Origin of the sequence: Yinghuangia seranimata (genome assembly GCF_029953285.1) — a bacterium.
Taxonomy (GTDB): Bacteria; Actinomycetota; Actinomycetes; order Streptomycetales; family Streptomycetaceae; genus Yinghuangia; species Yinghuangia seranimata.
This window is the reverse complement of the sequence record NZ_JASAOI010000045.1, coordinates 57,672-114,271: the sequence shown is the minus strand read 5'-3', so window position 1 is coordinate 114,271 and position 56,600 is coordinate 57,672. Positions and strand designations below refer to the sequence as shown.

Genomic DNA, 56,600 nt, shown 5'->3' with positions numbered 1-56,600 from the left:
GGTGGCCGCCGCCCCTGGTGGCGGCCGCCGGACGGATCAGAACCGCACGCCCTCCGCGAACGCCGCAGCCACCTTGCGGAGCGCCTCGCCGGACAGCGCGGGATCGGGGCTGTGGTCGCTCCCCGTCTCCGTCGTGACCAGCAGCGCGACGCCGCCTTCGCCCTTGACTGGAACACGCACCACCGCCGCGGCACCGGGACCCGGCGTGAGCGAGACCGCCCCGGGCTCGGCCGTCATCGCTCCGGGCAGGAACGCTTCGAGCTGTGCCGTCGAGATCTCCCCGCCCTTGACGATCAGCGGTGCGAGCATGCTGACCGCGCTCTCGGCCGCCGGGCTGGCCAGCACCGCCACACTGACGTCCGTCGCGTTCGCGCGGTAGCTGCAGGTGATGAGCCAGACCTCCGGCGTGCCGGGTATCGCGGGGCGCGCGGGAGCGCTGCTCGAGGACGGCTGCGCCGGCGTCGCGGGCCGGGCCGGGCCGGCGTCACCCACGGCGGGCGGAGTGCCCGGGCCCACGCGGCCCGTCACCCCGGATGCCCGCAGGGCCTTCACCTCGTCGAACTTGAACGGACAGGGCGCGCCCTCCGCGAGGGACTCCTCGTGGGCGCGCACCTGTTGGACGGAGACGGCCGGGCCGGAGTCGGACGAGTCGGACGAACACCCGGCCGTCGCAAGGACGGTCACCAGCGCGGCCGGCGCGGCGGCGAATCGGGCGAGAGCTGTTCCCCGTGTGCGCATCATGCGGGGAACGTACGCCGCCCGCATCCGCCCCCACGCACCGGGGCACCGCCTCGGGTCCCGCCCGCACGCCCTGAACCGGCACGCGAAACGATCCGTTTCCCCGGTATGACCGAGACGAGGGACGAAGGACGTCAGATCCGCGTCCGCAAGGGCCGGCGCGAACTGGTCGCGGACGACAGCGTCATCGCGGTGGGGGACGAGGTCTTCCGGCTCGACGAGCTGGACCGGGTGTCGTACTGGGCCGCGGCGCGGATCAACCAGGCGACCTACCAGATCGGCCTGGCGAGCGGGGAACGCAAGCAGGTCTTCATGTGGGACGCCTACCGCCGCGGCACGGAGATGGCCGACTCACGCGCCAACTGGCTGCGCCTGGTCGCGCGCCTGGAGGGGACCGCCTGCCCACGCATAGCCGCCGCCGCGCTCCACGAGATCGAGGACGGCGCGACGATCACCTTCGGCAGCACCGCGTCCGAACGCATCGACACCAACAGCGAAGGCCTGCGCTTCCGCCGCTGGCTCGCCAAGCCGATCGACTGGGCGGCCGTCTCCCACGCCGACATGCACGAAGGCCAGGTCCGCGTCTGGCTGACCGGCGCCGCGAAGCCGAAGTACGGCATCGGCACGACCGGCTGGAACGCGGTCGTCCTCCCCAGAGTGATCCGCGCCCTGGCCGCCGGCGAGCCGCCGCGCAGCGGTTGAGCCCGGCCGGAGCCGACTCCGAGTGGGCGACCGGCCGATGTCGCCGACGGAGTGGGCGTCATCTGGACGTGATCACTACGTTATGTGTTCTTGATGCTACTGTCTGTGTGCATCGTGATCGTGTACGTCCGCAGAAAGGCAGTACGCATGAAGCTCTCGCGCGTCTGTGTCCTGGCAGCCGTCAACCTGGTGGCCGCGGTTGCGGCCGCGGTCGGGCCGGCGCCGGTCGCTGTGGCGGCGCAGGCGGAGCCGCAGGCGCGGTCGGAGTGCCGGAACGACGGGACGTCGTTCACGGACAAGCTGATCCCGGGGCACTGCCTGCGCAACGGCGGCTACCGGCTGGAGATGCAGTACGACGGGAACCTCGTCCTGTACTCCGGCGGGCGGGCCTGCTGGTCGAGCGGCACGGACGGGACCGACGGCGTGTACGCCGAGTACTCGGGTGACTGGAAGCTCGACTCGCCGTACATGGCGCTGGAGTCGCCGTTCGGCCAGCTGCGCAAGTACCGCGGCGCGTACACCTATCTGCACAAGAGCGGCGACATCAGCCTCAACGGCAAGGGCGAAGTGTGGATCGCCTACCAGAAGTTCGTGGGGTGCTGAGCATGTCGGCCGACACCGCGGACCGGTCGCTCAGGCGGCGATGCTCGGCGCGAAGGGTGACGGCGTCGCTGTCGCTCGCGTTGATGCTGGCCGTCCCTGCGGCGCCCGAGGCGTTCGCCGCGACGCAGGCGGCTCCGGCCGCGGCCGTCGAACTGCGCGGGCCCTGCGACGCCAACGACAACCTCGGCGAGATCGCGAACAACTTCATCTCGCGGTGCCGCAAGGGGTCCATCCGCTCGGTGTTCCCCGGCCAGCACTACGGCGACACGCTCGGCGAGATCAGGAACTGCGCTGCCGCGAGCTGTAAGACGGCGTGGAAGCTGCTCAACGACAACCGGTTCAAGAAGTAGCCCGGAGGCCTTCCCCATGGCCGTGTACATCGCCGTCGTGCTCACCGAAGCGGTCTCCGAAGCCCCCGGACGGGAGCCGCTGTTCCAGGAGACGTTCGTGCTGCTGGAGGCCGACGACGAGACGCGGGCGTGGGAGAAGGCCGCCGTCCACGGGCGGGGACTCGAGACCTCGTACGCGAACGAGGCGGGGGAGCGGGTGACCTGGCGGCTGGTGCAGGTCGTGGACGTCAACCGGGTGCTCGACGAACGGCTCGGCGACGGATCCGAGCTCTACGCACGGCACTTCACCGACTTCGCCGCCTACCAGGCCTTCGAACCCCTGCTGTGACGGGCTCACCCGCCCGGGCGCAGCGCCGCCCGTACCGCAGCCAAGGCAGGGCTGTGCAGGGCCGATTCGCGAACCGCCGTCAGGATCCGTCGGATCACCGGCGCGCCGTCGATCGGCACCACCGCGACCGCCGGGTCGCGTTCCGGCCGGGCCAGTTCCGGCAGCAGGGTCACGGCCTGCCCGGCGGCCACCAGGAAAAGCAGCGCCAGCGCGTCTGACGTGCGGTGCCGGATGTCCGGCGGGAAGCCGCCCTGGTCACGGCACACCTCGTCGACGAGGCGGCCGTGGCTGGTCTCCGGCGGGCCGGCCGCCCAGACGTCGGCGGCCAGGGCGGTGATCGGCACCGCGGGCCGCGCCGCAGCCGGGTGCGTGCGCGGCAGCACGGCGTGGATGCGGTCGAGCCGGAGCTCCTCCACGTGCAGCCCCGACGTTCGCGGGCGCGGCGCGGTGGTGAACTCGTCGAACACCGCGAGGTCGCAGCCGCGCCGCTCGACCAGGGCGAGCGCCTCGTCCGGCTCGGTCACCCGGGTCTCCACCCGCAGCGCCGGATGCCGTACGGCCAGTTCGGCGAGCGCCGGCGCGACCAGGCTCATCGCGGTCTGGAACGCCGCTATCCGCACCACCCCGGCCACTGCGCCGACCGTCGCCGCGACCTCGGCCTCGGCCTGCTCCATACGCGCCAGCAGCGCGTCGGCGTGGTCGGCCAGCACGAAGCCGGCCGCGGTCAGCCGCAGCCGCCGCCCGTCGCGTTCGAACAGCACGGCACCGGCCTCGCGCTGGAGCTCGGCCAGCTGCTGCGACACGGTCGACGGGCTGTACGCCAGCGCCTCGGCGACGGCCGTCACGGTCCCGCGCACCCGCAGTTCGCTCAGCAGCCGCAAGCGGCGCAGCTCCAGCACTTTCCCTCCACCCGGTCGCCGATCGTTCGAATCCTTCCACGGTCATGCTTCGGAAACTTCCGCTGGTTTCGCATGATCCCCGGCGCGAGCATCGAAGCACACGTTCGCACCCACCGGAGGGACGCCATGGATCCACGAGCCGAGCTGATGGTCCGCTACGCGGGGGAGTTCTGGCCGGAGGTGATCGCGCGCTCGTCGGGCTCGTGGCTGGAGACCACCGAGGGCCGCCGCATCCTCGACTTCACGTCGGGCCAGATCTGCGCCACGATCGGCCACGGCCACCCGCGCATCACCGCCGCCGTCGAGCGCGCGCTGCGCGAGAACGTGCACCTCAACTCCCGCATGCTGGCCCCGCCCGTGCTCGACCTGGCCGAGCGGCTGACCGGCCTGCTGCCCGACCCGCTCGACCGCGTCATGCTCCTGAGCACCGGCGGCGAGGCCAACGAGGCCGCGCTGCGCATGGCGAAGCTGGCGACCGGCGGCTTCGAGGTGCTCGCGCTGACCCGGAGCTGGCACGGCATGACCGGCGGCAGCCAGGCGTCCACCTACTCGGCGGGGCGGCGCGGCCACGGGCCCACGATGCCGGGCGTGTTCGCGCTGCCGGCGCCGTACGCGTACCGCTGCCCGGTGCGGCACTGCACCGACACGTGCGACACCACGTGCCTGGACGTCGGCTTCGACATGTACGACGAGCAGAGCACCGGCGCGCCCGCCGCGGTGATCGCCGAGCCGGTGCTGTCCGCGGGCGGCGTGATCGTCCCGCCGGACGGCTACTTCGCCAAGCTCGCGGGGCTCGCGCACGAGCGCGGCATGATGGTGATCCTCGACGAGGCGCAGACCGGCTTCGGCCGGCTGGGTGCCATGTTCGGCATGGAACTGTTCGGCATCACCCCGGACTTCGTGACGCTGTCCAAGACGCTGGGCGGGGGCCTGCCGATCAGCGCGGTCGTCACGACCGCGGAGCTGGAGCAGACGGCGTACGACCGCGGGCTGCTCTACTACACGTCCCACCAGTCCGACCCGCTGCCCGCCGCTGCGGCACTCGCCGTCCTGGACGTCGTGCAGGAGGAGGACCTGGCCGCCCGGGCCCGCGAGCGCGGGGAGCGGCTCGGCGCGCACCTGCGCGAACTGCAGAACCGCCACGAGGGGGTCGGCGACGTGCGCGGCCTCGGCCTGCTGTGGGGCGTCGAGCTGGTCGAGGACCGCGACACCCGCAAGCCGGCCACGGCGTTCGGCGACGCGGTGACCGGCGCGTGCGAACGGGCCGGGCTCTGCATGAACATCGTGCGCGGCCAGCACGGCGAGATGAGCGCGTGCCTGCGCATCGCGCCGCCGCTGACGGTGACCGAGGACGAGATCGACACGGCGGCCGAGATCCTGGACGGCGCGCTGACGAAGGCGCGGTGACGGGGGAGAGGTGGGCGGGAAGGGAGGGCGGGGCGAATTCCGGTCATTCACCGATGCCCGGCCGGTCACGCTCGGTCAGGTGCGGTCCGGAGGAGTCCCGCCGGCGCGGCCCGATGCCGCGCGGGCGGGTCTGCCGAGGGCGGGCTCAGCGGCCGCCGCGGGCGGTCCTCAGCTCGACGACGTCGGCGGGCGCGACGTGCGGTGCGGGGCCGGCGAAGCGCTCGCCGCCCGGCTCGTCGCGCTGGGCCCGGCCGCCGTACTCCACGCCCCAGCCCGGACCGCCGTACTCGACCCAGCCGCCCCACTCCACGCTGTCGAGGACCATCCCCTGGTCGGACCGCACGAGGTACAGGTCGGCAGCGTGTTGCTCGAACATGGTGGTCCCTTGGCCGGAGTCGGGGCGGCGGACGGCGCCGCACACAGCCCTCCTCAGTCTTCTTCCGCCGCCGCCGCCGATCAACGGCCGATCGCCGCACGGTCGTGTTGCCTCGCAGCACGATCGGGCGCGGCCCGGCGCAGCGGTCCGGTGCAGCAGTCGGGGCGACGATCGCGGGAGGCCGCTGTGGGCGCGCGTCAGCCGCCGCCGAGCGCCGCGCGGGTGGCCGGGCCGTACACGCCCGGAGGGTCGCCCTCGACGCCGTACTCCTGCTGGAGTTCGGTGACCGCGCGGGTGGTGCGGCTGTCGTAGCGGCCGATGTCGTCGACGTACGTCTTGCCGAGCGCGATCAACAGGCGTTGCAGGTCGGTGACTTCGGGTCCGGTCGAGCCGGCCCGCAGCGAGGCGGGCCGGGTCGGGCGTGCGGTGGCGGTCGTCCTGCCCGGCGTCGCGGCGGTTGTGGGCGGCGGGGGAGCGCTGGCAGGGGGAGAAGTCGGCATGGGCGTCGTGCTCGCCGTCGTGGTCGGTGCCGCGGCCGTCCGCGTGTCCGGCGCCGACGGAGCCGGGAGCACGGGAGGCGTCGCGGCCACCGTTATAGGTGTGGACGTCGTCGTCGGCGTGCCTTCCATCCCCATGGGAGCCGGGCGGGTGCCGGAGAGCGGGTGCGCCGTGGCGACAACTGCCCCGAGAAGGAGGGCCGCGCACCAGCGCGCCGTCGGCTGGGTGCGCCGGTGTCGGGCGCGGTTCTCGGACATGGCTTCACGGTGTGCCCGCAACGGCCCTGCCAGACCCAACAATTCGGAATACGCCGAATTCGATCACCGCGGATCGAAGGCGACCGGATCGAATCCCCGGTCCGGGACACGTTTTCGCCCGCGTAACGGAAATCGGCGCGGGTTGCCGACAATTGCGGCCCAGGTCCGCCGGTAAACCGGAACGTCGGACTCCTCATCGTCAACGCGGCGTTACAGACACGTGAATTCGGTGGCGTATGGCTGAAATTGCATGATCCCCCTTAGTGATCCGTGCCCCGATCCCCTGCTACGTTGTGCGCCACGGGAGTTCGCGCGACCGCCTGCGGTGTCTTGGTGACGATCCGTCAGGTTGTTGGCCGGTGCGGATGCGGAACACGCCCTTCCGGGGGATCAGTTGCGCTTGACCAGCGATGTTCGTGCATTCGGGTACGGGGCGAGTAGCCTCCCGGCGTCGAGTTGGCGGACGAGAACGGGGGTTCCTCCAATGGAGGCGTTGCTGCGTGCGGGGTCGCCCGCGTGAAGCTGACACGAACACTCACGCTGATGGTCGGCGTTCCGCTTGTGGTGGCCGTAGGGTTCGCCGGGTTAGCGGTCGAGTCGTCCATAAGCAAGGCGAGTGACGCGGCCGACCTGCGCTCACTCGTCGTCGCGAGCGGCGCGGCCGGGAGGCTCGCGCACGAGCTCCAGGCCGAGCGCACCGCCGCGACGCTGATGCTGCTGCCGGCGTCGAACCAGGACGCCGCCGAGGCGTACCGCCGCCAGGTCGGCACCACCGACGCCGAAGTGGCCCGCTACCGCAGCAGCCGCGCCGACGTCGACGGGGCCCCGGCCGAGGTCACCCAGGCGCTGCGCGCCGTCGACGCGGGCCTCGCCGGCCTCGGTGAACTGCGGTACGGCGTGCAGACGCACCGCACGCCGCTCAGCGCCGCCGGGTTCAGCTACCGCATCCTGGTCGCCGGCCTGATGGACTACCGCTCCGGCGTAGCCCAGTTCGCGGGCGCGCCGGCCGCCAACGCCGAGGACCTGCGCACCGCTTCGGAGCTGTCGCGGGCCGCCGAGTCCGCGAGCCTCCAGGAGGTCGCGGTACTGCGCGCGCTGGGCCCGGGCGGCTTCAACCGCGCCGCCCAGCAGGAGATCTTCGAAGCGCGCGCCGGCTACGGCGAGGGGCTGCGGTCGTTCGCCGGCTCCGCCCGCCCCGAGTGGCAGTCGCTCCTCGAGCACAGCCTCGTCGGCGAGAAGCTGGCACGTGCGCAGAGCCTCGAGGACCTCGTGGCGCGCACGCCCGCAGACTCGTTGCTCGCCCTCGACCCGAACGAGTGGTCAGGCGTCCTGGACGCACGTGTCGCGCGCCTGCGCGGCGTCGAGGCCGAGATCGACCAGACGGTCCTCGACGACGTCACCGACATCCGCGACCACCAGGTGTGGTGGGCGACCGGCGAGATCGCCGCCATCGTGCTCGCGATCGCGGCCGCCGCGACCATCGTCATCCGGCTCGGCCGCAAGATGATCCGCAGGCTGCGGTCGCTGCAGGAGTCCGCGCACGAGGTCGCCTACGAGCGGCTGCCCGCCGCGGTCGAGACGCTGCGCGACCCGGACGTCCTCGGCTCCGCGACGCCCGACGAGTTCGCGTCGCTGGCCGGCGCCGCCGTCAAGGTCGACGGCCGCGACGAGATCGCCGAGGTCGGCGACGCGTTCCGGATCGTCTTCGAGGAGGCGGTCCGACTGGCCGCCAACCTGGCGGGCGAACGCGCCGGAACCAGTGCCATCCTCGTCAACCTGGCCCGCCGCGGCCAGGTGCAGACCAACGACCTGCTGCGCGAACTCGACCGTGCCGAGGAGCGCGAGGCCGACCCCGAGCGCCTCGAACGCCTCTACGCGATCGACCACCACGTCAACCTGATGCGCCGCACGCACGACAACCTGCTCGTGCTCGGCGGCGAGGGCTCCGCGCGCGTCCGGGACGACACGCCGCTGCTCGACGTGGTCCGCGTCGCGGCCCAGCGGATCAAGCACTACACGCGTGTCCACCTGCCCGGCGGCAACATCGGGGTCACCATCGCCGGCCGCGCCACCGACCCGCTCGCCCACCTCCTGGCCGAACTGCTCGACAACGCCACGATGTTCTCGCCGCCCGGCACGCCGGTGTCCGTCGACGTCGGGGTGCAGGGCGACAGGGCGGTCGTGCACATCGCCGACCAGGGCTTCGGGCTGCGCGCCGACCGGCGCGAGGTGCTGAACGCGCGGCTGGCCGGGTCCTCCTCCGTGGACCTGGACTCCGTGCGGCTCATGGGCCTCACTGTCGTCAGCACGCTCGCCGTCCGGCTCGGTGTCGAGGTCAGCCTGGAGAAGGGCGACGAAGGCGGCACCGTGGCCGTCGTCGTCCTCCCCGCCGGGGTCCTCACCAGCGTGCGCCGGGTGGGCCGGCACCGCGCGGCCGCCGCCGACACCACCGTCATCGGCAGCGTCGTGGCCGCGGGCGCCATCACCCGCACCGCCACCCCGCAGCTGGTCAGCGGCACCGCACCGCAGGGCCTGCCCGAGAGCGGTCCGGCCGGGAGCCCGGCCGACCCGCTCGCGCCGGCCGCGGCCGCCTCGAACGGCACCGCACCGCGCGCGCCCCTCGGCACCCCGCTCGGCGGACCGCTCGGCGGTCCGGCGGGCGGCGTCCCGGCCGACGGCGGCCCGTCGCGGCCCGCACGCTCCGGCTGGGTGGCGAGCTCCGCGCCGTCCGGTCCCCTCGCGTCCCCGTCACCCGCCGCCCCGGGATCCGGCGACGACGCGCCCACGCACAGCGGCACTTCCCACGTCCCGCACGACGCCGGCTTCGGACACCCCCAGTCCGCGCCGACGACGTCGGGCCTGCCGCGCCGCGTGCCGCGCGCGCACCTGCAGGAGGCACCCGCCACGGTGCCCGCCCAACAGCAGCGCGTCCCCGCGCGTACGACGGAACGGCCGCGCGACGCGGGCCGGGTCGCCGACGCGATGGCCGCGTTCGCCTCGGGCACCCGGGCCGGCCGAATCCCCGGAGGCGCGGCCGACGCGTCCCCGGGTGCCCCGGACGGACCCTCCTCCGGTGAGCACCGCGCGGTGCTCACCCGTCCCCAGGCAACCGAACTTCGAGGCAGGGAACTGACGTGACGGAGATCAGCGAGAGCGAACTGGGCTGGCTTCTGGTGGACTTCGCGGGCCGCGTCCCCGAGATCGTGCACGCCCTGGCGGTCTCGGCGGACGGCATCACGGTCGCGCACACCGGCGGCGACACGCTTCCCCAGGCGCTCGCCGACCAGCTGGGCGCGGTGGCCTCCGGCCTCTCCGGCCTGCTCGCCGGAGCCGCCAAGGCGATGGACGTCGCCCCGGTCCGCAGCAACCTCACCGAGATGGACGGCGGGTTCCTGTTCTCCATGGCGTACACCTCCGAGGACCCCGCCTCGCTGCTGGTGCTCGCCACCCACGACTGCGACGTGCGGCAGGTGTCGTACGAGATGGCGCAGCTCATCGACAAGGTCGGCCCCGCCCTGACCGCGGTGGCCCGGGCCCGCTTCCGGCTCTCCGCGCAGCCCGCGCCGCAGGGCTGACCGGCGGCCGTACGGGCGCGGCCGGCGACCGCCGGAGCCGCGCCCGGGCCGACGCATGCCACAACGGCCCCGCGGGCCCGCCCACCGGCGGACCCGGGCCCGGCGTGCATGAACGTCACCTCCGCTCAACCCCCCTTCCCCGGCGGGCCTTTGGCCCGGCCACGACCCTGCTGGAGTCGCACGACATGTCTCTGATCAGGCGCACCCGGCGGCGCGCCGCCGCCTCGATAGTGCTCGCCGCCGCCCTCGTCGCCACCGCGGCGTGCTCGAAGGACAGCGGCTCGAACAACGACACCGTCAAGCTCGGCCTGCTGGTGCCGCTGTCCGGCGTGTACAAGTCCATCGGCGAGGACATGAAGCGCGGCTTCGAGCTCTACGTCGAGCAGCACAACAACAAGTTCGGCGGCCACAAGATCGAGGTCGTCGTGGCGGACGAGGGCGAGGCCCCCGGCGTGTCCCTGTCGGCCGCCACCAAGCTGGTCAAGCAGGACAAGGTCGCCGCGGTGGTCGGCGTCTCCAGCGGCGCCGCGGTCGCCGCCATCACGCCGATGCTCGCCGACAACCGGGTGCCGCTCATCGGCTCCGGCGGACGCCCGAACCTGCAGAACATCGACCGGGTGTGGAACACCAGCTGGATGTCCGACGAGACGGGCGCGGCGATCGCCAAGTACGTCAAGGACACCGTGAACGGCCCGGTCGGCATCATCGGCCCGGACTACCAGGGTGGCCAGGACCAGATCCGCGGCTTCACGGACACGTTCGTGAAGGCCGGCGGCCAGGTCGCCAACTCCGGGGGCAAGCCGACCTTCACGCCGTGGCCGGGCACCACGAACTTCCTGCCGTACCTGTCGCAGATCGCGCAGAGCGGCGCCAAGGCCGTCTACACGTTCTACGCGGGCAGCGCGGCGGTCGACTTCGTCAAGCAGTACAAGCAGTCCGACGCCAAGGACATCCCGCTGTACGCCGCGGGCTTCCTGACCGAGGGCGCCACGCTGGCCGCCGAGGGCGACGCCGCGCGCGACATCTACTCGGTGCTCAACTACGCGCCCGGCCTGGACAACCCGGCCAACCGCAACTTCGTCTCGGCGTACAACGCCAAGCACAAGACGCAGCCCAACCTGTACGCGATGTGCTCCTTCGACGCGGGCTCGGTGCTCGACCGGGCGATCACCGCGATCGACGGCAAGGTGACCTCCGAGGCCATCAACAACGCCATCCGTGGCCTCGGCCAGATCGACAGCCCGCGCGGCGCCTGGCAGTTCGGCGCGAACCACAGCCCCGTGCAGAAGTGGTACCTGCGCCAGGTGCGGCCCGACGGCCAGGTGCTGTCGAACGTGGTCGTCCAGGAACTCGCCACCCTCGGCAGCTGAGCGGGCCGGCTGACATGACGCGCCCACGACCGATCACGCGACGACCCGGAAAGGAGCCGCGGTGGACTGGCTAGACGCGCACCTGATCCCCGCGCTCGACGGGGTCGCCTACGGAATGCTGCTCTTCGTCGTCGCCGCGGGGCTCACCCTGGCGTTCGGCTCGGGCGGCGTGCTGAACCTGGCACACGGGACCGTGTACGCCATGGGCGCGTACATCGCGGCGGACATCGGCGACGGCAGCTGGGGCATGCTCGTGCTCGCCCTGGCCGTCGGCGCCGCGGCCGGTGCGACGAGCGGCGGCGTCCTCGCCGTCGCCGTCGCGCCGGTCGCCCGCCGCGGCCATCTCGACCAGGCACTACTCACCTTCGGCATCGCCCTGGTCGGCGGCGACATGCTGGTGTCCTACTTCGGCGCCGACCAGCGGCAGGTCGCGGTGCCCAAGGCGCTGGAGGACTCGGTGACCATCGCCGGGCACCAGTACCCGACCTACCGCCTGGCGTTCATCGGCGTCGCGGCGCTGCTCGCCGGCCTCGGCTACTGGCTGCTGGTGCGGTCGACGGCCGGCGCCGCGGTGCGGGCCACCACCGACGACCCGGAGATGGTCGCGGCGCTGGGGCTCAGCCCGCGCGTCGTGCACACCGCGACGCTGGTCGTCGCGGGCGCGCTCGCGGGCGGCGCGGGGGTGCTCGGCGCGCCGATCATCACCCCGTCGCCGGAGACCGCCGACACGGTCATGCTGTGGTCCCTCATCATCGTGGTGGTCGGCCGCCTCGGCTCGGTGCTGGGCGCGCTCTTCGCGGCGATCGCGGTCGGCGAGGTCCAGACGCTCGGCGTCGTCCTCGCCCCCGACCTCGCGCCGTACCTGCTCTTCGGCGCGATGGGGATCGCGCTCCTGGTCCGCTCGGGTTCCGGGATCCTCCCGGAATTCGCGGCCCGCGCCCGGGTGTTGGCGACCCGGGCCCGGGCCTTGAAGGGAGGCGGCGCGTGAACACGCGACTGTCCGCCGTCATCGCCATGTCGTCCCGCTACGGCACCGTGGCACGCCGGGCCGCCCTCGCGGTGGTCGTGGTGTGGCTGCTCGTGCTGCCGCAGCTGGTCGACACGTACACGCTCGTCCTGGCCACGCAGGCGCTGGTGTTCGGGCTGCTCGCGGTCGGCGTCGGCGTGCTCACGGGGCACGCCGGGCTGGCCACCATGGGCCAGGTGGCGCCGTACGCGGTCGGTGCCTACACCACCGCGTGGCTGACCCGGCACGACATCACCGCGGGGCTCCTGCAACTGCCCGCGGCGGCGCTCGCGGGCGCGCTCTTCGCGGCCGTGACCGGCATCGTCGTGATCCGCGCGCGCGGCGTCGTCGCGCTCATGCTGACCCTCGCGGTCGGCGAGCTGACCGCGACGGCGGCGGTGCAGTGGAAGGAGTTCACGGGGGGCTCGGACGGCGTCAGCACGCCGCCCGCGCGCATCTTCCCCGGCGGCGCCGAACTGTTCGACGACCAGGACATCTACCTGTACGTGCTGGTCGTCGCCCTGGTCGTGGCCGGGATCACCGCGCTCGTCCTGCGCTCGCCCGCCGGGCTGCTGCTCGCCGGCGTCCGCGACAACGAGGACCGCATGCGCGCCGCGGGCCACCCCGTCGACCGCTACCTGCTGCTCACCTACACCGGTGCGGGAGCGATCAGCGGTATCAGTGGAGCACTGCTCATGACCTACGCGCGCTACGTGTCGCCGCAGGACGTCGGGTTCGACATCTCCGCGCTCGCGCTGCTCGCCGTCGTCATCGGCGGAGTCCGTTCCACCGCGGGCGCGTTCGCCGGTGCCGGGCTGATCGTCTTCACCCGCGACAAGCTCGGCAACTGGTGGCCGGGGCACGCCCCGCTGTTCCTCGGCATCCTGTTCCTGATCGCCGTCTACCTGCTGCCGAACGGCGCGGCCGGTGTCGCGCAGCAACTGCGGTCGCTGGCCGACCGGATGGGGCTGCGCGTGCCGGGGCTCGTGCCGCGCACCCCGGCGGCCGCCGGGGCAGGCGACGGCACCGTGCCCGCGTCCGGCGCGCCGGTGCCCGAGGAGGCGGACGCCCGGTGACCGATCTGCTCACCGTCACGGAACTGACGCGCTCGTACGGCTCGTTCGTGGCCCTCGACCGCGCCGACCTGACCGTCGCCGAGGGTGCCCGGCACGCCCTCATCGGCCCCAACGGAGCCGGCAAGACGACCCTGCTCAACCTGATCGCGGGCACCGACCTGGCGACCAGCGGCCGCATCGCCTTCGCCGGACGCGACATCACCTGGCAGCGCCCGCACCGCCGTTCGCGCGGCGGCATCGCCCGGACCTTCCAGCACCCGTCGGTGGTGCCGGTCGCGACCGTGCTCGACAACGTGCTGCTCGGCGCGTGGCACCACCACACCGCCGCACCGTGGCGGCGGGCGGGGCGGCGGCGGATCGCGGACGACTGCCGTGCCATCCTCGAAACGGTCGGGCTGACCGGCCTCGAGCACCGCCAGGCCGGCGAACTGTCGCACGGGCGCAGGCGGATGCTCGACCTCGCGGTCGCCCTGGCGGGTCGGCCGCGCCTGCTCCTGCTCGACGAACCCGCGGCGGGTCTCACCGACGCGGACGTCACGGTGCTGCTGGCCGTCCTGCGCGACCTGTCGGACGACGTGGCGGTGCTGCTGGTCGAGCACAACCTGGACGTCGTCGCCGCGTTCGCCAGGACGGTGACCGTGCTGCACCACGGTCGCCCGCTGGTCACCGGCACCCCGGCCGAGATCCAGGCGGACCCGGCGGTGCGCGAGGCGTACCTCGGACGGCGGAAGGTGGCGGAGACGGCATGACGGACGAGGAACACATGGCCGAGGTCGTGCCGTTGGCCCGGCCCCGGGCCGAACGCGCCGCCGCGGCGGACGGCGGCGCGCCGTCCGCCCCGATGCTCGACATCCGGTCGCTGACCGCCGGGTACGGCGGCGGCGCGGTGCTGCACGGCATCGACCTGACCCTGCCGCGCGGCGGCGTGCTGGCCGTCGTCGGGCCGAACGGCGCGGGCAAGACCACGCTGCTGCACGCGGTCGCCGGGCTGGTCACGCCGTCCGGCGGCAGCATCCGCATCGCCGGCACCGACGTCACCGGCAAGCCGCCGCACATCGTCGCCCGGGTCGGCACCGCGATCGTCCCGCAGGGCCGCCGGGTGTTCGCGAGCCTCACCGTCGAACAGCACCTGCGGCTCGCCGAACGCGCGGGCACCAAGCGCCGCGCGTGGACCCCGGCGGCCCGCGCGGCCGCCCGCGCCCGCGTCGCAGGACCCGTCTGGACGCGCGCCGACGTGGTGCGCCTGCTGCCCAGGCTCGGCGAACGGCACAGCCACCGAGGCGGCGAACTCTCGGGCGGCGAACAGCAGATGCTCGCCCTCGCCCGCGCGCTGCTGCTCAGCCCCGCGCTGCTGCTCCTCGACGAGCCGACCGAGGGGCTGGCCCCCGCCATCGCCCACGAGATCCACGGCTTGCTGCGGACCCTCGCCGCGCAGGGCCTCACGGTGCTCATCGCCACCCCGCAGGCGGCCCTGGTCGACGGCATAGCCGACGACGCCGTCTACCTGACCTCCGGACGCGCCGCCACCGCGACCGGCCCGGGGACCGACGCGGGCTTCGCCTCCGCGCTCACCGGCGCCCGGGACCGCGCAGACCGCCACGCCTGATCCGCTTCACCCAACGGAGGGACACCACCATGTCCAACGCCACCGAGCACGCGTCCGAGTACGCGTTCACCGGCGCGCCGGAGATCGACGCGCAGCTCAAGGTGCTGCAGGGGATGCTCGACCCGATCACCAAGGCGCGCCTGGCGTCGCTCGACGTCAAGCCGGGCGCACGCGCATGGGAGATCGGCGCGGGCGGTGGCTCGATCGCCCGGCACCTCGCCGAACTCGTGGGGCCCGAGGGCTCGGTCGTCGCGACCGACCTGGACACCAGCCGCGTCGACGTGCCGGACGGCGTCGAGGTGCTCGTGCACGACGTGCGCACCGACGAACTGCCGGGCGACGGAAGACTGTTCGACGTCATCCACGCCCGCTACGTCATCATGCACATCGCCGAGCGGCGCGAGATCCTGGCCCGTCTGGCGGGCGCGCTGGCGCCCGGCGGCTGGCTGTTGGTCGAGGACGCGTACTGCCCGGACCCGCTGCGCGTGATGACCGCGCCCGACGACGAAGCGGCCGCGACGTTCAGGCGGTTCAGCGGCGCGATGTTCAACGTCATGCGCGAGGCGGGCTCGGACACCGAATGGGCTTACTCGATTCACCAGGAGATGCGCGCACTCGGTCTGCAGGACGTGCAGACCGTCATCCACACCGACTCCACCACGGGCGGAGCCGGCGGCAGCCTCCTGCACGACATCCACACCCGTCAGCTGCGCGAGCAGTTGAAGGCGCAGGGCCTCACCCAGGACGACCTCGACGCGGTCAGCCGGATCGCGCTCGACCCGGCGTTCTCCGCCATGTGGTACGAAACCGTCTCGACGTTCGGCCGCAAGGCGTAGGCGCAGCACACCCCAATCGATCGGGAGAACCGATGAGCACGTCGCAACACGACCACGGCAGCCGGATGGACCCGCCCCGCGTCCAGGAGGTGGCCGACGGCGCGTACGCGTACATCCAGCCGGACGGCAGCTGGTGGATCAACAACACCGGCTTCCTGGTCGGACCGGAGGGCGTCATCGCGATCGACGCCTGCGCCACCGAGGCGCGGACCCGGACCTTCCAGGACACCATCGCGAAGCAGACCGGCGCCCCGGTGCGCACCCTCATCAACACGCACCACCACGGCGACCACACGTACGGGAACTACCTGTTCGAGTCGGCCACCATCGTGGGGCACGAGAACGCCCGCACCGCGATCCTCAACCTCGGCATCATGGAGGTCGACGCCTACTGGCCGGGCGTGGGCTGGGGCGGCATCCGCCCGGTGCCGCCGTTCCTGACCTTCACCGACGGCATCACCGTGCACTCGGGCGAACTCCGGGCCCAGGTCAAGCACTTCGGCCCGGCGCACACCTCGAACGACTCGGTGGTGTGGCTCGAGGAGCAGGGCGTCCTCTACTCGGGCGACCTGATCTTCAACGGCGGCATGCCGTTCCTCCTGATGGGCTCGCCCGCCGGCTACCTCGACGTGCTGCACCGCATCAAGGAGCTGGGCGCGACCACGATCGTCCCGGGGCACGGCGAGGTGTGCGGCCCCGAGCAGATCGACTTCGCGATCGGGTACGCGGAGTTCCTCCTGGAGACCGCGCGCAAGGGCCTGGAGGCGGGCCTGGACCCGCTCACCGTGGCGCGGGAGACGGACCTGGGCGAGTACGCGGAGCTGTCGGACTCGGAGCGGATCGTCGGCAACCTGCACCGGGCGTACGCCGAGCTCAAGGGCACGGAGCGGGCCGCGCCGATCGACATCTACGCGGCGCTCGACGACATGATCACGTTCAACGGCGGCAAGCCGCTGACCTGCTACGCGTGACGGTGTGCCCGCGGGGCGGCGCACGCCGCCCCACGGGCCCCGCTACCGCGGCACGGGCGTGTTCGCCGCCGCCAGGGCCTCGCCGACGGCGGTGCGCGCGTACAGCACGACCCGCCCGGTGCGGTGCGCGCTCACCAGCCCGGCGGCGCGCAACGCCGTCAGGTGCTGCGAGACCCCGCCCGGCGTCACCCCGACACGGCCGGCGAGCTCGGTCGTGGACGCAGGAGACGCGAGCTCGGTCAGCAACGCCGCACGGGTGCGCCCCAGGACCCCGGCCAGCGCATCCGACAGCACCTCACGCCGCGGCTCCCACAACGTGCCGATGCCGCGCGGCGGATAGCGCAGCGTCGGCTGCCACTCCGCGAAGCCGAGCACACTGAACGTCCGCGGCCAGATGAACGCGGACGGCACCAGCAACAGCCCGCGGCCGTCGAGGCGGCGCGGGCCACTGGTGTACCGGTGCCGGATCCGCAGGGTGCCCGCGTCCCACGTCACCCCGGGGTCGATGTCCTCGAACAGGCGCCGCGCGCCACCCTCGGCCAACATGCGGGCGCGGTACCGGATGTCGTCGTCCACCAGCGCCTGGATGCGGGGCCAGTACGGCGCGAGGGTGAGCTCCCAGTACGCCGCGATGGTCTCCGTAAGGCGTGCCAGGCCGCCCTCGGGGTCTTCGCGCAGGCGCGCCACCGCGGGACGAACGCCAGGCGCCGACGCGCGCAACCGCTCGGGCGGCGTGGCGCGTACCGCCGCGAGCTCCACCTCCAGCGAGGGCTGCGTGGTGGCCGGCGGCGGGACGAGGAAGCTGGGGATCGCGTAGGTCGGCACCTCGACGAGGTCGAACAGCGGTGCGACATCCAGCTTCGCGGCGCGCAGCGAGGCGATCGCCCGCTCCTGCCAACGCCGGTGCAGGCCCTGCGTGTCCGACCCCTTGAGTACGCGCACACTCGTGACCACCTCCCACAGCGGGGACACGGCGAAGCGGATGCGGGCGACGTCCTCCACGGTGAAGGCGACGTCCACGCTGCCGCCGGGCCGTGGCGGTGGAAGCGGGGCAGGCTCTTCGGTCACGGCGCCGCCTTCCAGGACCCGACAGGGACGATTCAGCCCAGGCTAAAACAATGGCCCACCCCGCGCGCCGGGCGGCACCGTACCGGCATGCCAACCAGCACCTCGCCGTGGGGCAGCCACGGCTTCCGGACGCTGTTCACCGCAAGCGCCCTCAGCAACCTGGGCGCGAGCGTCGGATACGTAGCCGTCCCGCTCACCGCCGTCCTCGCCCTCGACGCGGAACCCGGCCAGGTAGGCCTGCTCGCCACGCTGTCCACCGCGGCGTTCCTGCTCATAGGCCTCCCGGCCGGCGCGTGGGTGGACCGCATGCGAGTCCCGCGCGTCCTGGTCGCCGCCGACCTGGCGCGAGCGGCGCTGTTCGGGTCCATCCCGGTCGCGTGGGCCTGCGGGACCCTGACGCTGGGGCAGTTGTACGCCGTGGCCCTACTGGGCGGCGCGGCCACCGTGTTCTTCGACGTGGGCGCGCAGACCCACCTGCCGGCCGTGACCCCGCCCGACGCCCTGGTCCGAGGCAACTCGGCCGTCGTCAGCCTGCAGGCCGTAGGCAACATCGCCGGCCGCGGCGCGGGCGGCGGACTCGTCCAGGTCCTGACCGCCCCGGTCGCGGTACTCGCGGCGGCGGCGCTCTACCTGGCGTCGGCCCTGGGATTGACGGGCCTGGCGAAGGAGAGCACACCAAGAGAGAGCACGCCGAGGAAGAGCGCACCGGGGGCGAACGCACCGGGGGAGAGCGGTGCCGCAGCTGAAGCACCGACCCTCCGCACCCAGATAGCCGAAGGTCTTCGCCACGTCCTCGGCGACCGCGAACTCCGCGCCCTCGCCGTGGCGGCCTCGCTCAACAACCTCGGAGGCAACCTGCTCAACACCCTCCTCCCGGTCCTGTTCACCCGCGAACTCGGCCTGCCCGCCTGGGCCCTCGGCGCCTACCTCGGCCTCGGCGGCCTGGGCGTCCTGATCGGCGCCACACTCGCCCGCCCGATGTCGGCCCGCCTGGGCTACGGCCGCACCCTCGGTCTCACCGGGCTGCTCATGTGCCCGACCGCACTGCTCATCGCGCCGCTCGACCGGGGCTGGTGGCTCCCGGTGGCCTGCGTCGGCTGGCTGCTGTGCACCATCCGGATCGGCATCAGCAACGTCCTCGGCGTGGCGCTGCGCCAGCGCCTCACCCCCGACCCGCTCCTCGGCCGCATGAACGCCACCTTCCGCTTCATGCTCACCGGCGCCCTGGCCGTCGGCGCCGCAGCGGCGGGCCTGCTGGGCCAGTTCGCGGGACTGCACACGGCCCTGTGGCTCGGCGCCGCAATCCTGGCCGTGTCCGCACTCCCGGTCCACCTGTCCCCGGTCCGGCACAGGACGACGCTGCCCGACGTGGACAGCACGCAGGCCGTTGACGGAGCAGTGACGCGAAAGCGCGCTGTGGTGACGCAAGTGTGACGCCGAGACCCCCGAATGAGGGAGTTCTGGTGATTCGCATACGTGACGGCAAAGTGATGGGGGGTCGAGGCCGTGCCCCCGACCGAGTCAGCAGGCGCGGCCCACGCTGGAACCGCAGCCCGGCAGCGCAACAAAACCCCGCAAGAAAACCCGCACCGCACCCACAGGACGACCGCAGCCCGGCGGAGCAAAGCACACAAAGCGCGTCCACACCCCGCGCCCCTCCCGCCAGGTGCGAGGTAGTTAGCGCGGACGGCCCGCGGGTCAAGCCGCAACGGGACAAGGCCCCATGACCAAGCGCTGGCAGGAACGGCTTGACGCGCGGGCCGTCCGCGCGAAAATCCAAAAGCGGGAGGGGCGTCAGGCCACCAAAACGCACCAGGTCAGGAACGGTGCAGGTCAAAGACCCCGCCCCCCAGGCGTCAGGCCACCGAAAGCGAACGCCGCAGAGCAAGGACCGCCCACCGTTCATCTCCCCTAACGACCCCGTCAAACCACGTTCGCCACCCCGTCGCCCACGCCCACTACACACGTGCCATGACCTCTCTGGACCGCAGGAACTTCCTCCGCGCAGGCACCGCCGTAGGCGCCGGAATCGCGCTCACCCCCGTCGTCGGCGCGGCAACCGCCGGCGCCACCGCAGCAGCCACCACCGACCCCACCCCCTCGGCCCCAGGCCTCACCGTGGCCCGTCCGGTGCTGACGCACGGAGTCCAGAGCGGCGACGCCACCGCCGACTCCGCCGTCGTCTGGGGCCGCGCCGACCGTCCGGGCCGCCTCGTCGTGGAGTGCTCCACCCGTCCGGACTTCCACAACGCGCAGGTCGTCCGCGGCCCCCTGGTCACCCCCGAAACCGACCTCACCGGCCGCGTCCGCCTCCGCGGCCTGCAGGCCGGCAAGCGCGTCCACTACCGGGTCCACGTCGAGGGCGACCGCGGAGCGGCCGGCCCGTCGGTCACCGGCTCCCTCGTCACGGCGCCCCACGAACACCAGCGGGCCGACGTGCGGTTCGTCTGGTCGGGCGACATCGCCGGTCAGGGCTGGGGCATCAACCCGGACATCGGCGGCATGACCATCTTCGAGCAGATGCGCCGCCTCAACCCGGACTTCTTCCTCTGCAGCGGCGACACCGTCTACTCCGACGGCCCTCTCGCCCCGTCCGTGACGCTGCCCGACGGCCGCGTGTGGCACAACGTGGTGACGCCGGAGAAGTCCAAGGTCGCCGAGTCCCTCACGGAGTACCGCGGCCAGTTCGCGTACAACCTGCTGGACGCGAACTACCGCGCCCTGATGGCCGAGGTCGCGCAGATCAACCAGTGGGACGACCACGAGGTCCGCAACAACTGGTACCCCGGCCAGATCCTCGACGACGCCCGCTACACCGAGAAGCGCATCGACGTCCTGGCGGCGCGCGCCAAGCAGGCGTTCCGGGAGTGGACGCCGATCGGCGACGACCGGGTGTACCGCAAGCTGTCGTTCGGCCGGCACCTCGACGTGTTCGTCCTCGACATGCGCACCTACAAGGACCCGAACGACACCGACCGCTACACGGACCCCGCGCGGGGCATGCTGGGCGACCGGCAGCGCCGCTGGCTGATCGAGGGCCTGTCGAACAGCCGTGCCACGTGGAAGGTCATCGCGAACGACCTGCCGCTCGGCCTGGTCGTGCCGGACGGCCCGACGAACCTCGAAGGCGTCGCGCAGGGCGACCCGGGTGCGCCGCTGGGCCGCGAGCTCGAGTTCGCCGAGGTGCTGCGTACGGCGCAGCGTCGCGGCGTGAAGGGCATCGTGTTCCTGACCGCCGACGTGCACTACACGGCGGCGCACCACTACGACCCGGCGCGCGCGGCGTTCAAGGACTTCGACCCGTTCTGGGAGTTCGTGTCGGGTCCGCTGAACGCGGGCGCGTTCGGCCCGAACAAGCTGGACGACACGTTCGGCCCCAAGGCGGAGTTCGTGCACGCGCCGCCGCGCGCGAACCTGTCGCCGATGGAGGGCTTCCAGCACTTCGGCGAGGTCGCGGTCGAGGGCCACAGCGGTGAGCTGACGGTCCGGCTGCGGGACGGCGAGTCGAAGGTCCTCTGGACCACCACACTCAAGCCGCAGCGCTGACGAACGAACACCCGATCGGGAGCGCGGCAAGCACCAGTGGGGGAAGCGGGCCGCGCTCCCGGTCCACGAAGTCGGATAACCGGAGGGTTGGACTCGACCCTCCCGGGCATCTGTAGCCCGGTGTCGGGCAGGTGTCGAGGAGGCCGGGTGACGGAGGTAGGGCGGAAAGACGAGGGTCGCCCCAGAGCGGAAACGGACGGCCACAACGGCCACAACGGCCACGAAGCCCACGCAGGGCACGCAGGGCACAAGGGCCATGCGAGCCACGCCGAGGTCTTCCGCCGCCGATTCTGGGCCTGCCTGGTCCTGTCCGTCCCCGTCGTGCTGCTCAGCGACGGTTTCGCGGACCTCTTCGGCTACTCCCCGCCCGACTTCCCGCTGTCCACGTGGGTCCCACCCGTCTTCGGCTCCGCCGTGTTCGCGTACGGCGGCAGCCCCTTCCTCACCGGCGCGCGCACGGAGCTGGCCGCGCGGCGCCCCGGCATGATGACCCTCATCTCGATGGCGATCACCGTCGCCTTCGTCGCCTCGTGGGCGGCGACGTTCGACCTGGTGTCGGACGCGCTGGACTTCTGGTGGGAGCTGGCGCTGCTGGTCGACATCATGCTGCTCGGCCACTGGTTGGAGATCCGGGCCCTCGGCGCGGCCTCGGGCGCCCTCGACGCGCTCGCCGAACTGCTGCCGGACACCGCCGAACGGTCGGCCCCGGACGGCAGCGTCGAGGTCGTCCCCGTCGCCGACCTCGTCCCCGGCGACACCGTGCTGGTGCGCGCAGGAGGCCGTGTCCCCGCCGACGGAAAGGTCGCCGAGGGCGCCGCCGACTTCGACGAGTCGCTGATCACGGGGGAGTCGAAGGCCGCGCACCGAGGCGTCGGCGACACCGTGGTGGCCGGCACGGTCGCGGTCGACAACATCGTTCGTGTCACGGTCACGGCGACCGGCGCCGACACTCAACTGGCGGGCATCGGCCGCATGGTCGAGGAGGCGCAGCGCTCGCACTCGCGCGCACAGGCCCTCGCCGACCGCGCCGCCGCGCTCCTCTTCTACTACGCGGTCGCCGCCGCCCTGGCGACCGTCGTCGTCTGGTCGGTGCTGGGCAACGCGGGCGCTGCCGTCGAACGCATGGTCACCGTCCTTGTGATCGCCTGCCCGCACGCGCTCGGCCTGGCCATCCCGCTGGTCATCGCGATCTCGACGGAACTCGCCGCCCGGCAGGGCATCCTCGTCAAGGACCGCATCGCCCTCGAGCGCATGCGCGACGTCGACACCGTGCTGTTCGACAAGACGGGCACGCTGACGCGCGGCCGTCCCGCCGTCACGGCCTTCCGCACGACCCACGACCACGTCCCCGACGAGGTCCTGGCCCTCGCCGGGGCGGCCGAGCGGGACAGCGGGCACCCGCTCGCCCGGGCGGTCGTGCGCGCCGCCCGCGAACGCGGCGCGCTGCCCGGGCCGGTGTCGGACTTCCGTACCGAGGAGGGCGTGGGCATCCGGGCCGCGGTCGCCGGGCGTGAGGTGAGAGTCGGCGGACCCGGCCTGCTGCGCGCCGCCGGCCTCACCGCGGACGGTGTGCTCGCCGCGGAGGCGAAGGAGTGGTCGCGGCACGGCGCCACGGTCCTGTACGTCGTCGTCGACGGCGTCCTGGCCGGCGGCCTCGCGCTGGAGGACGAGGTCCGCGTCGAGTCGTACGAGGCGGTCGCCGAACTGCACGCGGAACACGTCAAGGTCGCCGTCATCACCGGTGACGCCCGCCCGGTCGCCGTATGGGTGGCCGGCCAGCTCGGCGTCGACGAGGTCTACGCCGAGGTGCTGCCGCGGGACAAGGACGGCAAGGTCGCCGCGGTGCAGGCCAAGGGGCGGCGCGCGGCCATGGTCGGCGACGGCGTCAACGACGCCCCGGCGCTCGCCCGCGCGGACGTCGGCATCGCGATCGGCGCGGGCACCGACGTCGCCGTGCAGTCCGCGGGCATCGTGCTGGCGTCCGACGACCCGCGTGCCGTCGTCGGGGTGCGCCGGCTGTCGCGTGCGGTCAACACGAAGATGCGGCAGAACCTGGCGTGGGCCGCGGGCTACAACCTGGTGACCGTGCCGCTCGCGGCGGGCGTGCTCGCGTGGGCCGGTGTCACCATGCCGATGGAGCTGGCGGCGGTCCTGATGAGCCTGTCCACGGTCGTGGTCGCGCTGAACGCCCAGCTGCTGCGCCGCCTCGACCTGCGTCCGGCCGCGACCGCGGACGCGATGCCGCCGGCACCGTTCAGCTGACCGCCCGGCCCAAAGAGCGTCTCGTCAGCCGGACCGCCCAGGTAGCAGAGGATCCCGTCAGCTGACCGGCCGCGTGAAGGCGTCCCGGAACGGCTCGGTGAACGGCTCGGCCGCCTCCCACAGTTCGGCGAACCGCACGGCCCGCTCCCGCACCCGGTCGGGCCGCAGGACGAGCACCGTCTCGATGATCGACGGACTGCCGGCCGTGCCGATGGCGGCCCCGAGCACCGACTCGTAGCTGACGGTGTCGTCCACCAGCACGAAGTCGAACCACGACGCGCTCAGCGCCGGTGGGATCGACCGGGCGCTCAGCACCCGCACCTCGATGCCGATGTCCGTCTGCTCGCGCACCACCTCGGCGAACGCCGGGTCCGCCGCGAGCCCGGGCCGCTCCAGCACGAAGATGCGCCGGATGCGGACGCCCCGGTCACGGACCGCCTGGTGCTGCGCCCGGAGATACCGCTTGCCCCGGTCGGACGGCCAGAAGCCGCTCACGACGTCGCCGCCCGGGCCCTGGAGGCCGGTGCTGGTGGTGGCGTCGATGCTGTGCCGCGCCGAGCGGGCCAGGGACATCAGCCACTCGGTGTCCTCGCCCTCGTATTTCGCCTCGCCCTCCCGCAGCTCCTTCAGGAACGTCGAGGTGCGGTCGACGGAGGCGCGCGCGAGGTCCTGGACGAGCGGCGGGGTGTCCGCGTCGATCCGCGCCGCGTTCCGCACGAACCCGCGCGTGAGCTCGCCGCCGACCGGGCACGCGTCGATCTGCGCGACCAGCCGCGTCGCGTCGTTGGCTTGCCGGAACGTGTCCGCGACCCGCGCGGTGACCTCGGCGGTCTGCCGGTCGTGCGCCCGCTCCACGCGCTCGAGCCGGTGCTCGACCTCGACCAGGACCTGCACCACGAGCGCGACACCCGACACGAAGCACGACAGCAGCACCGCGCCGACGAGCGGCAGATCGGTGGCGAGCCCGAGCCCGACGGCCAGCGCACCCAGTGCGAGCGTGCCCAGCACCTTGCGTACGACGGCGGACCGCCACCAACGACCGGGCATCCGCATCCCCGTCACCCCCGCACCAACCTTCTCAGTCGGCGGGGACGTCCGGAAGGGTGGACGCGGCCGCGCCGCGCACGGCGGCCAGGACGACGGGGTCCTCGCAGCCCTGGGCGAAGCGGGCGATGCGGCGCCGGATCTCGTAGCCGAGGACGACCGTGCCGATCCGGTCCGCGAGCGGTGCCAGCCAGCGCGGGCGGCAGCCGAAGTTGTAGCGCCACACGGCGCGGGTGCGCGTCGGGTCGCCGTCGACCGGTGTGAACCGCCAGCCGCCGCCCATCTTGGCGAAGAACCACGACCCCTCGACCATCCGCATGCCCACGTTGGTCGGCGGCTGGTACGAGACGTACTCGCTCACCATCCGCAGTCCCACCCGGTGCACGGTCAGCGTGCGCACGCCCTTTCCGGGCGCGGTCGCGCCGTCCAGGAAGTGCTGGCGCCGGATGAACGGGTCCCAGCGCCTGCGCACCTCTCCGGTGGTCTGCGACACGGCGAAGGCCGTGGCGGCGTCGACCGGGACCTCGACAACGGCTTCGACCAGAGGCATGCCGCCATCATGCCAAGCGAGCGCGCGGGCGCGCGGGCCGTGGAGTGCGGGTCGGTCGCGGGAGTGCGGCTTGACCGCGATGTAGTTAGGCGCCATATTAGTTTGTGTGAGTGACGAAGCCGACGCCGCGAACGCGGCCCCCAGCCTGGACCAGGCCCGCCGCCAGATCGAGCGCTACGGCCTGTCCGCCGACCCGCAGTCCGTGCTGGTCGCGGTCCGGCTGATGGCTGCCGGGGCCCGGCTCGGGCAGGCGTCCGAGGTGCACTTCGCGCGCTTCGGGCTGTCGACCGGCCGGTACCGGCTGCTCGTCGACCTGGAGGACCATCAGGGCGAGAAGTCGCCGTCGCAGCTGGCCGCGAGCCTCGGGGTCAGCCGTGCCACGGTGACCGGCCTGGTCGACGGCCTGGAACGGGACGGCCTGGTGGCCCGCCGGGCGTCCGCCGAGGACGGCCGCGGTGCCGTCGTCGTGCTGACGGCACGCGGGGCGCAGCGGCTGCGGGACATGGCCGCCGAGCACTTCGCCCGGCTCCAGGCGCTGGTGTCGGGGCTCACGCCGGACGAGCGCGGGGTGTTCCTCGACCTGCTCGCCCGGATCACGCAGGGCATCGGGGCGTTGACGGCCGAAACGCCGTAGCGCGCCCGGAGGGTCGGGCGGGGCGTCCGTCGGAAATCCGGCGGGCGCTTTCTTCGGCCCAAATAGTTAGCTCCCTAATCACTTCTCTTTTGGAGGGGTCATGTCTCCACCGTTCATCCTGTGGCGCGAGGTCGCCATCGCCTATCTCGCGCCCGCGCTCAGCGCGGGCGCGGCAGGGCTCGCGACCGGGCAGAGCGGCCTCGCCGTCGCGGCCGTCACCTCGATCGCGGGCACCTCCGCCGTGGTCGCCGCGCTCGTCGGCCGGTGGCTGCACCGGCGCGGCCGCCCGCGCCGCTGGACGCTGTCCCTCCCGACCCCGGTGCTCGCCGTCTGCCTCGCCGTGCTCACCACCGGACTCGCGGGCGGGCTCGGCTGGTTCGCCGGCGCGTGGCTGCCCGCGCACACCGCCGTTCCCGACGCCGACGGGATCACCCGGCTGCGCATCGACCTGCCGCTCTCCGCGGCACTCGCCACGGTGATCATCACGTGCCGCTGGCGCGCGACACTTCGCCGCTCGGAGCAGGGCTCCAAGCGGCGTTCCAAGCAGCGATCCGACAACGGGTCCGACCACCGGTCCGAGCACCGGTCCGACGCGGGAGTACGCGGATGATCACCGTCATGGGCGCATCGGGCGCCACCGGAAGCGCGCTGCTCGACAGCCTCACCGCACTCGGCGTGCCGTGCCGCGCGCTGACGCGCGATCCCGACCGGCTGGCCTGCCAGCTCGGCGACCGTGCGCATTCCACATGGGGGATCGAGGTCGTCGGCGCCGACGCCGCGGACCCCGCCTCGCTGCGCGCCGCGTTCGCCGGAACCCGCGCGCTGTTCCTGGCGATGGCCAACAGCCCCCGGCAGGTCGAACTCGAACTCGCCGCCGTCGACGCGGCCGCCGCGTGCGGTGTCGGGCATGTCGTCAAACTGTCCGCACCCGCCGCCGAGCCCGACGCGCCGGTCGCCGTCTCGCGCGGGCACTACGCTGTCGAAAAGCGGCTGCTGGAAAGCGGCGTGGCCGCCACGATGCTGCGCCCGTATGCGTTCATGCAGAAGCTGCCGCTGCTGGCCGACGGCATCAAGGCCGGTGGCGTCATCGTCGGGGCGATGGGCGACGCACCGTGCAACTACATCGACGTGCGCGACATCGCCGACGTGGCCGCCGCCCTGCTGGTCAGGCCACCCGGCCCGGCCGGGGCGGTGTACCACCTCACCGGTCCGGAGGCGGTCGGGCACGCCGAACTCGCCGCCCGAATAGGCAGGTTGACGGGCAGGCAGATCCGCTACATCGACCTCCCTCCGGAGGCCTTCCGCGAACACCTGGTCCGGGTCGCCGGCATGCCCGACTGGCTCGCCGCCCACGTCACCGAGATCCAGCAACTGGCGGTCAGTCACCCCGAGCGGCCGACCGGCGACGTCGAAGCCGTCCTCGGGCGCCCGGCGCGCACCCTCGACGCGTACCTCGCGGAGAACGCCGCGCTGTTTCGTTGACCCCTTCCGGAGCCGCGTGGGTGAAGCCTCGCGAAGTCCTTGGAAGATAGGGGACTTCGCGAGGCCGCGAAATGCCACGTAGAGCAGGCTCAGGCGGGGACGAGTCCCGGCGTGCCGTTCACCGTCGCCCACGACGCCGTCGTCGACACCGGCGCGTCGCGGGTGGCGATGGTGTCGACCGTCCGGGCGTCCGTCACCCACCGCTCACGGTCCACCGTCATGCGCAGGTAGCCGCGCTTGGACCCGTCGAAGTAGCGCACGTGCGGGTTCAGCGTCGGGTTGAGCGCCTTCAGCGGCCCGTCGAACGCGATCGGGAAGTCCGAGCTGACGCTCGTCGCGGTGAACTCGACCGCCACCGGCGCCTCGTGGAGGTCGTCGCGGGTGATCCGCAGGTCGCTGAACCACGACGAGTGGATGTCGCCCGCGAGCACCACCGGGTTCGAAACGCGCGCGTCGCGCAGCAGCGTCAACAGGCGGGCGCGCGCCGGGTCGTAGCCGTCCCACTGGTCGAGGTTCGCGATCGGCGGCAGCGGGTGCTGAGGGTCGAGGAAGTTCGGGAACCGGATCTGACTCATCATCACCTGCTGGGCGACGACGTTCCAGCGCGCCCGCGACGACGTGAGCCCGTGCGCGAGCCAGCGCTCCTGGGCGGCGCCGGTCAGCGTCCCGGACGTGTTGCCCAGGCCGTCCGCGATCGGGCCGAAGTCGTCGGGGTGGTTGCCGGCTTGGTCGGTGCGGTACTGGCGGGTGTCGAGGACGTTCAGCCTGACCAGGTCGCCGAACTCGAAGCGCCGGTACAGCCGGTAGTCCGCCGAACCGGGCCGGATCGGCTGCCGCAGCGGCATGTGCTCGTAGTACGCCTGGTACGCGGCCGCGCGCTGGCGGGCGAACTGCGCGGCGTCCTGGTGCCGCGCGCCGGTGTCGTCGACCTCGTCGACCAGGCCCGCGTAGTTGTTCTCCGTCTCGTGGTCGTCCCAGGTGACGATCCACGGGAACGCGGCGTGCGCGGCCTGGAGGGCCGGGTCGGTCTTGTACTGCGCGTGCCGTGCGCGGTAGTCCGGCAGCGTCGACAGCTGGTCCAGGCCCGGGGTCTGCGGGGTGGTGTGCCGGCGGTCGGGGAACCGGCTGTGCGGGTCGTACTCGTAGATGTAGTCGCCGAGGTGCAGCACGACGTCCAGGTCCTCGGCCGCGAGGCCGCGGTACGCCGGCCAGTAGCCGTTCTGCCAGTCCTGGCAGTTGACGACGCCGAATCGCAGCCGCCCGGGCTCCGCGGCCGCCGCGGGCGCGGTCCGGGTGCGGCCGACGGGGCTGACGTAGCGGCCGGTCCGGAACCGGTACCAGTAGTCGCGGCCGGGCCGCAGGCCGCACACGTCGGCGTGCACCGAGTGGGCGAGCTCCGGTCGGGCGATCTCCGAACCGCGCTGCACCACCCGCGAGAACCGCTCGTCCGCGGCGACCTCCCACTCGACGTGCACGGCGCGCCGGTCCATCGACGCGGCGTCGTACGGGTCGGCGACCAGCCGCGTCCACAGCACGACGCCCTCCGGCAGCGGGTCACCACTGGCGACGCCGAGGCCGAACGGGTCACGCCGCACCGGCTCGGCATGGGCGCTCCGGACGTCCAGCAGCCCCCCGACCGCCACGGCGGCCCCGCCGACGAGCAGCATGCGGCGGCCGAACGGACGGGCGAGGGCGGGGTAGCCGGGGGGTTCGATCGCGGATGTCACTGATGCCTCCAGGGGCCGCGCGAGCGCGGACGGGATTCGGGCGGATCAGACGGATCAGAGCGGATCGAAGCACGAACGCATGCATCGCTCGTGAACGCCCAACGAACGACATGGCGTTCCGTTGCCGAACAGTGGCGCCTGGGTGGCCTGAGTAGGTCCTGCGGCCATCGTGCGGCGAGGCGTGGCGTCGGGGCGTCAGATCTGTCGGCGCACCTGCCGTACCGAAGGTGCCCGGTTCAGCCATCGAGCGACAGTGCATCCAGCAACCTACGTGACCGTATGGTGTCACCCATTCGTTCGGAAGACGTAGCAGCCTGTTCATCGGTCTCCGACAAAGTCTGCCGATGCGTCGGGGCGTTCCCGGCGGGCCGCCCCGGGCGGCGGACGTGGAGGGCTGGTCGGTCTGATGGCTGAGCTGAGTCGGAGAAAGTTCATGGCGCTGGGCGCGGGCGCGGCGGGTGCGACGACCGTCGCCGGCGCCGCGAGCGCGAGCGCGGGTGTGCAAGGCGCCGACGGTCGGACCGGCGCCAAGAGCGCCGTCGCGGCCGCGGCGACCGGAACGATCGCCGATGCCAAGCACATCGTGATCCTCATGCAGGAGAACCGCAGCTTCGACCACTACTTCGGCATGCTCCGCGGCGTCCGCGGCTTCGCCGACCGCGCCACCATCCGCCTCTCAGGCGGCAACTCGGTGTTCAACCAGCCGAACGGCCTGGGCCGCCAGTACCCGTGGCAGTTCAGTGCGACCGCCCCGGCCGGCGGCGCCGACCCCGAGCGGCTCGCGCAGTGCAACGGCGACCTCGCGCACGGCTGGAACGACCAGCACGCGGCCTGGAACAACGGCAAGCTGGACGCCTGGGTGTCCGCCAAAGGCAACGTCCGCACGCTCGGCTACCTCAAGCGCGACGACATCCCGTTCCACTACGCGCTGGCCGACAACTACACCGTCTGCGACGCCTACTTCTGCTCCGCCCTCAGCGCGACCGGGCCGAACCGCACGTACCACTGGAGCGGCACGATCGACCCGGGCGGCACCCAGGGCGGCCCCGCGTACGACGGAGGCGACGAGTCCAACCTGCGCTGGCAGACCTACGCCGAGGCGCTGGAAACGGCCGGGGTCAGCTGGAAGGTCTACCAGAACGCCGCCGACAACTACGGCGACAACGCGCTCGCGTACTTCACCCAGTTCGCCAACGCCCCGGCCGGCAGCGCCCTGCGCACCAAGGGCATGGGCTCGGTGCCCCAGACCACCGGCCGCACCCCCGACGACATCGCCGCGGCGCTCCGCGCCGACGTGGTCGCGGGCACGCTGCCGCAGGTCTCGTGGGTGGTGGCCGATCAGGCCTCGTCCGAACACCCCTACGCCACACCGGCCGACGGCGCGCACTTCGTGCACATGGTCGTCGACGCCCTCAACGCCGATCCGGCGGTCTACAACTCGTCGATCCTGTTCCTCAACTACGACGAGAACGACGGCTTCTTCGACCACGTGCCGCCGCCCGCGCCGCCCTCGGGGACGACCGGGGAGTTCTACGGCGGCAAGCCGATCGGGCTCGGCTTCCGCGTCCCGATGATCGCCATCTCGCCGTGGAGCCGCGGCGGGTGGGTGACCTCCGAGGTCTTCGACCACACGTCCGTGCTGCGCTTCCTCGAGGTGTGGTCGGCCGCGATCGGCAAGCCGGCCACGTGCCCGAACATCTCGACGTGGCGCCGCGCGGTGTGCGGCGACCTCACGTCCGCGTTCGACTTCTCCGCGCCGGTGTTCGGGCTGCCGTCGCTGCCCGACACCTCGTCGACCATCGGCATGGCCACCTGCGCCCCGCTGCCCAACCCGGCACCGGTCACCAACGCGCTGCCCGTCCAGGAGACCGGCACGCGGCCCGCGCGGGCGCTGCCGTACCAGCCCAACGCCAACCTGGACCACCTGGAGTTCGGCGCGGCGGGTGTGATGAAGGTGTGGATCTCGATGTCCAACACCGGTACGGCGGCGAAGCGTTCGACGCACCTCGCGGCGTACGCCAACGCGTTCCGCATCGGCGGCCCGTGGCAGTACACCCTCGCGTCGGGCGGTTCGACCAGCGACTACTTCAACTGCGGCACCGGCTACGGCGACGGGCAGTACGACCTGACCGTGGTCGGCCCGAACCGGTTCCTGCGCCGGTTCACCGGCGACGCCACCAAGGCCGGGAAGGACGTCGCCGTCACCGCCTCGTACGTGACCTCGACGACGACCGGGAAGCTCGCGCTGCGCCTCAAGCTGGCGAACGCCGGCTCGTCGGCGGTGACGTTCACCGTGACCCCGAACGCCTACTTGTCCGGCGGCGCGCGCACCTACTCCGTCGCCGCGGGCGCGAGCACCTCGCCGGTGTTCGAGGCCGTGGCCGACGCCGGCGGCTGGTACGACCTCACGGTGACGGTCGGCTCCGACACGACGTGGTCGCAGCGCTTCACGGGACACCTGGAGACGGGCGCGGCCAGCGTCACCGGCTGACCCCGGGACGGTGCGGTTCCACGACGGCTTTCACCACACGACGGGGAGTTCCACGACCCCCGACTGCAGCCGGTCGTCGTGGAACCGCACCTCCTCCACCGGGATCGCCAGCCGCAACTCCGGGAACCGCTGGGCCATTTGCCCGAGCACTTCCTGCATCTCCATGCGCGCCAGCGGGGCGCCGAGGCAGTAGCGGCCGCCGTAGCCGAAGCCCAGGTGCGGCACGGCGCCGCGGTCCGGGTCGAACCGGTCGGGGTCCTCGAACACCGCCGGGTCGTGGTTCGCCGCGGCGATGTCCAGCAGCACCAGGTCGCCCGTGCGGATCAGGTGCCCGTCGACCTCGAAGTCGGCGCGCGCCCAGCGCGGGAGGCCGCCGGTGCCGGACATCGGCGCGCGCATGATCTCCTCGACGAGCGGCGCGATCCGGTCGGGCGCGTCGAGCAGGCCCTGCCACTGGCCGGGCTGGGTGAGCAGCAGCAGCGCGCCGAGGCCGATCTGCGCGACGGTCGTCTCGTGGCCGGCGAACAGCAGCGTCATCGACAGCACGGCGATCTCGTCGTCGCGCAGGCTGTCTTCGGCGCACAGCCCCGAGATCAGGTCGTCGCCGGGCGTCCGGCGCTTGCGGGCCACCAACTCCGTTCCGTACGTGAACAGTTCGATCAGGCCCTGGTGCGAGTGCTCGCGCATGTCGGCGTTGCCCGCGGCTTCCGACCAGGCCCGGAACTGCTCCCGGTCCTCGTACGGGACGCCGAGCAGCTCGCAGATCACCATGATCGGCAGCGGCAGCGCGACGACGGGGTTGAAGTCGACCGGGCCGCCGTCATGCGCCGCCAGGTCGTCGAGGAACCGCCCGGCGAGCTCGGCGACGCGCGGGCGCAGCGTGCGCATGCGGCGCGGCGAGAAGTAGGGCTGCAACAGGGCGCGGTTGCGGGCGTGTTCGGCGAGCTCCGTCTCGAACTCCCCGGTCGGCCGCCCGATCAACGCCGACTCGGACAGCCGGGGCGCGTTGTCGGGATCGGGGTGCGAGCGCCCGAGCCGCGGATCGTCCGCCAACGCCCGGACCTGCGGATAACCGGTGATCAGCCAGGCCTCGTCACCTACCCGGGTCCGGATCCGGTGCACCGGGCCCTTCCCCTGGAGCTCACGCTGGACCCGCGGGGGCTCGACGGCCCCGGTCACGGCGAACGGCAGCTGAGCGGTCATGGTCGGTTCCCCCGTCGACGGTGGCCGGTCGTCCTGCGGGGACGATAGGTCGGACGGGTTGCAGACACAATGCCCTTACCGGGCAAGTGAGTTGCCTATGAGCTGTGGATCAGGTGCCGGTGAGCTGCCGATCAAGTGCCGGTGAGCTGCGGGTGATCGCCGTCGATCACGTGCCCGTGAGGTGCCGGTGATCGCCGCCGGGCCACCGGTGGGGCGCCGGTCGGGCCGGCGCCTCCCTCGGCACGTCAGCCCTCGGCCTCCGCCTGGTCGATCAGCCCCGCGCGGTACGCCAGCGCCACCGCCTCCGTCCGCGACGCCGCGCCGAGCTTGGCCAGGATATTGGAGACGTGCACGCTCGCCGTCTTCGTGCTGATGAACAGCGCCTCGCCGATCTGCCGGTTGCTGCGGCCCTTCGCCAGCAGCGCCAGCACCTCCTGCTCGCGGCCGGTCAGCACCGTCGCGGGGCCGGCCGCGGAGGCGGAGCCGCCCAGGCGGGCCCTCCGGGCCAGCGCGTCCACCGCCTCGGCCAGCGGCACCGCGCGCAGGTCGGCCGCCGTCGCGCGGACCTCGTCGGCGACCACCGCGGCGTCGGCGCGCCGGTCGGCGAGGATCAGCGCCTCGACCAGCCGCAGCTTAGCCCTGGCCTGCTCGTACACGTTGCCGTAGCCGTACGCCTCGACCACGCCCGCCCACACGTCCGGGTCCACCGTGCCGTCGGCGCGCGCCCGTTCCGCCTCCGCGCGGCGCAGCCACGCGACGCCCTCGGGGCCGTCCGGGCGCCGGAGCCGGGCCGGCTTGGTCGCCGTCGCGCGCGCGAGGTCGACGAACTCGTCGGCCAGCGCGGTGAGTCGGGCCACGGCCGCGGCGTCGCCGCTCAACCGTGCCTCGGCGGACGCGTCCCCGACCGCCGCGAGCACCAGCGCCGAGAACCGAACGCCCGCGTCCGGCAGCGGGTTCTCCGGGGCGCTCAACGCCCCCATCGCGCGCCGCGCCCACTCCGCCGCGCCGTCCGGGTCGCGTCGCGCCAGCGCGTCCTCGACCAGCAGCAGGCCGCCGACGAGTTGGGCCATCCAGGTCGACTGCTTGCGGTCGTACAGCGCGCGGGCCCGCGCGGCGACGCCCGGATCGCCGCGGCCCTGCGCGACGTACAGCGCCACGTCCGCGACGTGGCCGAACGTGCTCGGGGCGGTTCCGGCCGCCTCGACCGCCTCGTCCCAGCGCCCGACGGTGTACAGGACGAGGGCGCGCAGGTAGCGCATCTCCAGCGCGTAGGGCGCGTTGGTCTGGGCGGTGCGGCGCGCCCGCTCCCGGCCCTCGTCGAGCCAGCGCAGGCACTCGTCGAGCTCGGCCGTCTCGTGGCAGCCGAGCGCCAGGTTGTACAGGGCGCGCAGCTCGATCGCGACGTTGCCCGCCTGGCGGGCCAGGTCGGCGGCGCGGCGCAGCTGTTCGCGGCCGGGCGCGGTCGTGCGGTTGTTGTCGTCGATCGCCGTGAGCGTGATGAGCACGTCGGCCATCGCGTCCGGCACGTTCAGCTCCTCGGCGGCCTTGATCGCCTGGAGGCCGAGCTCGAGCGCGGTGCGGTCCTTGCGGGCGTAGAACGCGGCCAAGGTGTGCGTCGACGCCGCCCACACCCACGTCAGCGTCGGCGGGTCGGCGGGGATCAGGGCGAGGGCCTGGCTGCTGAACTCGAGCGCGGCCTCCAGGTTGTCGACCGACATGAGGTTCGACGCGAGCGTGTAGCGGACCTTCGCCGCCAGGTTGGTGTCGCCGTGCGAACCGACGCGGTCCAGCGCGGCGCGGGCGAGCGCGACGGCGCGGTGGCCCTCGCCCATCCGCACGGCCGCCGCCGACGCGCGCAGCATCAGGGCGACGTCGTCGGTGCCGGTCAGCTCCTCAGCGTCCGGGACCGCGTCCCAGATCTCCAACGCCGTCTCGACGTGCCGCAGTTCCTCGGCGGGCGCGGCCACCCGCGCGGCGTGGTCGGCGGCTTCGAGCGACGCGGTCAGCGCACCCGGCAGGTCGTGGCTCTCCCGGTGGTGGTGCGCCCGCTCGGCGGCACTGCCCGCTCGGCGCGCGCCGACACCGAGCAGGCGGGCGAACTCGCCGTGCAGCCGCACCCGTTCGCCGGGCAGCAGATCGCTGTACGCGGCGTCGCGGGTCAGCGCGTGACGGAACGAGTACGTCGCGCCGCCGGGGTCGGCGACGAGCAGGTGGCGGCCGATGGCCTCGCGCAGCGCGGTGTCCAGCTCGTCGTCCGGGAGTTCGAGCGCGTCCCGCAGCAGCCCGTGCTCGACACGGCGGCCCGCGACGGCCGCCGTGCGCAGCACCCGCTGCGTGCTGTTGGACAGTTGCTCGATGCGGGTCAGCAGCACCTCGGCCAGGCCGCTCGGGACACCGGCCATCGTGTCCTCGGCGGCGGCGACGCGGAGCTCCTCCGCGTAGAAGGCGTTCCCCTCGGCGCGCTCGACGATGCCGCGGACGGTCTCCTCGGACAGCTGCTCCGCGCCCAGCGCGCGGACGAGCGCGGCGACGTCCTCGTCGTCCATCGGACCGAGGTCGAGCCGCCCGACGACGGGCAGCCGCACCAACTCGGCGAGCAACGGACGCACCGGGTGCCGCCGGTGCAGGTCGTCGGAACGGTACGAGGCCAGCACCGCGATCCGCTGGTGCGCAGCACCGCCGGAACGCTGCGGCTGGAGCCGGCTGAGCAGGAAACGGAGCAGGTCACGCGTCGACTGGTCCGCCCAGTGCAGGTCCTCGACGACAACCAGCAGCGGTGCCCGCTCGGCGAGCTCCGCCAGCAGCGCCGCGACCTCCTCCAGCAGCCGCAACCGCACCCCGGCGCCCTCGGCCGCCGTCGACCCCGACGGCGCCCCGCCGCGCAGCAGCCGCTGCACCGCGGGGTACGCCTCGAGCACCTCGGCGAGGCCCGGGTCGTCCTCGACGTCGCGCAGGATCTCGGTGAACGGGAAGTACGGCAGACCGACCTCACCGAGATCGATGCAGTGCCCCGTCAGCACGGTCATCCCGGCGCCCCGCGCCCGCTCCCCGGCCTCGTCGAGCAGTCGCGTCTTCCCGACCCCGGCCTCCCCGGCGACCAGCACCGCCCGGGGATCCCCGGAGCGGGCACGCTCCAGCGCGTCGTCGAGCCAGGAGATCTCCGTCCCCCGCCCGACGAACGGTGTGTCGAAACCCGTCCCGAAACCCAAGTGCTGCACCACGGGGCAATCCTGGCACGCGGGGCGGCCGAGCGGGGGGATCGGTATACGCAAACGCGCAGGCCGGACACGGTCTGTGCGGTGGCGGTGGCAGGGCGTCGATGGCCGCGGGCGCGATGGCGATCACGTGCTGGGTGCCGGCGCCGACACCCCGCTGGACCTGCCTCCGCCGCGGTGCGGATCGCGCGCAGCGTGAGGGCGCGGACCTCTCGCCTGGCTCGCCGCCGCCGTGGTGCGGACCTCCCGTGGGATGCAGGTGCCGACCCGTCGGCTCACGGGCGTCGGCTGTGGGCCCGATCGCGCGCAGGGTGCGGATGTCGCCGCCTCATCCCGCCGGACTCGGCGGCCGCACCAACCGCGCGCCGCATGTCGGTGTCGCACCCTCGTCCCACCGGCTTCGGCCGCGGGCCCGGCCGCGCGCAGGCGGAGGGTGCCGCCGCGTCCCACCGGCTTCGACCGCGATGCTGATCGCGCGTCGGGTGTCGGTGCCGACCTCTACCCTCCGGCCGCATGACGACGACGGCGCCACCCCAGCCGAAAGCCAGCGCGCTGCCGGTCGTGTTCAAGGTCTGGGTCGGGGCCGCACTGATCTCGCAACTGGGCGACGCGGCCTTGTACTTCGCGCTCGGCTGGGCGGCGACGGCGCACGGTGGGGCGGCCGCGGGACTGGTGATGACGATGATCGTCCTGCCGCGGACCGTGCTGCTCCTGCTCGGGGGAGCGGTCGGCGACCGGGCCGGTGCCCGGCGGGTCATGCTCGTCGGCGACGCGGTGATGTTCGTGGTCGCGCTCACCCTGGCCCTGGCCGCGTGGCGCCTCGGCACGCCGCTCGCGTTGCTGCTGGTCGCGGCGCTGGTGATCGGCGTCAACGACGCGTTCTATCTGCCCGCGTCCGGGGCGATGCCGCGGGTCCTGGTCGATTCCGAGCACGTGGCCCGGGCGACGGCGATGCGGCAGAGCGGGAGCCAGCTGGTCGCGATGGCCGGCGGACCGCTGGGCGGGGCCGTGGTCGCGTACGCGGGGCTGCCGGCCTCGGCGGCGGTGGACGCCGCGACGTTCGGCGTCGTCCTAGTGGTGCTCCTCCGCATCCGGCCCCGTTTCGCCCCGCCGCAGCCCGCCGAGCGGCGGCACATCGTGCGCGAGGCGGCCGACGGTGTCGCGGTCGTCATGCGCACGCCGGGGCTTCGCGGCGTGCTGTGCCTCATGGCCGCGGCGGCTGGGTTCGTCATCCCGGTGGGCTCGCTGCTCGTCCCGTTGCTGTGCCGTTCGAGGGCCTGGGACGCCTCCGCCGCGGGGCTGATCACCGGCGCCCAGAGCGTGGGCACGGTCGCGGTGACGCTAGCCGTCACCTGGAAAGGCACGGCGCGGCGGCTCATGACGGTCGCCGCGGCAGGCATGGTCCTGGCCGCGCTCGGCCTCGCGGGGCTCGCGCTCACGCCGTCCCGAGCCGTCGCGGTCGTGAGCGCACTGTGCGGCGGTGCCGGGATCGGACTGCTCATCAGCCACCTGGCCCCGGTCCTGATCACGGCCGCGCCCGAGAGCCATCTGACCCGGGTGCAGTCGCTGTTCACCCTGACCCAGAGCGCGGCCCTGCTCCTGACGGTGAACGTCCTCGGCGGCGTCGCGCACGCGTTCGGGCCGCGGGCCGGGATCGCGCTGTGCGCGGTGGTGCTCGGCGGCTGCGGGGCGGCCGTCCTCGTCGGGCGCCGCCTTCGGACCGCCTGACCGCGGGAGACTCGTCGGCTGCGGGCCACTCCTCGACGAGGCGCTACTCCTCGACCGGGTGCTTCGCGCGGCTCGGCTGCACGCGCGGCGGCTCGCCCGGCATCTTCGGGTGGTCCGGCGGATACGGCAGGTCGCCCAGGCCGTGGTCGCGCTGCTGGCGGTCGGCCATTTCGAGCACCGACTCCAGGCCGAACGCGTGCTCGGGCATGTCGGCGTGGCGGTCGCCGACCGCCTTGTAACGCTCCGGCATCGTGGCGAGGTCGAAGTCGTCCGGATGGGCGTCGTCCAGCTCGTCCCACAGCAGCGGGGCCGAGACCGTCGCCCGGCGGTTCGCCCGGACGGAGTAGGCGGCGGCGATCGTGCGGTCCCTGGCCATCTGGTTGAAGTCGACGAAGACCCGGGCCCCGCGCTCCTCCTTCCACCACGCGGTCGTGACCCGGTCCGGCATGCGGGACTCCAGCTCGCGTCCGAGCGCGATCACGGCGCGGCGGACCTCGACGAACGTCCACTCGGGGCGGATCGGCACATAGAGGTGTACGCCGCGGCCGCCGGACGTCTTCGGCCACCCCGTCAAACCGTGCTCGGCCAGCACCGCCCGCATTTCGTGGGCGGCGCGGGCCGCGTCGGCGAAGTCGGTCTCGGGCTGCGGGTCGAAGTCGATCCGCAGCTCGTCCGGCCGGTCGGTGTCGGCGGACGTGACCGGCCACGGGTGGAACACCAGCGTGCCGAGGTTCGCCGCCCACACCAGCGCCGCGACGCTGTCCGGGCACATCTCGTCGGCGGGCCGCCCGCTGGGGAAGCGGATCCGCGCCGTCGGGATCCACTCGGGCAGGTACTTCGGCGCGCGCTTCTGGTAGAACGACTCGCCGTCCACGCCCTCGGGGTACCGCTCCAGCGTCGTCGGGCGGTTCCGCATGCCGCGCAGCATGCCGGGGCCGACGGCGACGACGTAGCGGATGACGTCGCCCTTCGTGAAGCCGCGTTCCGGGAAGTACACCTTGTCGAGGTTCGTCACCCGGACGGACGTGCCGTCGACGTCCATCTGCTCGGCAGCGCTCATCGCACCAGAGTAGGCCAGAATGTGACATATGCACCTGCCCGTCATGCCGCCGGTCAAGCCGATGCTGGCCAAGGCCGCCGCCCGCATCCCGTCCGGCATGCACTACGAGGCCAAGTGGGACGGCTTCCGCGCGATCGTGTTCCGCGACGGCGACGAGGTCCTGATCGGCAGCCGCAACACCAAGCCGCTCGACCGGTACTTCCCGGAGATGGTCGACGCGTTCCGCCGCCTGCTGCCGCCTCGCTGTGTGCTGGACGGCGAACTCGTCGTCGCGGTCGGCGGGCGCCTCGAGTTCGACCGGCTGCAGGACCGCATCCACCCGGCCGCGTCGCGCGTGCGCAAGCTCGCCGAGGAGACGCCGGCCTCGTTCGTCGCCTTCGACCTGCTGGCGCTCGGCGACGAGGCGTACCTGGACCGGCCCCTGACGGAGCGTCGGGCGGCACTGGCCGAGGCGCTGGGGGACGTGCCCGCGCCCGTTCACCTCGCACCGGCCACCGACGATCCGGCGCTCGCCCAGGCCTGGTTCGAGCGCTTCGAGGGCGCGGGCCTCGACGGCATCGTCGCCAAGGACCCGGCGGGACGGTACCGGCCGGACGAACGCGTGATGGTCAAGGTCAAGCACGAGCGCACCGCCGACTGCGTGGTGGCCGGCTACCGCGAGCACAAGTCGGGACCGGTGGTCGGGTCGCTACTCCTCGGCCTGTACGACAGTCGTGGCCGCCTGCAACACGTAGGCGTCAGCTCGTCGTTCACCACGGCACGCCGAGCCGAACTGGTCGACGAGCTCGCCCCGTACCGCGTCCCCGACGACGGAACCGGCGACCACCCCTGGGCCCACTGGGGCGAGGCCGAAGCCCACGAGGCCGACCGGCTCCCGGGCGCGGTCAACCGCTGGACCGGCGACCGCGTCGCGGACTGGATCCCGCTGCGCCCCGAACTGGTCTGCGAAGTCGCCTACGACCACACCCAGGGCGACCGCTTCCGCCACACCACAAGATTCCGCCGCTGGCGCCCGGACAAGGACGCAACGGACTGCACCTACGACCAACTGGCCGAACCGGCCCAGTACGACCTGTCCGACGTCTTCGGCGAGGCCTGACCGGGTCGTGTCGCGCCGTCGGGTTGCGAGCGAGCCGGCATGTGCGGGGTGGGGCTCGGTCGTTGCGGAGTGGAGACCGTCGGCCATGCACGGTCCCCTGGCCTGCACGCCGGCGGTGGCCATCTCCCCCTCCCGATTTGTGATTGTCCGCGCGGCCGGTCGCCTGTCAAGGCGCGGTGGACCGGTCCTCGACAGGTGGCCTGTCGCGTGTCGGGGAGGCGCCTTGACAGGCGCCCGGCCGCGCTTAAAACCGCGGCAACTATCGGGAGGGGGAGGCGGTGTGGAGGCGCATCGGGTGCGTTGCGTTGCCGGGCTACGGTCCCAGCGTGGGGCGGGCGGGCAACCGCCTTTGACGACCGGTGACCGCACTTCACGGCTCTCATATCGCACCAAATCGGGGCATTGAGGTACCCGAATCCCTATTGGCTTTGCGTCAAAAGAACCAAATGGCCACCTGGTTGCCATTTGGTTCTTTTGACAATGGTTTTCAGTAGTCCGGGCGGCCCCGACCCGGCGGCGCGACCCGGGTCCGGCCCCGACCCGGCACCCGACCGGCAGCGGCTTAGCGCGCACCACGCTGGGATCGCAGCCCGGCACGACCAACGCGACCAAAGCGCCTTCACACCCCGCGCCCCTCCCGATAGCTGCCGGGTTTTCTGCGCGGCCGGGCGGCTGTCAAGCCGCCCCCACCAACACGCGACAGGCCACCTGTTCGCACAAGATCCATCGCGGCTTGACAGCCGTTCGGCCGCGCGGACCATCAAATCCGGGGCGCCAGGACACCGCCAGCAGACAGGTCAGGAACGGTGCAGCCAAAGAGACCCGCGAGGCCACCGCCAGCAGCCAGGTCAGGAACGATGCATGGCAAGGGACTTCCACGCTGCAACGTGCGAGCCCCGCAACGCAGATGGCGGCTGGCTCGCACGTCGACGGCGCGACTCCGCGACTGAGTGGGCCGGCCGAATGCCCCGAACCTCGCCGGGCGTTACTCGCCTCGCCAGACCGGCGCGCGCTTCTCCGCGAAGGCGGTCGCGCCCTCCCTTGCGTCCTTCGAGGTGAAGACCCGGATCAGCGCCTCCTGTTGGCGGGTGAAGAACTCGTCGGTGGGCCAGTCCCGCGAGGCGGTCATCAGCTCCTTTGTCGTCTGCACCGCCAGGGGCCCGTTGGCGGCGATTCGGGCTGCCAGGGATCGGGCGCCGGTCAGGGCGGCTCCCGGTTCGGTCAGGTGGTTGACGAGGCCGTAGCGGTGGGCGTCCGCGGCCGGCAACGGGTCGCCGGTAAGGGCCAGTTCCATGGCCAGGTTGTACGGGATCCGTTGTGGCAGCCGCAGCATGCCGCCCGCGCCCGCGACGAGCCCGCGTTTGACCTCGGGGATTCCGAAGCGGGCGTCCTCCGCGGCGAGGACCAGGTCGCACGCGAGGACGATCTCGCAGCCTCCCGCGAGCGCGTGGCCCTCGACCGCCGCGATGATCGGCTTGCGTGGTGGGCGGGTGGTCAGGCCGGCGAAGCCGCGGGCCGGGTGGGTGACGTCCTCGCCGGACACGAAGGCCTTCAGGTCCATGCCCGCGCAGAACGTGCCGCCCGCGCCGGTGATGATCGCGACCGTCAGGTCCTTGCGGCTCTCGAACTCGTCGAGCGCCGCGGCGATCCCGTCGCTGACCGCGCGGTTGACCGCGTTGCGTGCGGCTGGCCGGTTGATGGTGATCTCGGTGACGCCGTCGGCGTGTTCGACCAGCACCTCGTCGGACACCGGTGCTCCTCTCGGCTTGCGGAAGGTCGGACGTCAGCGCGGCGCCATCCGGATCCCGCCGTCGAGCCGGATCGTCTCGCCGTTGACGTAGCCGTTCTCGATGATGAACTGCGCGGTCTGGCCGTACTCGTCGGGTGTGCCGAACCGCCGGGGGTTGGGGACCGAGGCGGCGAGCGAGTCGCGGATGTCGTCCCGCAGCAGCGCGAACAGCGGTGTGTCCATGAGCCCCGGTGCGATCGTGTTGACGCGGATGTTCCGCCCCGCGAGGTCGCGCGCCGCGCAGATCGTCATGCCGACCACGCCGCCCTTGGACGCCGTGTACGCGATCTGCCCGATCTGCCCCTCCCACGCCGCCACCGACGCGGTCAGCACCACCACGCCCCGTTCCCCGTCGACGGGTTCGTTGCCGGCCATGGCCGCCGCGGTGAGCCGCAGCACGTTGTACGAGCCGATCAGGTTGACCCGGACGACCATCTCGAAGGCGTTCAGGTCGCCCGGTTCGCCGGCCTTGTCGACGACGCGGATCGGGAACCCGATGCCCGCGCAGTGCACGACCGCGCGCAGCGGCGCGGCCTGCTGCGCGACCTCGATGACCGCCTGGATCTGGTCGGGTTCGGTGACGTCGGCGGGCACGAACCGTACGCCGCCCCCGAGTTCGTCGGCGATCTCGGCGCCCTTGGAACCGGGCAGGTCGAGGATCACGACGTGCGCGCCGGCCTTGGCCAGCCGTTTGACGGTGCCGAGCCCGAGGCCCGACGCACCGCCGGTGACGATCGCGGAAACGCCCTCGATACGCATGCAGTGGTCTCCAACCCGTGTACCGCGCCGCGTCGCCGCGACGCGCGGTCTGCCGTGGGGAACTCGGTCGCGCGCACACCTGTTCGACGCGCCGCGCGAGCCGCGACACTGTTGAACGAGCGTTAAGTTACGTCGCGTGGCGCGGACCCGCAAGACCGCCGCGCCGGGCGCGCGGTTCAGCTGTGGCGCGGCACAGTCCCGCCGGCCCGCGGCCCGGCGCGCCGCACGCACTCCACCACGGTCAGCGCCAGGTGCACGTACTGCTCGACGAGCCCCGCCGGGTCCACCGGCCCGGCCGGGTCGTACCACTGCACGATCGCGTTGCAGGCGGCGACGACGGTGCGCCGCGCGTTGTCCGGGTACGGCGTGCGGAAGACGCCCTGCGCGACGCCGTCCTCGATGACGTCGGCGAACAGCCGCGTCCCGGACGCCGCGACCGCGCGCCGCCGCTCCTGGTCGCCGGCCTCGGCGAGGTGGTCCCCGCTCAGCAGCAGAACGCTCTGCACCCGGAACTCGACCAGGTAGCGCACCGTGGCGTCGACCAGCGCGGCGAGCCGGTCGGCCGGGTCGGGGCCCGCCGCGTCCAGCGCGTCGGCGCACATGCGGAAGTACATGTCGGTGGCCTCGGCCAGCACCGCGTCCAGCAGCTCCTGCTTGCCGGAGTAGTAGTGGTACAGCGCCGCCATGCTCACCCCGGCGCGCTGCGCGATGTCCCGCACCGAGGCGCCGTGGAAGCCGCGTTCCGCGAAGACCTCGCACGCCGCCGCGTGCAGCACGGCCACCCCGGGGCGGCGCCGGGCGGGGGTGGGGGAGGTCATGCGGCCACCGTACCTTAACGATCGTCAAGAAATTGTCTACGCTGCGCAGCGGACGGTGCGGGCGACCGCGGCACCGGCACGAGCGGACGAAGGGCGTGGGCTGGTGGGTGGTTTCGCGGGCGCGCGGGCGCCGGTGATCGCCGGGCTCGGCATCACCGAGCTGGGCAACGTGTACGGCCGCACGTCGGCGGACTTCGCGGCCGACGCCGTGCGGCGCGCGGTCGCCGACGCGGGCCTGGCCCTCGGCGACGTCGACGGCCTCCTGACCAACACCGGCCTCGCCGCCGACCTCACCCTCGGCCTCGCACGGGACATGGGCCTGCGCGACCTCCGGCTGCTGTCCGAGGTGCAGGCGTTCGGCTCGTCGGCGGGTGCCATGGTGCAGTACGCGTCGATGGCCGTCGCGTCCGGCATGGCCGACGTCGTCGCATGCGTGTTCGCTGACGCGCCGCTGCGCGAGCCCGGGGCCGGCTCGGCCGGGGCGTACGCGGGCACCGGCCGCCGCCTGACGCAGGGTTGGCGCGCGCTCGATGTCGCCGCCGGGCTGCTCGGGGCCAATCCGCTGTACGCGCTCGCCGCGCGGCGGCACATGCTGGCGTACGGCACCACCAGCGAGCAGCTCGGCGCGATCGCGGTGGCGCAGCGGGCGTGGGCCGCGGGGAACCCGCGTGCGCGGTTCCGCGAGCCGATCACGCTCGCCGACCACCAGGCGTCGCGGATGATCGCCGACCCGTACCGGCTGCTGGACTGCTGTCTGGTCAGCAACGGCGGCGTCGCGGTGCTGGTGACGTCCGCCGACCGGGCCGCCGACCTCGCGCAGCCGCCGGTCCACGTGCTCGGCGGGGCGCAGGCGCACCCCGGCTACCCGGCGTCGAGTGACAGCACGTTCGGCCTCGTCAGCGGCGCCTCGCAGGCCGGCCCGGCGGCGTTGAAGGCGGCCGGTGTCACCCTCGGCGACATCGACGTCGTCGAGTTGTACGACTGCTACACGTTCACCGTGCTGCTCACGCTCGAGGACTACGGCTTCTGTGCGAAGGGCGAAGGCGGCCCGTTCGCGGCGACGCCCGGCGTACTCGGTCCTGACGGTTCGCTCAAGCTGAACACCGGCGGCGGCCAGCTGTCGTCGTACTACATGTGGGGCATGACGCCGCTGTCCGAGGCCGTCATCCAGGTCCGCGGTCAGGGCGGCGAACGGCAGTGCGAACGGCACGAGTTGGCCCTCGTCAGCGGCAACGGCGGCATCCTCGACCACCATTCGACGCTCGTCCTCGGCGCCTCGCCGCGCGAGCGGAGCATCACCGGGAGCGGCTCGTGACCCCCCTTCAGGCCTCGCCGGTCACCGCCGAGTTCTTCGCCGGCACGGCACGCGGCGAGCTTCTGGTCCGGCGCTGCGCGGACTGCGGACGCCACCTCGCCCCGCGGTGCGTGTCCTGCGAGGTGTGCGGCGGTACGGACCTGGCCTGGACGGCGGCGTCGGGCGCGGGCCGCGTGGTGTCGTGGACGGTGCTCCCGGACCGGGCCGGCGGCCCGCCGGTCGTCGCGGGCATCGTCGAACTGGCCGAGGGGCCCTGGCTGAACGTCCGCTTCGTCGACGTCGTGCCCGAGGCGATGACGGGCGGCCTGGCGGTCGAGGTGCGCTTCGTGCGACCCGAAGGCGGCGAAGCCGTCCCGGTGTTCGCGCCTGCGGAGCAAACCCTCGGATAGCGGTCCGGCCGCGACGGTCCCACGCGAGGACCAGAACGCCCGAACAGAGCACACATGACAAGGGCCCACGGCGGTTGCCGTGGGCCCTTGTCGCAGCCTGTCATGGGCTTGTCCGAGGGGGAACTAGCGCCAGTAGACGGGGTACTTGCGGCCGGGCAGCACCCGGCCGAGGAGCAGGCCCGCGCCGATCACGATCAGGGAGGCGGGCAGGATCGGGTTGAGCAGGTAGCTGATGTTCGGCGCGGACAGGCCGATCAGCGCGGCGGTCGCGGTGGCCGGCGGGTGCGGTGCGCGCAGGAGCAGCATCGGCGCGGTGGCCAGTCCCGCGGCGACCGCCGCGGTCCACAGGGACGGTCCGGCGACGGCGGTCGCGGCGAGCGCGACCAGGGCGGCGGACAGGTGGCCGAGGACGATGCTGCGGGGCTGCGCGAAGGGAACCGCCGGTGCGACGGCGACGATTGCCGCGCTGGCCGCGAACGGCAGGGCGAACAGGCGCAGGTGGCTTGCGGATGCGGCGAGCGCGAGCAGCAGCAGGGCGGCGACGGTGGCACCGGTGGTGATCAGGACGGCGGTGAGGGTGGGGCGCGTCGGGGAGGCGACGGTGTTGGCGGCCATGGCGGTTCCTCCGGTTCGGCGAGCGCCAGGGTCCCCCCTCGCGCCTTCATCTAACGCTTACATGGCTATCTAAGCATTAGATGAGAGCGGGGATTCCGCCGGGGTGGATCTTTACTGTGTGTTCTGGGTCACGCCAGCCCGAGGCGCTGCCAGAACCGCGCCACCTGCTCGAGTACAAGCAGCGCGACGACGCCCGCCGCGCCCGTCGCTGCCGTCACGGCCGCGAGCGCGGCCCACAGTTCGTCGCGGTGCCCGGGCTCGGGGTCGCGTGCGGTGGCCCGCGCCAGGACGAGGCATCCGGCGCCCGCCCCGCCCGTGAACAGCAGCCCCAGTACCGCCCAAGCGGCCGGGCCGCGTCCGCCGGCCGGGAGGCCGTGCCACATCAGCGCCAGGCCCAGGAGCATCACCAGCCAGGCGACGGCCAACACCGCGGCCCGGCGCACGGCGGGATGCCGTGCGTCGGGCCGAGAGGAGCGGGGGAGCCACTGGCCGGCGAGCCAGGAGGAGCGGAGCCAGGAACGGGGGTGCCACGTCGATTGCGCCACTCTTCCGACGCTAGGCGCGGCCCTGGTGCCCGGCAGCCCGGCGCGTCCGAACGGGTGAACGGCGGGCCTTCGAAGGAGCCTTCAAAGCGCGCGGATATCATGTATAAAATCCGCGCACCATGGCCAACGAGAAGCTCTACATCCACGAGTTCATCGACATCATCGGCCACAACCGCGCGAACTACATGCACCACATGACCGCCAACTGGAGCCCGATCGCCCAGGAGGAGCGGAACCAGCTGTGCTACGGCGTGTGGGGCGTCGTCGGCAGTACGAAGGACTGGCCGTCCGTCGTCAACCTCTGGGAAGAAGACGGCTTCGACGGTATGGCCGCGTCCTTCCGCCACGAGTTCAGCGGCGCGACCCTCCAGGACCCCAAGCTCGCCGCCTGGTGGGCCGAGGCCGCGAAGTTCCGCTCGCGCGGCCAGGACCGGCTGCTGGTGCCGGCCCCGTGGACCCGCACGATCGAACAGCTGTGCGCGGACGGCGTACGCGGCGAGACCTACGCGCACGAGCAGCTGCGCACCACGCCCGGCAAGGCGCGGGACCTCCTCGAACACGTGGCCGAGAGCGGTGTGCCGTTGCTCGGCGCGTACGGCTGGGAGCTCGCCGGGGCGTGGGAGACCGCCATGACCGGCGACTCGGAGGCGTTCCTGCTGTGGGCGATACCCGCGTGGGAGCAGTGGGCCGAGGCGGAGAAGGCGGAGCGCGCGGACACCGCGCTCGGGCGCTGGCGGCGCGACTTCTACCAGCGGACGACGTCAGCCCACCGGTTCCTGCTCGCGGACGCCGAGCTGTCGCCGTTCCGGACGGGCCGTCAGCCGGCCCGCACCGACCGGCGGTCGGGGTGGACGGAATGAGTGCGCCGCGCCGGGGGCTTCGGTGACGGAGGCGCCCGAGGTGATGCCGCTCGACGGCCTCCGCGTCGTCGAGCTCGCGGGCTCACTGGCGGCCGGCTACTGCGGGCGGCTCTTCTGCGACGCGGGCGCCGAGGTCGTCCGGGTCGAGAAGGGGCCCGAGGCCGGGGCGGGCGGCCCTCGGTCGCCGCTGTCCGCGTTCCTCGACGGCGGCAAGCGCTCGGTGCACGGATCCGCCGCACTGGTCGCATGGTTGACGGCGCGGGCGGACGTCGTGATCGCCGACGCCGGGGCGGGCGGCGTCCTCGCCGACGGTCTGACGGTGCGCAACCTGCGCGCCCGCAAGGCCCGTTGCGTCGTCGCCACGATCAGCGCCTTCGGAACGACCGGGCCCTGGTCCGGTCGTCCGGCCAACGACTTCACCCTCCAGGCGTGGAGCGGCTCCACGGCCCGGCGAGGCGACGAGGCCCGGGGCCCGGTGCCCGCGGGCGGCGAACTCACGCAGTGGGCGGGCGGTGTGGCGGCTGCGGTCGGGGCGCTCGGCGGACTGCTCGGCGGACGCGGGGGCCACGTCGACGTCTCGCTCCTCGAAGCCGCGACCGTCCTGTTCAACGGCTTCATGTGCGTCGCCGACCAACTCGCGCCCACGCCACGGCGATCGGAGGTGCGCCCGTACAACGAGATCCCGTCCGTCGTCCGGGCCGCCGACGGCTGGGTCGGCTTCGCCACCAACTCGGCCGCCCAGTTCGCAGCGTTCGCCGACCTGGTCGGCCACCCGGACTGGGCGCGGCACCCCGAGTACTGCCGCGCCGACCGGCGCGGCCACCACGCCGACGTCCTCGGACCCGCCGTCGACGCCTGGGCCCGCAGCCGTACCCGTCGACGAGATCACCGCCCTCGCGCGGGCGCGCAAGATCCCCGTCGCGCCGGTCGGGAACGGGCGCGACACCCCGGGGTTCGACCACATGCGGGCGCGCGGCGGCTTCGTGGAGCGGGACGGCGTCCTGCGGCCGGCCGTGCCCTACCGGATGTCGCACGCCGCGACGCGCCCACCGGCAACGGCACCGCAGCCGGGCGCGGACACGGCCGAGTTCCTGTCGGGTGCGCGGCAGGACGACGGCGCGGCAGAGGCCGAACGCCTCCGCGGCGAAGCGCGCCCCGACGCGCCGCTCGCCGGCCTGCGGGTCTTCGACCTGACGTCCTACTGGGCCGGGCCGTACGCCTCCCAGATCCTGGCCTGGCTCGGCGCGGACGTCGTCAAGGTCGAATCGGCCCGGCGGCCCGACGGGACACGGGTGGGATCGGCATACACCACCGCCGCCGACCGCCCCTGGGAACGGGCCCCGCTCTTCCACGCGGTCAACACCGGCAAGCGCGGCGTCACGATCGACCTGACCCACCCCGAAGGAGTCCTGCTCGCAAGGAGGTTGCTCGACGTCTGCGACATCCTCGTGGAGAACTACTCGCCACGCGTCGTCGAACGCTTCGGCCTACTGCCCGCCGACGGCGAGCGCCCGGACCTGATCACCGCCCGCATGCCGGCCTGGGGCCTGACCGGGCCGTGGCGCGACCAGCCGGGCTTCGCGCAGAACATGGAGCAGGCCACCGGGCTGGCCTACATCACCGGTCACCCGGACGGCCCTCCCGTCGTCCCGCGCGGCGTGTGCGACCCCCTTGGCGGCTGGCACGCGGCGTTCGCGGTCCTGGCCGCCGTGTGGCTCCGCCGCCGCGGAGGACCGGGTCAGCTGATCGAAGCACCCTTGCTGGACGCGGCGTTGAACGTCACCGCCGCACAGGTGCTGGACTGGTCCGCGCACGGGATCCTGGCCGGACGGCACGGCAATCGCTCGCCGTCGGCCGCGCCCCAGGGCCTCTACCCCTGCGGCCCGGACGGCGCACTGCTCGCGCTGTCGGTCGAGGACGACGCCCAGTGGCGCGCCCTCACCTCCGTCCTGGGCGCACCGCCGTGGCCGGACGCCCACGAACTGTCCACGGCCGAGGCCCGGCACCGGGCCCACGACCGCGTCGACGCCTGGCTGACGGAGATCCTCGCCTCGTACGACCGGACGCCCTTGGTCCTGAAGCTGCTGTCCCACGGAGTCCCCGCCGCCGCGCTTACCCCCGCCGAACGCGCCCTGGACCACGAGCAACTGACGCACCGACGTTTCGCCACGACGGCGAACCACCCGGTGACCGGCCCGGTGAGTGTCCCCGGATTCCCCGCGCCGTGGCCGCTCACGTCCCACACCGAGGTCCCCGCGCCGCTCCTCGGGCAGCACAACGACGACGTCTTCGCCGGTCTGTTGGGCCTATCGACTGAGGAGCTCGCGAAGCTGGCCGACTCCGGAGTCGTCGGAACACATCCGCTGTGAAGCTGTGAAGTGAACCGGTTGGGTCGGCGTCGGTGACCGGTGGCACGATGCCGGGATGGCCAAGAACAAGGCAACGGGGTGGACGTACGGGCGCATGGCGCCGGTACTCCAGGAGATAGGCATGATTTCGGCGGAGAAGGCCGCGGCGGTGCTGGAGGAGTGCGCCGACTACGCGGACGAGCCGATGACGCAGTACGAGATCGCGAGCGCGCTGGAGGAGTTCGGCCTCGCCGTGAGCGTGCACGCCGACGACATCGATTCGGTGGAAGACGACTACGCGAGCCTGCTGGAGGACGCGGCGGCGCTGACCGGCGGCGCGGTGACCGTGACCAACGTGCGCCTCGTCGAGGGCGACGACGACATCGAGTCCGGACCCCGCGACGACGTCATCGAGTTCGAGCGCAACGGCGTGCCGGTAAGGGTCAACGCAATGCACTACGCGCTGGACTACTACGACCAAGGGGCGGCCTGCGTGGCGATCGCCGAGCTGTCGCCCGCCGAGGACTGGAGGTTCCGGGAGGTCGAGTTCGACACGGAGCCGTCCCGGGGCTACGACAGCATCATGGTCCTCGCCACACACGAGCATGCGGCGGCGCTGGAGGCGCACTTCGGGCTGCGCGTCGACGGTGCGCAGTCGTACACGACGATGGCGAGGCTGCTGCGCGAACTCGGCCTGGTCGGTGAGGAACGGGCACGGAGCGTCGTCTCGGAGCGCGAGGGCCACGGGGACGCGAACACGGAGCTGACGCGCCATCGCATAGCGGAAGCGCTCGTCGAGTTCGGCCTCGGCGTGTCCGTACCGGCAGGGGAGGACGTGGACGCCGTGGCCGCACGGCTCGCCCTGGAGGTCGGCGACGCGCGCCGACCCCACAAGGTGGACTACGGACACCCCGAGGGAGGCCCACACGACAGCGTGCTGGTGTGGGCCACCCCGCAGGAGGCCCAGGCGCTGGGGGAGCGGCTGGGCCTGTCGCTGTATTAGGCGCCCGTCGTCCACTCCACTTTGAGCGCGCGCCCCTGGGCCCGTCCCGCCTCCGCCGACGGCGTACGGGTGGACGGGTCCAGCGGGTTCGCGCCCACAGCGGCCTTGCACGCGTCGTCTGGCTCGATCACCGCGACCTCGGCGCCCGCGGCGCGAAGGTCTGCGACGGCCTGGGTGAGCGGGAATTCGCTCGGCAGGAGCTGGGTGGTGCCGAGCGGCGCGATGACCAGGACGCGGGTGGATCCGGCGGCGAGGTCGGCGCTGTCGTTGGAGCGGACTCCGCCGTCCACGTACCGGCGTCCGTCGACGGTCGCCGGCGGCCACACGCCCGGGACGGCGCAGCTGGCGGTGACGGCGTCGACGAGCGGGACGCCGGAGGTGCGGTCGAAGACACGCGGCTCGCCCGTCTCGGCGTCGACCGCGACCACCTTCAGCGCGCGGTCCGGCCATTCGTGGGACGGCAGCCGCGACTCGACGACCGCGCGCCGCACCGGCTCGGCGACAGTGTCGGTGTCCAGCGCGAAGCGGCCGACCGCGGCGCGGGCGCCGACGGCGTCGGCGGCCCCGGCGAGGGCGGCGCCCAGCCGTGCGCCGAAGGTCTCCAGGTCGAGGTCGACCATGATCTCGGCGGCCTGCAGCCCGGGTTCGGTCTGCCGGGCGTACAGCTCGTCGAGGCTCAGCCCGCTGCCGAGCTGCGCGGCGACGTTCGCGCCGGCCGACGTCCCGATGAGCAGGTCGGCGTCCGTGACGTCCTGCCCGGCGTCCGCGAGTCCGGCCAGCACACCGGTCATCCACGCGATCCCCGCGACGCCGCCCCCGCCCAGCACCAACGTGTAGCTCATGCCCGCCCTCCACAAAGTTGATCTTCATCGAGAGCGTAGTGCCGCTTTCGGCGTCCCGCTGAGGTCGCGTTCACGGGGCCGATTTGCGGATGACGACGACGCCGCGTTCCAGGTCGACACCGTGCGGCGGCGCGCCTGCCTCGTCGTCGACCCGGATCAGCTCCTCCGAGCGGCGCTGTTCGAGCTGAACGCGCTTGCCGGCGCTGAGGAACGCGTGCAGTTCCTCGGTGGCCGTCGCCCCCACGCCCGGGCCGGCGCCCGGTGCGCGGGACCTCAGGCGGCGCCTGATCCACGCCGGCCGGCCGGTGCGCAGCACCACATGGCGGGCCGAGGCGGCGGTGAACGGGATCAACACCAGTACGGCGATGAGCAACAGACTCGTCATCATGACCATGCTGCGGCAACGCCCGGTCGGCGGCCTGCGGTTCCTGCGCCCGGTTCCTACCCGGCGAGAAGACCGCGCTTCGACAGCAACCGGACGACCCGCTCGCCCTGGTCGTGCAGCATTGCCGCCAGTTCCCGCTGGGCCGCCTCGCCGTCGCCCTTGCCCACGGCCGTGGTCACGGCCCGCAGGCCGCGGCGCTGGATGGCCATCACCCCGGGTACTTCGGCGAAGAAGTTCCCCGGTACCAGGTTGGTCGTGAACAGTCGGGCCATCGCCGTGACGCGTTGCGAGCGCGCCATCGCCAACAGGTGTCGCAGGTATTCGGTGTTGCGGTCGAAGAACTCGCCGGGATCGGTCGCCGTACGCAACGCCGCGTAGCGCGCGGCCAGTTCGGTGCGGTCCTCGGCGATGCCGCGCTCGGCGGCGCGGCGGGCGGTGTAGCCGTAAAGCAGGCCCAGCATGTCGTAGTGATCGCGCGTCGAGTTCTCGTCGAGGCCGTTGACGAACGCGCCGCGGTGCGGCTCGCTCGTCACCCACCCCTCGCGGTCGAGCGCGATGACGGCCTCTCGCACCGGTACGCGGCTGACCCGAAGGTCGGCGGCGATCTCGTCCTGCGGCACGCGGTCGCCGGTGCGCAGCGTCGTATCGAAGATCAACTGGCGGATGTATTCGGCGACTTGGGCAGCGCTGGTGGGGCGGGCGAGCCCGTCGCGGCCGACCGGGCCGCGCGCCGGGCCCCGGCCGCTCATGCGGGTGGTGATGGCGGCCTCCCGGGTCCGGTGCGACGCCGCGGCTCTACTGCGCGGGCGATCGCACTGATAATGTATCAAGTATGCGGAACTCCGAGCACCCGCACGGAAGTCCAGAGGAAGCAGGCGAGTGGAGCGGCGGCCACGCACTGGCCCGCCAGTTGGCCGCCGAAGGCGTCGAGGTGGTCTTCGGCCTGCCGGGCGAGCAGCTCATGCGCGCGCTGGACGCGTTCGTCGACGTTCCCGAACTGCGCTACATCGTCACGCGCCACGAGCAGGCCACGACCTATATGGCGGACGGCTACGCCCGCACGTCCGGCCGACCGGGCGTAGCGATGGTCGTGCCCGGTGTCGGCGTCTACAACGCGGCGAGCGGCCTCGCCACCGCGTACGCGTGCTCCTCGCAGGTCCTCCTGATCGCCGGGCAGATCGAACGCGACGCCATCGGGCGTGACTTGGGTCTGCTGCACGACGTGCACGACCAGCTCGACATCGTCCGGCCGGTCACCAAGCACGCCGAGCGGCTGATGCGCGCGGACGACATCGCCCCAGGTGTACGGCGGGCCTTCGCCGCCATGGCGACCGGACGACCCCGGCCCGCCGAGGTGGAGATCCCGCCGGAAGCGTTCGCGGAATCTACAAAGGCGGCACTCGCCGAGCCGGTGCCGACGGCCCGGCAGGCCGCGGACGAACAGCGGCTCGCCGCCGCTGCCGCGCTGCTGGCGGCCGCCGAACGTCCCCTCGTGATCGCCGGCGGCGGCGCCGTCCTCGGCGACGCATCCGCCGAACTCACCCGCGTGGCAGCGCTGTTGCAGGCCCCGGTGGTGACCACGCGGGAGGGCAAGGGCGCGGTCGACGACCGGCACCCGCTCGCGGTCGGCACCGCCTGGTTCAACTCCCGCATGCGGCCGGTCGTCGAGTCGGCGGACGTGGTGCTCGCCGTCGGGACACGCTTCCAGCGGATGGGCCTCGGCCCCGCGCAGAAGCTCGTCCACCTCGACGTCGACCCCGACCAGATCGGCCGCAACCACCCGGCCGACGTCGCGCTCGCCGGGGACGCCGCCCTCTCGCTGGCCGCACTGGCCGAACTCCTGCCGGCCGCACGCCGTTCACGCGCCGACGAGGCCGCCGCCATGCGGGCGAAGGCCCACCACGACCTCGCCGCCGTCGGCCCCCAGTGGGGCATGGTCCGGGCCCTGCGCGCGGGCATCCCCGACGACGGCGTCCTCGTCTGCGACACGACCTCCGTCGCCTACATGTGCCACATGGCGTATCCCGTGTACGCGCCCCGCACGTACCTGTGCACCTCATACATGGGCACCCTCGGCTTCGCCTACCCGGCCGCCCTGGGCGCGAAGGTCGCCCGCCCCGACGCGCCGGTCGTCACCGTCGTCGGCGACGGCGGATTCCTGTTCGCCTCCAATGAGTTGGCCACCGCCGTGCAGCACGGCATCCACACCGTCACCGTGGTCTTCGACGACGGCGCGTACGGCAACTCCAACCGCGACCAGCACGACCGCTACGGCGGACGCGAGTACGGGACGCTGCTGCACAACCCCGACTGGGTCGCCCTCGCCCGGGCGTTCGGCGCCGAGGGCGTGCTCGTCGACGACATCGCCAAACTGCCGGCCGTGCTCGCCGACGCGTGCGCCGCCGACGACCGCTCGACCGTCATCGCCGTCCCGATGGGACGGCTCCCGTCCGTCTTCACCTGATCCACCGCGGACCCGCCGGCCCACCGCCGAACCGCCGCCCGATCCACCGCGCCCGCACCCGAAGGTCCGCCCGAAGGAGTGCCATGCCCGCCGAGCAGCCCGTCGTCGCCGTCGACCGCGCCCGCCACAAGCGGCTCGCCGCCGAACTCCCCGACGTGGCGCTGCTCATCGGTGACGACGCGATCAAGCGCGGCGGTGCGGGCGAACACCTGCACGTCAACCCCGCAACGGGCTCGGCCCAGGCGGCAGTGCCACTGGCGGGGGTCGACGACGTGGACCGTGCCGTCGCGGCCGCCCGCGCCGCGTTCCCGGCGTGGCGGGCCTGGCGTCCCGACCACCGGCGCGACGCCCTGCTGCGGCTGGGCTCGCTGATCCGCCGTCACGCGGACGAGATCGCGAGGATCCTCGTCCTCGAAGCCGGGACGCCGCTGTCCGGCGCCGCCGCGATGCCCTCCCGCGCCGCCGACTACCTGGAGTACTACGCGGGACTCGCCGACAAGACCGAGGGCCGCGTCGTGCCGATCTTCCCGGAGCGGGCGTTCGACTACACGCTGCCCGAGCCGTACGGCGTCGTCGCGGTCCTGTCCACGTGGAACGGCGGCATATCCGCCGTCGCCCGCAAGGCCGGGGCCGCGCTCGCCGCCGGGAACACCGTCGTCGTCAAGCCGATGGAACTCGCGCCGTTCTCCACCCACGTGTTCGGCCTGCTCGCCCGCGAGGCCGGCATTCCTCCCGGCGTCGTCAACACGCTCCCGGGCGGCGCGGACGCCGGTGCGGCACTCGCCGCCCACCCCGACGTCGACAAGATCAGCTTCACCGGCGGGCCGGACACCGCCCGCAAAGTCCTCATCGCGGCGGCCGCCGCGATCACCCCGGTCGTCCTCGAACTCGGTGGGAAGTCGGGGGACATCGTCTTCCCCGATGCCGACCTCGCCGCCGCCGGGGCCTTCGCGGGCGCGGCCTGCATGCGCAACAGCGGCCAGGGCTGCGTCATGCCGACCCGGCTCATCGTCCAGCGCTCCGTCCACGACGAGACCGTCGAGCGCGCGGTGGCCGCGATCCGTGCCATGCCGATCGGGGACCCGCTCGACGAGCGCACCCAGATCGGCCCGGTCGTCACGGAGGCGCACGCGGAGCGGATCACCGCGATGGTCGACGACGCGCGCCGGCACGGCGTCGGCGAGCTGCTGATCGGCGGCGGGCGTTGCGACGGACCCCTGGCCGAGGGCGCGTTCGTGCCTCCGGCCGTCCTCGACCACGTGCCACCCGCCGCGGACATCGCCCAACGCGAGGTCTTCGGGCCGGTGCTGACGGTCCATCCGTTCGACGACGAGGACGAGGCCGTCGCGCTCGCCAACGCGACCCCGTACGGGCTCGCCGGCTACGTCCACACCCGCGACCTGCACCGAGCCCACCGCGTCGCGGCCGCGCTCGACGCCGGCTACGTGTCGCTGAACGGCTTCGCCGCGCTCCCCGCCGCCGCGCCGTTCGGTGGATTCGGCGGCAGCGGGTACGGCAAGGAGGGCGGCCGTGCGGGCCTCGAGGAGTTCGTCCGCACGAAGAACGTGTACCTGCCGCTGGGTTGAGCCCTGGCCCGGCCGCCCGAGAAGCGCCCGAGCACCGCCCGAGGAGCACCCGAGCAGCGACCGCAGAACCCCGAGGAGCGTCCCCGTGCTGATGGACCGTCGACTGCTGGCCCCCAACGCGCTGCGCCTGCACGCCGCCGCGCGCCCCGACGCGGTCTTCCTCGAGCACGTCGACGGCCGCCACCTCACCTACCGCGAGACCGAGGCGCTCGCCGCCTGCTGGGCGGCCGGGCTGCGCACCGCAGGGGTCGGGCCCGGCGAGCGCGTCGCCTACCTGCTCGCCGATCCGGTCGACAGCGCGACGGTGTGGCTCGCCGCGGGTCTCGTCCGCGCGGTCTGCGTCCCCGTCAACAGCGCCTACTTCGGCCGTATGCTCGCCCACGTCCTCGCCGACTCCGGCGCGGTCGCCCTCGTCGTCGCGGCCGAGTTCGCCGACCGGATCGAGGCGGTGGCGGGCGAACTCCCGGCCCTGCGCGTCGTCGTGGTGACCGGCACCCCGGGCGCCGCCGCAGGACTGCCCGCGATCCCGTACGCGCGCGTGCTGCCCGCCGTCGAACTTCTGGCCGAGGTCGTACAAATCGACGACGATCCGGGCGTCGAGCCGTACGACACCGCCGCGATCCTCTACACCTCCGGCACCACCGGCCCGTCCAAGGGCGTCGTCACCTCGTGGGCCGCGATGCACGGCTACTGGTCCTGGGTTCCGCCCGACACCCTCGCCGAAGGTGAGGCGCTGTACTGCCCCATGACGCTGTTTCACATCTCCGGCCTGGGCGCCCTCCACTACACGCTGTCGCGCGGCGGCCGCTTCGTCACCCGCGACCGGTTCAGCGCGGCGGCGTTCTGGTCCGACGCGCGCGCGTCCGGCGCCGTGGCCGCCGGGCTGGTCGGCCCGATGACCGCCGTCCTGTACGCAGCCGCCCCGCGGCCCGACGACGCGGACAACCCGCTGCGCGGCCTGATCCTCGGCCCGATGATCCCCGAAACGGCGGACCTCGAGCAGCGGTTCGGGGTCCGGGTCGCGACCTGCTACGGCATGACCGAGGTGCCGCCCGTCATCGCCACCGGCTGGGACCACGGCCCGTGGCGGAACTGCGGCCGGCTCGTCGACGGCTACCCGTGGCCCGAGGCCCGCGTCGTCGACGACCACGACCTGCCCGTCCCGCCCGGCACCG

Annotated in this window: 50 protein-coding genes and 1 pseudogene (1 of these 51 only partly in view); 32 read left to right on the top strand and 19 right to left on the bottom strand. The window is 73.1% G+C overall.

Features of this window, described 5'->3' with window-relative positions; translation table 11 throughout:
- Positions 1-36: 36 nt before the first annotated feature.
- On the bottom strand, positions 37-741 hold the full coding sequence (locus QI554_RS27660) for a hypothetical protein (protein WP_281473432.1): 705 nt from the start codon (positions 739-741) through the stop codon (positions 37-39).
- Positions 742-846: 105 nt separating this feature from the next.
- On the opposite strand from QI554_RS27660, the gene QI554_RS27655 reads away from it, so the two are divergent.
- The 4 genes from QI554_RS27655 (at position 847) to QI554_RS27640 (ending at position 2,721) form a co-directional block, all read left to right on the top strand.
- Complete coding sequence (locus tag QI554_RS27655; protein ID WP_281473430.1) at positions 847-1,440, top strand: hypothetical protein; 594 nt, start codon at positions 847-849, stop codon at positions 1,438-1,440.
- Positions 1,441-1,587: 147 nt separating this feature from the next.
- A complete protein-coding gene (locus QI554_RS27650) occupies positions 1,588-2,043 on the top strand; it encodes a hypothetical protein (protein ID WP_281473428.1) in 456 nt (151 codons plus the stop codon).
- A gap of 2 nt (positions 2,044-2,045) precedes the next feature.
- On the top strand, positions 2,046-2,393 hold the full coding sequence (locus QI554_RS27645) for a hypothetical protein (protein ID WP_281473426.1): 348 nt from the start codon (positions 2,046-2,048) through the stop codon (positions 2,391-2,393).
- A 16-nt stretch (positions 2,394-2,409) separates the two neighbouring features.
- A complete protein-coding gene (locus QI554_RS27640) occupies positions 2,410-2,721 on the top strand; it encodes a DUF4288 domain-containing protein (protein WP_281473424.1) in 312 nt (103 codons plus the stop codon).
- 5 nt (positions 2,722-2,726) lie between these two features.
- On the opposite strand, the gene QI554_RS27635 is transcribed toward QI554_RS27640, so the two are convergent.
- Positions 2,727-3,620, bottom strand: coding sequence for a LysR family transcriptional regulator (locus QI554_RS27635; RefSeq protein ID WP_281473422.1), 894 nt, complete (start codon positions 3,618-3,620; stop codon positions 2,727-2,729).
- A 126-nt stretch (positions 3,621-3,746) separates the two neighbouring features.
- On the opposite strand from QI554_RS27635, the gene QI554_RS27630 reads away from it, so the two are divergent.
- A complete protein-coding gene (locus QI554_RS27630) occupies positions 3,747-5,027 on the top strand; it encodes an aspartate aminotransferase family protein (protein WP_281473420.1) in 1,281 nt (426 codons plus the stop codon).
- A gap of 145 nt (positions 5,028-5,172) precedes the next feature.
- Here QI554_RS27630 and QI554_RS27625 read toward each other — a convergent pair whose 3' ends face one another.
- Positions 5,173-5,403, bottom strand: coding sequence for a hypothetical protein (locus tag QI554_RS27625; RefSeq protein ID WP_281473419.1), 231 nt, complete (start codon positions 5,401-5,403; stop codon positions 5,173-5,175).
- A 197-nt stretch (positions 5,404-5,600) separates the two neighbouring features.
- On the bottom strand, positions 5,601-5,903 hold the full coding sequence (locus QI554_RS27620; protein ID WP_281473417.1) for a peptidoglycan-binding domain-containing protein: 303 nt from the start codon (positions 5,901-5,903) through the stop codon (positions 5,601-5,603).
- 771 nt (positions 5,904-6,674) lie between these two features.
- Between QI554_RS27620 and QI554_RS27615 the strand changes: the two genes are divergently transcribed.
- The 9 genes from QI554_RS27615 (at position 6,675) to QI554_RS27580 (ending at position 16,598) form a co-directional block, all read left to right on the top strand.
- Positions 6,675-9,296 carry a sensor histidine kinase gene (locus QI554_RS27615; protein ID WP_281473414.1) on the top strand — a complete coding sequence of 874 codons (2,622 nt, stop codon included), beginning with the start codon at positions 6,675-6,677 and terminating at the stop codon, positions 9,294-9,296.
- On the top strand, positions 9,293-9,733 hold the full coding sequence (locus QI554_RS27610; protein WP_281473412.1) for a roadblock/LC7 domain-containing protein: 441 nt from the start codon (positions 9,293-9,295) through the stop codon (positions 9,731-9,733). Before QI554_RS27615 ends, QI554_RS27610 begins: the two co-directional genes overlap by 4 nt.
- Before the next feature lie 185 nt (positions 9,734-9,918).
- Positions 9,919-11,103, top strand: coding sequence for an ABC transporter substrate-binding protein (locus QI554_RS27605; RefSeq protein WP_281473410.1), 1,185 nt, complete (start codon positions 9,919-9,921; stop codon positions 11,101-11,103).
- 61 nt (positions 11,104-11,164) lie between these two features.
- Entirely contained in the window at positions 11,165-12,091 is a 927-nt protein-coding gene (locus tag QI554_RS43610; protein ID WP_425528066.1) for a branched-chain amino acid ABC transporter permease, read from the top strand.
- The gene (locus QI554_RS43605; protein ID WP_425528065.1) at positions 12,088-13,185 is read left to right on the top strand and encodes a branched-chain amino acid ABC transporter permease; all 1,098 of its coding nucleotides are present in this window, start codon (positions 12,088-12,090) and stop codon (positions 13,183-13,185) included. The genes QI554_RS43610 and QI554_RS43605 overlap by 4 nt, the downstream gene beginning before the upstream one ends.
- On the top strand, positions 13,182-13,934 hold the full coding sequence (locus QI554_RS27595) for an ABC transporter ATP-binding protein (protein WP_281473407.1): 753 nt from the start codon (positions 13,182-13,184) through the stop codon (positions 13,932-13,934). Before QI554_RS43605 ends, QI554_RS27595 begins: the two co-directional genes overlap by 4 nt.
- A gap of 92 nt (positions 13,935-14,026) precedes the next feature.
- Complete coding sequence (locus QI554_RS27590; RefSeq protein ID WP_281473502.1) at positions 14,027-14,791, top strand: ATP-binding cassette domain-containing protein; 765 nt, start codon at positions 14,027-14,029, stop codon at positions 14,789-14,791.
- Positions 14,792-14,820: 29 nt separating this feature from the next.
- Positions 14,821-15,627 (top strand): class I SAM-dependent methyltransferase, encoded by an 807-nt coding sequence (locus tag QI554_RS27585; protein ID WP_281473405.1) that lies wholly within the window; start codon positions 14,821-14,823, stop codon positions 15,625-15,627.
- Positions 15,628-15,659: 32 nt separating this feature from the next.
- On the top strand, positions 15,660-16,598 hold the full coding sequence (locus QI554_RS27580; RefSeq protein ID WP_281473403.1) for an MBL fold metallo-hydrolase: 939 nt from the start codon (positions 15,660-15,662) through the stop codon (positions 16,596-16,598).
- Positions 16,599-16,640: 42 nt separating this feature from the next.
- On the opposite strand, the gene QI554_RS27575 is transcribed toward QI554_RS27580, so the two are convergent.
- The gene (locus tag QI554_RS27575; protein WP_281473401.1) at positions 16,641-17,666 is read right to left on the bottom strand and encodes an ArsR/SmtB family transcription factor; all 1,026 of its coding nucleotides are present in this window, start codon (positions 17,664-17,666) and stop codon (positions 16,641-16,643) included.
- Positions 17,667-17,753: 87 nt separating this feature from the next.
- Here QI554_RS27575 and QI554_RS27570 point away from each other — a divergent pair, with 87 nt between their 5' ends.
- From QI554_RS27570 to QI554_RS27560, 3 genes are all read left to right on the top strand, one after another.
- A complete protein-coding gene (locus QI554_RS27570; protein WP_281473398.1) occupies positions 17,754-19,100 on the top strand; it encodes an MFS transporter in 1,347 nt (448 codons plus the stop codon).
- Positions 19,101-19,637: 537 nt separating this feature from the next.
- Positions 19,638-21,212, top strand: a complete 1,575-nt coding sequence (locus QI554_RS27565) for an alkaline phosphatase D family protein (protein ID WP_281473396.1) — start codon at positions 19,638-19,640, stop codon at positions 21,210-21,212.
- A 147-nt stretch (positions 21,213-21,359) separates the two neighbouring features.
- Positions 21,360-23,474 (top strand): heavy metal translocating P-type ATPase, encoded by a 2,115-nt coding sequence (locus QI554_RS27560; RefSeq protein WP_281473395.1) that lies wholly within the window; start codon positions 21,360-21,362, stop codon positions 23,472-23,474.
- A gap of 57 nt (positions 23,475-23,531) precedes the next feature.
- On the opposite strand, the gene QI554_RS27555 is transcribed toward QI554_RS27560, so the two are convergent.
- On the bottom strand, positions 23,532-24,521 hold the full coding sequence (locus QI554_RS27555; RefSeq protein WP_281473393.1) for a DUF6879 family protein: 990 nt from the start codon (positions 24,519-24,521) through the stop codon (positions 23,532-23,534).
- A 31-nt stretch (positions 24,522-24,552) separates the two neighbouring features.
- On the bottom strand, positions 24,553-25,068 hold the full coding sequence (locus tag QI554_RS27550) for an SRPBCC family protein (protein WP_281473392.1): 516 nt from the start codon (positions 25,066-25,068) through the stop codon (positions 24,553-24,555).
- A 106-nt stretch (positions 25,069-25,174) separates the two neighbouring features.
- Between QI554_RS27550 and QI554_RS27545 the strand changes: the two genes are divergently transcribed.
- The 3 genes from QI554_RS27545 to QI554_RS27535 all read left to right on the top strand — a co-directional run bounded on the left by QI554_RS27545 (position 25,175) and on the right by QI554_RS27535 (position 27,184).
- Entirely contained in the window at positions 25,175-25,702 is a 528-nt protein-coding gene (locus QI554_RS27545) for a MarR family winged helix-turn-helix transcriptional regulator (protein ID WP_281473391.1), read from the top strand.
- 100 nt (positions 25,703-25,802) lie between these two features.
- Complete coding sequence (locus tag QI554_RS27540; RefSeq protein ID WP_281473389.1) at positions 25,803-26,312, top strand: hypothetical protein; 510 nt, start codon at positions 25,803-25,805, stop codon at positions 26,310-26,312.
- Complete coding sequence (locus QI554_RS27535) at positions 26,309-27,184, top strand: NmrA family NAD(P)-binding protein (RefSeq protein WP_281473387.1); 876 nt, start codon at positions 26,309-26,311, stop codon at positions 27,182-27,184. Before QI554_RS27540 ends, QI554_RS27535 begins: the two co-directional genes overlap by 4 nt.
- An 89-nt stretch (positions 27,185-27,273) precedes the next feature.
- Here the strand turns inward: QI554_RS27535 and QI554_RS27530 are convergent, their stop codons facing one another.
- The gene (locus QI554_RS27530; RefSeq protein ID WP_281473385.1) at positions 27,274-28,911 is read right to left on the bottom strand and encodes an alkaline phosphatase D family protein; all 1,638 of its coding nucleotides are present in this window, start codon (positions 28,909-28,911) and stop codon (positions 27,274-27,276) included.
- A gap of 406 nt (positions 28,912-29,317) precedes the next feature.
- Here QI554_RS27530 and QI554_RS27525 point away from each other — a divergent pair, with 406 nt between their 5' ends.
- On the top strand, positions 29,318-31,402 hold the full coding sequence (locus QI554_RS27525) for a phosphocholine-specific phospholipase C (RefSeq protein ID WP_281473384.1): 2,085 nt from the start codon (positions 29,318-29,320) through the stop codon (positions 31,400-31,402).
- Positions 31,403-31,432: 30 nt separating this feature from the next.
- Here QI554_RS27525 and QI554_RS27520 read toward each other — a convergent pair whose 3' ends face one another.
- Entirely contained in the window at positions 31,433-32,605 is a 1,173-nt protein-coding gene (locus tag QI554_RS27520) for a cytochrome P450 (RefSeq protein WP_281473383.1), read from the bottom strand.
- 245 nt (positions 32,606-32,850) lie between these two features.
- On the bottom strand, positions 32,851-35,826 hold the full coding sequence (locus QI554_RS27515; RefSeq protein WP_281473382.1) for an ATP-binding protein: 2,976 nt from the start codon (positions 35,824-35,826) through the stop codon (positions 32,851-32,853).
- Positions 35,827-36,333: 507 nt separating this feature from the next.
- On the opposite strand from QI554_RS27515, the gene QI554_RS27510 reads away from it, so the two are divergent.
- Positions 36,334-37,548 (top strand): MFS transporter, encoded by a 1,215-nt coding sequence (locus QI554_RS27510; RefSeq protein WP_281473381.1) that lies wholly within the window; start codon positions 36,334-36,336, stop codon positions 37,546-37,548.
- A gap of 43 nt (positions 37,549-37,591) precedes the next feature.
- Here QI554_RS27510 and ligD read toward each other — a convergent pair whose 3' ends face one another.
- Positions 37,592-38,608, bottom strand: coding sequence for a non-homologous end-joining DNA ligase (gene ligD / locus QI554_RS27505; RefSeq protein WP_281473379.1), 1,017 nt, complete (start codon positions 38,606-38,608; stop codon positions 37,592-37,594).
- Between the two features lie 28 nt (positions 38,609-38,636).
- Here ligD and QI554_RS27500 point away from each other — a divergent pair, with 28 nt between their 5' ends.
- Entirely contained in the window at positions 38,637-39,707 is a 1,071-nt protein-coding gene (locus QI554_RS27500; RefSeq protein WP_281473377.1) for an ATP-dependent DNA ligase, read from the top strand.
- A 985-nt stretch (positions 39,708-40,692) separates the two neighbouring features.
- On the opposite strand, the gene QI554_RS27495 is transcribed toward QI554_RS27500, so the two are convergent.
- From QI554_RS27495 to QI554_RS27485, 3 genes are all read right to left on the bottom strand, one after another.
- Positions 40,693-41,457 carry a crotonase/enoyl-CoA hydratase family protein gene (locus tag QI554_RS27495; RefSeq protein WP_281473375.1) on the bottom strand — a complete coding sequence of 255 codons (765 nt, stop codon included), beginning with the start codon at positions 41,455-41,457 and terminating at the stop codon, positions 40,693-40,695.
- 33 nt (positions 41,458-41,490) lie between these two features.
- A complete protein-coding gene (locus QI554_RS27490) occupies positions 41,491-42,255 on the bottom strand; it encodes an SDR family NAD(P)-dependent oxidoreductase (protein ID WP_281473373.1) in 765 nt (254 codons plus the stop codon).
- A 176-nt stretch (positions 42,256-42,431) separates the two neighbouring features.
- On the bottom strand, positions 42,432-43,073 hold the full coding sequence (locus QI554_RS27485; RefSeq protein ID WP_281473371.1) for a TetR/AcrR family transcriptional regulator: 642 nt from the start codon (positions 43,071-43,073) through the stop codon (positions 42,432-42,434).
- Between the two features lie 103 nt (positions 43,074-43,176).
- On the opposite strand from QI554_RS27485, the gene QI554_RS27480 reads away from it, so the two are divergent.
- Together QI554_RS27480 and QI554_RS27475 are read left to right on the top strand one after the other, a co-directional pair.
- Positions 43,177-44,388: a thiolase C-terminal domain-containing protein gene (locus QI554_RS27480; protein WP_281473369.1), complete on the top strand. Its 1,212-nt coding sequence runs from the start codon at positions 43,177-43,179 to the stop codon at positions 44,386-44,388.
- Positions 44,385-44,777, top strand: a complete 393-nt coding sequence (locus QI554_RS27475) for a Zn-ribbon domain-containing OB-fold protein (RefSeq protein WP_281473367.1) — start codon at positions 44,385-44,387, stop codon at positions 44,775-44,777. Before QI554_RS27480 ends, QI554_RS27475 begins: the two co-directional genes overlap by 4 nt.
- 123 nt (positions 44,778-44,900) lie before the next feature.
- Here the strand turns inward: QI554_RS27475 and QI554_RS27470 are convergent, their stop codons facing one another.
- Entirely contained in the window at positions 44,901-45,392 is a 492-nt protein-coding gene (locus tag QI554_RS27470; protein ID WP_281473365.1) for an HPP family protein, read from the bottom strand.
- Positions 45,393-45,520: 128 nt separating this feature from the next.
- The gene (locus tag QI554_RS27465) at positions 45,521-45,937 is read right to left on the bottom strand and encodes a hypothetical protein (protein ID WP_281473363.1); all 417 of its coding nucleotides are present in this window, start codon (positions 45,935-45,937) and stop codon (positions 45,521-45,523) included.
- 119 nt (positions 45,938-46,056) lie between these two features.
- Between QI554_RS27465 and QI554_RS27460 the strand changes: the two genes are divergently transcribed.
- The 4 genes and pseudogenes from QI554_RS27460 (at position 46,057) to QI554_RS27450 (ending at position 50,148) form a co-directional block, all read left to right on the top strand.
- Complete coding sequence (locus QI554_RS27460) at positions 46,057-46,797, top strand: hypothetical protein (RefSeq protein ID WP_281473362.1); 741 nt, start codon at positions 46,057-46,059, stop codon at positions 46,795-46,797.
- Between the two features lie 43 nt (positions 46,798-46,840).
- Positions 46,841-47,665, top strand: a pseudogene (locus QI554_RS43600) (CoA transferase); the annotation flags it as partial.
- A gap of 94 nt (positions 47,666-47,759) precedes the next feature.
- Positions 47,760-49,166, top strand: coding sequence for a CaiB/BaiF CoA transferase family protein (locus QI554_RS27455; RefSeq protein WP_281473360.1), 1,407 nt, complete (start codon positions 47,760-47,762; stop codon positions 49,164-49,166).
- A gap of 55 nt (positions 49,167-49,221) precedes the next feature.
- Positions 49,222-50,148 (top strand): hypothetical protein, encoded by a 927-nt coding sequence (locus QI554_RS27450; RefSeq protein WP_281473359.1) that lies wholly within the window; start codon positions 49,222-49,224, stop codon positions 50,146-50,148.
- Here QI554_RS27450 and QI554_RS27445 read toward each other — a convergent pair.
- From QI554_RS27445 to QI554_RS27435, 3 genes are all read right to left on the bottom strand, one after another.
- A complete protein-coding gene (locus tag QI554_RS27445) occupies positions 50,145-50,990 on the bottom strand; it encodes a patatin-like phospholipase family protein (protein ID WP_281473357.1) in 846 nt (281 codons plus the stop codon). The two genes, QI554_RS27450 and QI554_RS27445, sit on opposite strands and share 4 nt — an antisense overlap.
- Before the next feature lie 70 nt (positions 50,991-51,060).
- Positions 51,061-51,375 (bottom strand): DUF6191 domain-containing protein, encoded by a 315-nt coding sequence (locus QI554_RS27440; protein ID WP_281473356.1) that lies wholly within the window; start codon positions 51,373-51,375, stop codon positions 51,061-51,063.
- Positions 51,376-51,431: 56 nt separating this feature from the next.
- Complete coding sequence (locus QI554_RS27435) at positions 51,432-52,124, bottom strand: GntR family transcriptional regulator (protein ID WP_281473355.1); 693 nt, start codon at positions 52,122-52,124, stop codon at positions 51,432-51,434.
- Between the two features lie 83 nt (positions 52,125-52,207).
- On the opposite strand from QI554_RS27435, the gene QI554_RS27430 reads away from it, so the two are divergent.
- From QI554_RS27430 to QI554_RS27420, 3 genes are all read left to right on the top strand, one after another.
- The gene (locus QI554_RS27430; protein WP_281473354.1) at positions 52,208-53,839 is read left to right on the top strand and encodes a thiamine pyrophosphate-dependent enzyme; all 1,632 of its coding nucleotides are present in this window, start codon (positions 52,208-52,210) and stop codon (positions 53,837-53,839) included.
- A gap of 83 nt (positions 53,840-53,922) precedes the next feature.
- Positions 53,923-55,425, top strand: coding sequence for an aldehyde dehydrogenase family protein (locus QI554_RS27425; RefSeq protein ID WP_281473352.1), 1,503 nt, complete (start codon positions 53,923-53,925; stop codon positions 55,423-55,425).
- A gap of 91 nt (positions 55,426-55,516) precedes the next feature.
- Positions 55,517-56,600 carry the 5' portion of an AMP-binding protein gene (locus QI554_RS27420; RefSeq protein WP_281473500.1) on the top strand. 524 nt of this gene lie beyond the right edge of the window, so the window shows 1,084 of its 1,608 coding nt (coding positions 1-1,084); the start codon lies at positions 55,517-55,519; its stop codon lies beyond the right edge, outside the window.

What these genes read in the sequence shown, in the direction of transcription:
- QI554_RS27660 (WP_281473432.1), bottom strand. Translation starts at nt 741, where the DNA reads ATGATGCGCACACGGGGAACAGCTCTCGCCCGATTCGCCGCCGCGCCG.
- QI554_RS27655 (WP_281473430.1), top strand. Translation starts at nt 847, where the DNA reads ATGACCGAGACGAGGGACGAAGGACGTCAGATCCGCGTCCGCAAGGGC.
- QI554_RS27650 (WP_281473428.1), top strand. Translation starts at nt 1,588, where the DNA reads ATGAAGCTCTCGCGCGTCTGTGTCCTGGCAGCCGTCAACCTGGTGGCC.
- QI554_RS27645 (WP_281473426.1), top strand. Translation starts at nt 2,046, where the DNA reads ATGTCGGCCGACACCGCGGACCGGTCGCTCAGGCGGCGATGCTCGGCG.
- QI554_RS27640 (WP_281473424.1), top strand. Translation starts at nt 2,410, where the DNA reads ATGGCCGTGTACATCGCCGTCGTGCTCACCGAAGCGGTCTCCGAAGCC.
- QI554_RS27630 (WP_281473420.1), top strand. Translation starts at nt 3,747, where the DNA reads ATGGATCCACGAGCCGAGCTGATGGTCCGCTACGCGGGGGAGTTCTGG.
- QI554_RS27625 (WP_281473419.1), bottom strand. Translation starts at nt 5,403, where the DNA reads ATGTTCGAGCAACACGCTGCCGACCTGTACCTCGTGCGGTCCGACCAG.
- QI554_RS27620 (WP_281473417.1), bottom strand. Translation starts at nt 5,903, where the DNA reads ATGCCGACTTCTCCCCCTGCCAGCGCTCCCCCGCCGCCCACAACCGCC.
- QI554_RS27605 (WP_281473410.1), top strand. Translation starts at nt 9,919, where the DNA reads ATGTCTCTGATCAGGCGCACCCGGCGGCGCGCCGCCGCCTCGATAGTG.
- QI554_RS27590 (WP_281473502.1), top strand. Translation starts at nt 14,027, where the DNA reads ATGCTCGACATCCGGTCGCTGACCGCCGGGTACGGCGGCGGCGCGGTG.
- QI554_RS27585 (WP_281473405.1), top strand. Translation starts at nt 14,821, where the DNA reads ATGTCCAACGCCACCGAGCACGCGTCCGAGTACGCGTTCACCGGCGCG.
- QI554_RS27580 (WP_281473403.1), top strand. Translation starts at nt 15,660, where the DNA reads ATGAGCACGTCGCAACACGACCACGGCAGCCGGATGGACCCGCCCCGC.
- QI554_RS27570 (WP_281473398.1), top strand. Translation starts at nt 17,754, where the DNA reads ATGCCAACCAGCACCTCGCCGTGGGGCAGCCACGGCTTCCGGACGCTG.
- QI554_RS27565 (WP_281473396.1), top strand. Translation starts at nt 19,638, where the DNA reads ATGACCTCTCTGGACCGCAGGAACTTCCTCCGCGCAGGCACCGCCGTA.
- QI554_RS27555 (WP_281473393.1), bottom strand. Translation starts at nt 24,521, where the DNA reads ATGCCCGGTCGTTGGTGGCGGTCCGCCGTCGTACGCAAGGTGCTGGGC.
- QI554_RS27550 (WP_281473392.1), bottom strand. Translation starts at nt 25,068, where the DNA reads ATGCCTCTGGTCGAAGCCGTTGTCGAGGTCCCGGTCGACGCCGCCACG.
- QI554_RS27540 (WP_281473389.1), top strand. Translation starts at nt 25,803, where the DNA reads ATGTCTCCACCGTTCATCCTGTGGCGCGAGGTCGCCATCGCCTATCTC.
- QI554_RS27535 (WP_281473387.1), top strand. Translation starts at nt 26,309, where the DNA reads ATGATCACCGTCATGGGCGCATCGGGCGCCACCGGAAGCGCGCTGCTC.
- QI554_RS27525 (WP_281473384.1), top strand. Translation starts at nt 29,318, where the DNA reads ATGGCTGAGCTGAGTCGGAGAAAGTTCATGGCGCTGGGCGCGGGCGCG.
- QI554_RS27520 (WP_281473383.1), bottom strand. Translation starts at nt 32,605, where the DNA reads ATGACCGCTCAGCTGCCGTTCGCCGTGACCGGGGCCGTCGAGCCCCCG.
- QI554_RS27510 (WP_281473381.1), top strand. Translation starts at nt 36,334, where the DNA reads ATGACGACGACGGCGCCACCCCAGCCGAAAGCCAGCGCGCTGCCGGTC.
- ligD (WP_281473379.1), bottom strand. Translation starts at nt 38,608, where the DNA reads ATGAGCGCTGCCGAGCAGATGGACGTCGACGGCACGTCCGTCCGGGTG.
- QI554_RS27500 (WP_281473377.1), top strand. Translation starts at nt 38,637, where the DNA reads ATGCACCTGCCCGTCATGCCGCCGGTCAAGCCGATGCTGGCCAAGGCC.
- QI554_RS27490 (WP_281473373.1), bottom strand. Translation starts at nt 42,255, where the DNA reads ATGCGTATCGAGGGCGTTTCCGCGATCGTCACCGGCGGTGCGTCGGGC.
- QI554_RS27485 (WP_281473371.1), bottom strand. Translation starts at nt 43,073, where the DNA reads ATGACCTCCCCCACCCCCGCCCGGCGCCGCCCCGGGGTGGCCGTGCTG.
- QI554_RS27470 (WP_281473365.1), bottom strand. Translation starts at nt 45,392, where the DNA reads ATGGCCGCCAACACCGTCGCCTCCCCGACGCGCCCCACCCTCACCGCC.
- QI554_RS27460 (WP_281473362.1), top strand. Translation starts at nt 46,057, where the DNA reads ATGGCCAACGAGAAGCTCTACATCCACGAGTTCATCGACATCATCGGC.
- QI554_RS27455 (WP_281473360.1), top strand. Translation starts at nt 47,760, where the DNA reads ATGCGGGCGCGCGGCGGCTTCGTGGAGCGGGACGGCGTCCTGCGGCCG.
- QI554_RS27450 (WP_281473359.1), top strand. Translation starts at nt 49,222, where the DNA reads ATGGCCAAGAACAAGGCAACGGGGTGGACGTACGGGCGCATGGCGCCG.
- QI554_RS27445 (WP_281473357.1), bottom strand. Translation starts at nt 50,990, where the DNA reads ATGAGCTACACGTTGGTGCTGGGCGGGGGCGGCGTCGCGGGGATCGCG.
- QI554_RS27440 (WP_281473356.1), bottom strand. Translation starts at nt 51,375, where the DNA reads ATGACGAGTCTGTTGCTCATCGCCGTACTGGTGTTGATCCCGTTCACC.
- QI554_RS27435 (WP_281473355.1), bottom strand. Translation starts at nt 52,124, where the DNA reads ATGAGCGGCCGGGGCCCGGCGCGCGGCCCGGTCGGCCGCGACGGGCTC.
- QI554_RS27430 (WP_281473354.1), top strand. Translation starts at nt 52,208, where the DNA reads ATGCGGAACTCCGAGCACCCGCACGGAAGTCCAGAGGAAGCAGGCGAG.
- QI554_RS27425 (WP_281473352.1), top strand. Translation starts at nt 53,923, where the DNA reads ATGCCCGCCGAGCAGCCCGTCGTCGCCGTCGACCGCGCCCGCCACAAG.